General features: G+C 62.8%; 73 protein-coding genes and 3 pseudogenes (1 of these 76 cut by a window edge). 53 read left to right on the top strand and 23 right to left on the bottom strand.

All coding sequences use genetic code 11. From position 1 onward, the window contains the following. The 4 genes from cas7b to PJB24_RS10225 all read right to left on the bottom strand — a co-directional run. Window positions 1-721: the 5' portion of a type I-B CRISPR-associated protein Cas7/Csh2 gene (gene cas7b, locus PJB24_RS10240; protein ID WP_273845462.1), read on the bottom strand. The gene continues 224 nt to the left of window position 1, outside the view; only the first 721 of its 945 coding nucleotides appear in the window; its start codon is at window positions 719-721; its stop codon lies beyond the left edge, outside the window. 21 nt (window positions 722-742) lie between these two features. Beyond that, window positions 743-2764 (bottom strand): type I-B CRISPR-associated protein Cas8b/Csh1, encoded by a 2022-nt coding sequence (gene cas8b / locus PJB24_RS10235; RefSeq protein ID WP_273845460.1) that lies wholly within the window; start codon window positions 2762-2764, stop codon window positions 743-745. A 694-nt stretch (window positions 2765-3458) separates the two neighbouring features. Next, complete coding sequence (locus tag PJB24_RS10230) at window positions 3459-3866, bottom strand: hypothetical protein (protein WP_273845458.1); 408 nt, start codon at window positions 3864-3866, stop codon at window positions 3459-3461. Further along, window positions 3841-4251, bottom strand: coding sequence for a hypothetical protein (locus PJB24_RS10225; RefSeq protein WP_273845456.1), 411 nt, complete (start codon window positions 4249-4251; stop codon window positions 3841-3843). Before PJB24_RS10225 ends, PJB24_RS10230 begins: the two co-directional genes overlap by 26 nt. Window positions 4252-4444: 193 nt before the next feature. Between PJB24_RS10225 and PJB24_RS10220 the strand changes: the two genes are divergently transcribed. The 43 genes and pseudogenes from PJB24_RS10220 (at window position 4445) to PJB24_RS10015 (ending at window position 38474) form a co-directional block, all read left to right on the top strand. Then, window positions 4445-4882 (top strand): SWIM zinc finger family protein, encoded by a 438-nt coding sequence (locus tag PJB24_RS10220; protein WP_273845453.1) that lies wholly within the window; start codon window positions 4445-4447, stop codon window positions 4880-4882. Window positions 4883-5069: 187 nt separating this feature from the next. After that, the gene (locus PJB24_RS10215) at window positions 5070-5222 is read left to right on the top strand and encodes a hypothetical protein (protein WP_273845451.1); all 153 of its coding nucleotides are present in this window, start codon (window positions 5070-5072) and stop codon (window positions 5220-5222) included. 192 nt (window positions 5223-5414) lie between these two features. After that, window positions 5415-5606, top strand: coding sequence for a hypothetical protein (locus PJB24_RS10210; RefSeq protein WP_273845450.1), 192 nt, complete (start codon window positions 5415-5417; stop codon window positions 5604-5606). Further along, complete coding sequence (locus PJB24_RS10205; RefSeq protein WP_273845448.1) at window positions 5603-5758, top strand: hypothetical protein; 156 nt, start codon at window positions 5603-5605, stop codon at window positions 5756-5758. Before PJB24_RS10210 ends, PJB24_RS10205 begins: the two co-directional genes overlap by 4 nt. Next, window positions 5755-6342: a helix-turn-helix domain-containing protein gene (locus tag PJB24_RS10200; RefSeq protein WP_273845447.1), complete on the top strand. Its 588-nt coding sequence runs from the start codon at window positions 5755-5757 to the stop codon at window positions 6340-6342. Before PJB24_RS10205 ends, PJB24_RS10200 begins: the two co-directional genes overlap by 4 nt. Continuing rightward, window positions 6329-6484: a hypothetical protein gene (locus PJB24_RS10195; protein WP_273845445.1), complete on the top strand. Its 156-nt coding sequence runs from the start codon at window positions 6329-6331 to the stop codon at window positions 6482-6484. Before PJB24_RS10200 ends, PJB24_RS10195 begins: the two co-directional genes overlap by 14 nt. Beyond that, on the top strand, window positions 6481-6813 hold the full coding sequence (locus tag PJB24_RS10190; RefSeq protein ID WP_273845443.1) for a hypothetical protein: 333 nt from the start codon (window positions 6481-6483) through the stop codon (window positions 6811-6813). Before PJB24_RS10195 ends, PJB24_RS10190 begins: the two co-directional genes overlap by 4 nt. Then, window positions 6806-8089, top strand: a complete 1284-nt coding sequence (locus tag PJB24_RS10185) for an MT-A70 family methyltransferase (RefSeq protein WP_273845442.1) — start codon at window positions 6806-6808, stop codon at window positions 8087-8089. The genes PJB24_RS10190 and PJB24_RS10185 overlap by 8 nt, the downstream gene beginning before the upstream one ends. After that, entirely contained in the window at window positions 8089-8694 is a 606-nt protein-coding gene (locus PJB24_RS10180; RefSeq protein WP_273845440.1) for a hypothetical protein, read from the top strand. Before PJB24_RS10185 ends, PJB24_RS10180 begins: the two co-directional genes overlap by 1 nt. After that, window positions 8691-9779, top strand: a complete 1089-nt coding sequence (locus tag PJB24_RS10175) for a hypothetical protein (RefSeq protein ID WP_273845439.1) — start codon at window positions 8691-8693, stop codon at window positions 9777-9779. Before PJB24_RS10180 ends, PJB24_RS10175 begins: the two co-directional genes overlap by 4 nt. Further along, complete coding sequence (locus PJB24_RS10170) at window positions 9779-10093, top strand: hypothetical protein (protein WP_273845437.1); 315 nt, start codon at window positions 9779-9781, stop codon at window positions 10091-10093. Before PJB24_RS10175 ends, PJB24_RS10170 begins: the two co-directional genes overlap by 1 nt. Continuing rightward, window positions 10090-10914, top strand: a complete 825-nt coding sequence (locus PJB24_RS10165; protein WP_273845435.1) for a DNA adenine methylase — start codon at window positions 10090-10092, stop codon at window positions 10912-10914. The genes PJB24_RS10170 and PJB24_RS10165 overlap by 4 nt, the downstream gene beginning before the upstream one ends. Beyond that, window positions 10914-11144, top strand: a complete 231-nt coding sequence (locus tag PJB24_RS10160) for a hypothetical protein (RefSeq protein ID WP_273845433.1) — start codon at window positions 10914-10916, stop codon at window positions 11142-11144. The genes PJB24_RS10165 and PJB24_RS10160 overlap by 1 nt, the downstream gene beginning before the upstream one ends. A 615-nt stretch (window positions 11145-11759) precedes the next feature. Then, the gene (locus PJB24_RS10155; RefSeq protein WP_273845431.1) at window positions 11760-12410 is read left to right on the top strand and encodes a DNA cytosine methyltransferase; all 651 of its coding nucleotides are present in this window, start codon (window positions 11760-11762) and stop codon (window positions 12408-12410) included. Further along, window positions 12407-12583: pseudogene (locus tag PJB24_RS15925) on the top strand (helix-turn-helix domain-containing protein); the annotation flags it as partial. The gene PJB24_RS10155 and the pseudogene PJB24_RS15925, both read left to right, overlap by 4 nt. A gap of 141 nt (window positions 12584-12724) precedes the next feature. Then, a complete protein-coding gene (locus PJB24_RS10150) occupies window positions 12725-12898 on the top strand; it encodes a hypothetical protein (protein ID WP_273845430.1) in 174 nt (57 codons plus the stop codon). Continuing rightward, the gene (locus PJB24_RS10145) at window positions 12895-13179 is read left to right on the top strand and encodes a hypothetical protein (RefSeq protein WP_273845429.1); all 285 of its coding nucleotides are present in this window, start codon (window positions 12895-12897) and stop codon (window positions 13177-13179) included. The genes PJB24_RS10150 and PJB24_RS10145 overlap by 4 nt, the downstream gene beginning before the upstream one ends. Next, window positions 13179-13703 carry a GIY-YIG nuclease family protein gene (locus PJB24_RS10140; protein WP_273845427.1) on the top strand — a complete coding sequence of 175 codons (525 nt, stop codon included), beginning with the start codon at window positions 13179-13181 and terminating at the stop codon, window positions 13701-13703. Before PJB24_RS10145 ends, PJB24_RS10140 begins: the two co-directional genes overlap by 1 nt. Next, on the top strand, window positions 13700-14065 hold the full coding sequence (locus tag PJB24_RS10135) for a VRR-NUC domain-containing protein (protein WP_273845426.1): 366 nt from the start codon (window positions 13700-13702) through the stop codon (window positions 14063-14065). Before PJB24_RS10140 ends, PJB24_RS10135 begins: the two co-directional genes overlap by 4 nt. 21 nt (window positions 14066-14086) lie before the next feature. Then, complete coding sequence (locus PJB24_RS10130) at window positions 14087-14728, top strand: hypothetical protein (RefSeq protein WP_273845423.1); 642 nt, start codon at window positions 14087-14089, stop codon at window positions 14726-14728. 197 nt (window positions 14729-14925) lie between these two features. Next, the gene (locus tag PJB24_RS10125; RefSeq protein ID WP_273845420.1) at window positions 14926-15381 is read left to right on the top strand and encodes a helix-turn-helix domain-containing protein; all 456 of its coding nucleotides are present in this window, start codon (window positions 14926-14928) and stop codon (window positions 15379-15381) included. A 43-nt stretch (window positions 15382-15424) separates the two neighbouring features. Then, complete coding sequence (terL, locus tag PJB24_RS10120; protein WP_273845419.1) at window positions 15425-16639, top strand: phage terminase large subunit; 1215 nt, start codon at window positions 15425-15427, stop codon at window positions 16637-16639. 43 nt (window positions 16640-16682) lie between these two features. Next, the gene (locus tag PJB24_RS10115; protein WP_273845418.1) at window positions 16683-18194 is read left to right on the top strand and encodes a phage portal protein; all 1512 of its coding nucleotides are present in this window, start codon (window positions 16683-16685) and stop codon (window positions 18192-18194) included. 100 nt (window positions 18195-18294) lie between these two features. Next, window positions 18295-18774: a hypothetical protein gene (locus PJB24_RS10110; protein ID WP_273845417.1), complete on the top strand. Its 480-nt coding sequence runs from the start codon at window positions 18295-18297 to the stop codon at window positions 18772-18774. 16 nt (window positions 18775-18790) lie between these two features. Continuing rightward, on the top strand, window positions 18791-19114 hold the full coding sequence (locus PJB24_RS10105) for a hypothetical protein (protein ID WP_273845415.1): 324 nt from the start codon (window positions 18791-18793) through the stop codon (window positions 19112-19114). A gap of 237 nt (window positions 19115-19351) precedes the next feature. Beyond that, complete coding sequence (locus PJB24_RS10100) at window positions 19352-19837, top strand: phage scaffolding protein (RefSeq protein ID WP_273845414.1); 486 nt, start codon at window positions 19352-19354, stop codon at window positions 19835-19837. A 13-nt stretch (window positions 19838-19850) separates the two neighbouring features. Beyond that, the gene (locus PJB24_RS10095; RefSeq protein ID WP_273845411.1) at window positions 19851-20231 is read left to right on the top strand and encodes a capsid cement protein; all 381 of its coding nucleotides are present in this window, start codon (window positions 19851-19853) and stop codon (window positions 20229-20231) included. A 3-nt stretch (window positions 20232-20234) separates the two neighbouring features. Then, a complete protein-coding gene (locus PJB24_RS10090) occupies window positions 20235-21338 on the top strand; it encodes a hypothetical protein (RefSeq protein ID WP_273845408.1) in 1104 nt (367 codons plus the stop codon). A gap of 62 nt (window positions 21339-21400) precedes the next feature. Continuing rightward, window positions 21401-21658, top strand: a complete 258-nt coding sequence (locus PJB24_RS10085) for a hypothetical protein (RefSeq protein ID WP_273845406.1) — start codon at window positions 21401-21403, stop codon at window positions 21656-21658. 2 nt (window positions 21659-21660) lie between these two features. Next, complete coding sequence (locus PJB24_RS10080; protein WP_273845405.1) at window positions 21661-21921, top strand: hypothetical protein; 261 nt, start codon at window positions 21661-21663, stop codon at window positions 21919-21921. After that, complete coding sequence (locus PJB24_RS10075; protein ID WP_273845403.1) at window positions 21921-22274, top strand: hypothetical protein; 354 nt, start codon at window positions 21921-21923, stop codon at window positions 22272-22274. The genes PJB24_RS10080 and PJB24_RS10075 overlap by 1 nt, the downstream gene beginning before the upstream one ends. Next, window positions 22274-22729, top strand: coding sequence for a hypothetical protein (locus tag PJB24_RS10070; RefSeq protein ID WP_273845401.1), 456 nt, complete (start codon window positions 22274-22276; stop codon window positions 22727-22729). The genes PJB24_RS10075 and PJB24_RS10070 overlap by 1 nt, the downstream gene beginning before the upstream one ends. Then, the gene (locus PJB24_RS10065) at window positions 22726-23214 is read left to right on the top strand and encodes a hypothetical protein (RefSeq protein WP_273845399.1); all 489 of its coding nucleotides are present in this window, start codon (window positions 22726-22728) and stop codon (window positions 23212-23214) included. Before PJB24_RS10070 ends, PJB24_RS10065 begins: the two co-directional genes overlap by 4 nt. A gap of 22 nt (window positions 23215-23236) precedes the next feature. After that, window positions 23237-23440, top strand: a complete 204-nt coding sequence (locus PJB24_RS10060; RefSeq protein ID WP_273845397.1) for a hypothetical protein — start codon at window positions 23237-23239, stop codon at window positions 23438-23440. Between the two features lie 60 nt (window positions 23441-23500). Further along, window positions 23501-24172, top strand: coding sequence for a hypothetical protein (locus PJB24_RS10055; protein ID WP_273845394.1), 672 nt, complete (start codon window positions 23501-23503; stop codon window positions 24170-24172). 15 nt (window positions 24173-24187) lie between these two features. After that, on the top strand, window positions 24188-24685 hold the full coding sequence (locus PJB24_RS10050; protein ID WP_273845393.1) for a hypothetical protein: 498 nt from the start codon (window positions 24188-24190) through the stop codon (window positions 24683-24685). Window positions 24686-25117: 432 nt separating this feature from the next. Further along, window positions 25118-25486 carry a hypothetical protein gene (locus PJB24_RS10045; protein ID WP_273845391.1) on the top strand — a complete coding sequence of 123 codons (369 nt, stop codon included), beginning with the start codon at window positions 25118-25120 and terminating at the stop codon, window positions 25484-25486. 95 nt (window positions 25487-25581) lie between these two features. Then, the gene (locus PJB24_RS10040) at window positions 25582-29532 is read left to right on the top strand and encodes an aggregation-promoting factor C-terminal-like domain-containing protein (RefSeq protein WP_273845389.1); all 3951 of its coding nucleotides are present in this window, start codon (window positions 25582-25584) and stop codon (window positions 29530-29532) included. Then, window positions 29532-33521: a phage head spike fiber domain-containing protein gene (locus tag PJB24_RS10035; protein ID WP_273845387.1), complete on the top strand. Its 3990-nt coding sequence runs from the start codon at window positions 29532-29534 to the stop codon at window positions 33519-33521. Before PJB24_RS10040 ends, PJB24_RS10035 begins: the two co-directional genes overlap by 1 nt. A gap of 1 nt (window position 33522) precedes the next feature. After that, entirely contained in the window at window positions 33523-34545 is a 1023-nt protein-coding gene (locus tag PJB24_RS10030; protein WP_273845386.1) for a glycine-rich domain-containing protein, read from the top strand. 79 nt (window positions 34546-34624) lie between these two features. Continuing rightward, a complete protein-coding gene (locus tag PJB24_RS10025) occupies window positions 34625-35767 on the top strand; it encodes a hypothetical protein (RefSeq protein WP_273845381.1) in 1143 nt (380 codons plus the stop codon). A 14-nt stretch (window positions 35768-35781) separates the two neighbouring features. Further along, entirely contained in the window at window positions 35782-36852 is a 1071-nt protein-coding gene (locus PJB24_RS10020; RefSeq protein WP_273845380.1) for a hypothetical protein, read from the top strand. After that, the gene (locus tag PJB24_RS10015; RefSeq protein WP_273845378.1) at window positions 36852-38474 is read left to right on the top strand and encodes a phage tail protein; all 1623 of its coding nucleotides are present in this window, start codon (window positions 36852-36854) and stop codon (window positions 38472-38474) included. The genes PJB24_RS10020 and PJB24_RS10015 overlap by 1 nt, the downstream gene beginning before the upstream one ends. 266 nt (window positions 38475-38740) lie before the next feature. On the opposite strand, the gene PJB24_RS15920 is transcribed toward PJB24_RS10015, so the two are convergent. After that, window positions 38741-39232: an RNA-guided endonuclease InsQ/TnpB family protein gene (locus tag PJB24_RS15920; RefSeq protein ID WP_420541924.1), complete on the bottom strand. Its 492-nt coding sequence runs from the start codon at window positions 39230-39232 to the stop codon at window positions 38741-38743. Between PJB24_RS15920 and PJB24_RS10010 the strand changes: the two genes are divergently transcribed. The 5 genes from PJB24_RS10010 (at window position 39214) to PJB24_RS09990 (ending at window position 41329) form a co-directional block, all read left to right on the top strand. Further along, window positions 39214-39444 (top strand): hypothetical protein, encoded by a 231-nt coding sequence (locus tag PJB24_RS10010; protein ID WP_273845377.1) that lies wholly within the window; start codon window positions 39214-39216, stop codon window positions 39442-39444. The two genes, PJB24_RS15920 and PJB24_RS10010, sit on opposite strands and share 19 nt — an antisense overlap. Further along, entirely contained in the window at window positions 39441-39761 is a 321-nt protein-coding gene (locus tag PJB24_RS10005; RefSeq protein WP_273845375.1) for a hypothetical protein, read from the top strand. The genes PJB24_RS10010 and PJB24_RS10005 overlap by 4 nt, the downstream gene beginning before the upstream one ends. Then, window positions 39751-39927: a hypothetical protein gene (locus tag PJB24_RS10000; protein ID WP_273845374.1), complete on the top strand. Its 177-nt coding sequence runs from the start codon at window positions 39751-39753 to the stop codon at window positions 39925-39927. The genes PJB24_RS10005 and PJB24_RS10000 overlap by 11 nt, the downstream gene beginning before the upstream one ends. Beyond that, window positions 39924-40394, top strand: coding sequence for a hypothetical protein (locus PJB24_RS09995; protein WP_273845373.1), 471 nt, complete (start codon window positions 39924-39926; stop codon window positions 40392-40394). The genes PJB24_RS10000 and PJB24_RS09995 overlap by 4 nt, the downstream gene beginning before the upstream one ends. A 251-nt stretch (window positions 40395-40645) precedes the next feature. Then, entirely contained in the window at window positions 40646-41329 is a 684-nt protein-coding gene (locus PJB24_RS09990; protein WP_273845607.1) for a C1 family peptidase, read from the top strand. A gap of 104 nt (window positions 41330-41433) precedes the next feature. Here the strand turns inward: PJB24_RS09990 and PJB24_RS09985 are convergent, their stop codons facing one another. Then, window positions 41434-42042: an HNH endonuclease gene (locus tag PJB24_RS09985; protein WP_273845372.1), complete on the bottom strand. Its 609-nt coding sequence runs from the start codon at window positions 42040-42042 to the stop codon at window positions 41434-41436. A gap of 127 nt (window positions 42043-42169) precedes the next feature. Between PJB24_RS09985 and PJB24_RS09980 the strand changes: the two genes are divergently transcribed. From PJB24_RS09980 to PJB24_RS09970, 3 genes are read left to right on the top strand one after another with little or no spacing between them, the layout of a single operon-like run. After that, window positions 42170-43033 (top strand): N-acetylmuramoyl-L-alanine amidase, encoded by an 864-nt coding sequence (locus tag PJB24_RS09980; protein WP_273845371.1) that lies wholly within the window; start codon window positions 42170-42172, stop codon window positions 43031-43033. Then, on the top strand, window positions 43033-43206 hold the full coding sequence (locus PJB24_RS09975; RefSeq protein WP_273845369.1) for a hypothetical protein: 174 nt from the start codon (window positions 43033-43035) through the stop codon (window positions 43204-43206). Before PJB24_RS09980 ends, PJB24_RS09975 begins: the two co-directional genes overlap by 1 nt. Then, window positions 43206-43460, top strand: a complete 255-nt coding sequence (locus tag PJB24_RS09970; protein WP_273845366.1) for a hypothetical protein — start codon at window positions 43206-43208, stop codon at window positions 43458-43460. Before PJB24_RS09975 ends, PJB24_RS09970 begins: the two co-directional genes overlap by 1 nt. Before the next feature lie 59 nt (window positions 43461-43519). Here the strand turns inward: PJB24_RS09970 and PJB24_RS09965 are convergent, their stop codons facing one another. The 11 genes and pseudogenes from PJB24_RS09965 to PJB24_RS09920 all read right to left on the bottom strand — a co-directional run bounded on the left by PJB24_RS09965 (window position 43520) and on the right by PJB24_RS09920 (window position 47896). Further along, on the bottom strand, window positions 43520-43729 hold the full coding sequence (locus PJB24_RS09965; protein WP_273845364.1) for a helix-turn-helix domain-containing protein: 210 nt from the start codon (window positions 43727-43729) through the stop codon (window positions 43520-43522). 1 nt (window position 43730) lies between these two features. Further along, on the bottom strand, window positions 43731-43991 hold the full coding sequence (locus tag PJB24_RS09960) for a DUF2283 domain-containing protein (RefSeq protein WP_273845361.1): 261 nt from the start codon (window positions 43989-43991) through the stop codon (window positions 43731-43733). Then, on the bottom strand, window positions 43988-44281 hold the full coding sequence (locus PJB24_RS09955) for a hypothetical protein (RefSeq protein ID WP_273845358.1): 294 nt from the start codon (window positions 44279-44281) through the stop codon (window positions 43988-43990). The genes PJB24_RS09960 and PJB24_RS09955 overlap by 4 nt, the downstream gene beginning before the upstream one ends. Window positions 44282-44363: 82 nt before the next feature. Further along, window positions 44364-45323 (bottom strand): thermonuclease family protein, encoded by a 960-nt coding sequence (locus PJB24_RS09950; RefSeq protein WP_273845356.1) that lies wholly within the window; start codon window positions 45321-45323, stop codon window positions 44364-44366. Between the two features lie 8 nt (window positions 45324-45331). Beyond that, entirely contained in the window at window positions 45332-45451 is a 120-nt protein-coding gene (locus tag PJB24_RS09945) for an LPXTG cell wall anchor domain-containing protein (RefSeq protein WP_273845354.1), read from the bottom strand. A 150-nt stretch (window positions 45452-45601) separates the two neighbouring features. Next, window positions 45602-45748, bottom strand: a pseudogene (locus PJB24_RS15915) (hypothetical protein); the annotation flags it as partial. A 167-nt stretch (window positions 45749-45915) separates the two neighbouring features. Continuing rightward, a complete protein-coding gene (locus tag PJB24_RS09940; protein WP_273845352.1) occupies window positions 45916-46278 on the bottom strand; it encodes a hypothetical protein in 363 nt (120 codons plus the stop codon). A gap of 11 nt (window positions 46279-46289) precedes the next feature. Beyond that, window positions 46290-46880, bottom strand: a complete 591-nt coding sequence (locus PJB24_RS09935; protein ID WP_273845350.1) for a hypothetical protein — start codon at window positions 46878-46880, stop codon at window positions 46290-46292. A 17-nt stretch (window positions 46881-46897) separates the two neighbouring features. Next, complete coding sequence (locus tag PJB24_RS09930) at window positions 46898-47185, bottom strand: hypothetical protein (protein WP_273845348.1); 288 nt, start codon at window positions 47183-47185, stop codon at window positions 46898-46900. A 14-nt stretch (window positions 47186-47199) separates the two neighbouring features. Further along, window positions 47200-47544 carry a hypothetical protein gene (locus PJB24_RS09925; RefSeq protein ID WP_273845346.1) on the bottom strand — a complete coding sequence of 115 codons (345 nt, stop codon included), beginning with the start codon at window positions 47542-47544 and terminating at the stop codon, window positions 47200-47202. Window positions 47545-47548: 4 nt separating this feature from the next. Further along, a complete protein-coding gene (locus PJB24_RS09920; protein ID WP_273845344.1) occupies window positions 47549-47896 on the bottom strand; it encodes a hypothetical protein in 348 nt (115 codons plus the stop codon). A gap of 57 nt (window positions 47897-47953) precedes the next feature. Between PJB24_RS09920 and PJB24_RS09915 the strand changes: the two genes are divergently transcribed. Next, window positions 47954-48238, top strand: a complete 285-nt coding sequence (locus PJB24_RS09915; protein ID WP_337959018.1) for a helix-turn-helix domain-containing protein — start codon at window positions 47954-47956, stop codon at window positions 48236-48238. A 32-nt stretch (window positions 48239-48270) separates the two neighbouring features. Beyond that, the gene (locus PJB24_RS09910; RefSeq protein ID WP_273845340.1) at window positions 48271-49875 is read left to right on the top strand and encodes a recombinase family protein; all 1605 of its coding nucleotides are present in this window, start codon (window positions 48271-48273) and stop codon (window positions 49873-49875) included. On the opposite strand, the gene cas6 is transcribed toward PJB24_RS09910, so the two are convergent. The 6 genes and pseudogenes from cas6 to PJB24_RS09880 all read right to left on the bottom strand — a co-directional run. Continuing rightward, a complete protein-coding gene (cas6, locus tag PJB24_RS09905) occupies window positions 49800-50564 on the bottom strand; it encodes a CRISPR-associated endoribonuclease Cas6 (RefSeq protein ID WP_273845338.1) in 765 nt (254 codons plus the stop codon). The two genes, PJB24_RS09910 and cas6, sit on opposite strands and share 76 nt — an antisense overlap. Window positions 50565-50681: 117 nt before the next feature. Beyond that, window positions 50682-52370, bottom strand: coding sequence for an ABC-ATPase domain-containing protein (locus PJB24_RS09900; protein ID WP_273845336.1), 1689 nt, complete (start codon window positions 52368-52370; stop codon window positions 50682-50684). Continuing rightward, the gene (locus PJB24_RS09895; protein WP_273845334.1) at window positions 52357-52587 is read right to left on the bottom strand and encodes a hypothetical protein; all 231 of its coding nucleotides are present in this window, start codon (window positions 52585-52587) and stop codon (window positions 52357-52359) included. Before PJB24_RS09895 ends, PJB24_RS09900 begins: the two co-directional genes overlap by 14 nt. Next, window positions 52587-53582 (bottom strand): tryptophan--tRNA ligase, encoded by a 996-nt coding sequence (gene trpS, locus PJB24_RS09890; protein WP_273845332.1) that lies wholly within the window; start codon window positions 53580-53582, stop codon window positions 52587-52589. The genes PJB24_RS09895 and trpS overlap by 1 nt, the downstream gene beginning before the upstream one ends. Window positions 53583-53817: 235 nt before the next feature. Next, a complete protein-coding gene (locus tag PJB24_RS09885) occupies window positions 53818-54252 on the bottom strand; it encodes a PaaI family thioesterase (RefSeq protein WP_273845330.1) in 435 nt (144 codons plus the stop codon). Between the two features lie 87 nt (window positions 54253-54339). Continuing rightward, window positions 54340-54529, bottom strand: a pseudogene (locus tag PJB24_RS09880) (hypothetical protein); the annotation flags it as partial.

Here is a 54529-nt window from a genome sequence, read left to right as displayed (position 1 = left end):
CGAGCCGTAGAGCAGAGTCGTCCTCGTACTCGACGCGCAGGTAGAGCCGCGGGGTCTGCCCGATCTTGCTCCTCGTCGTCGCCTGCTGCGGGATGGCCCTCACCATCGCCTCGTCGAGCGCGGTGAGATCCTCGTCGGTGAGCCCGGTGTGTCGGGCGCGGCTCTTGCTCACGATGCCGTAGAAAGCGAGCAGCGAGTAGTGCACCCGCCAGTCCTTGCCGAAGGTGCCGTACTCGTTCTCTCTGCCCGCGAAGTGGCTCGAGATGGTGGCGGAGTTGTTAATCTCGACCCGGTGCAGCGAGTATCCCCAGCTGAACTGCACCGGGCCGGTGAAGGTGACCGAGGTGTTCTCCATCGGCATCGTCGCCCCGAAGAGCCGCACGTCTCGCAGCCTTCTGAGAAGCCAGTCCTTGAACTCCCGGCTCTGGCGCGCCTGTCTCTCGGTGAGGTTCGCTCCGTTCTCCTGGTTGTAGTCCGAAAGCAGCACGCTCATGCGCTGCTTGGAGCTGGTCGTCTCGTCCTGCTCGGTGCGCCTGACCCAGATGTCCTCCCCGGCGTCGAGCCAGTAGTCCCTGAGGTAGCGCTTGAGCCTGACGTCGGAGACGAGGTTGCGCCCGGTTGCTTCGTCCATGCGCGGGCGGTTCTCGTCGTCCGGGTCGCCGTTTGGGTTGGTGAGCTTAGCGTCGTAGAGGTAGAGGATGTCTCCGTCGTGGATGGCCAAGCCTTCTCTCCTTTCTCTCTTCTAGGCGGGCTGCTTCTCTCTCGCGGTCATCGCCCTGAAGGTACGGTGCGAGTAACCGCTCAGCAGGTAGTAGACGTTCTCTGAGGGGGTGAGACGCCACCCTCGCTGGTTTCTGGTCAGGAGCTCCTGCGCCTGGGCGAAGATGGCCTCGTTGCGGCCCTGCAGGAGCGGTCGGCGCTCGCCGGAGCGGTCGGTGTAGCGGTACTGGCGGAGCTTGTCGAAGAGCTCGGTGGCCAGGCGCTGGACGCGGGGGAGGGTCATGCCCTGGTAGTTGATCTTGTTCAGGATCGTCTTCTCCCCACCCCGGCCCTCGGGACCGAGCCGCCACTGGGCGTTCGCGATCTCGGCGACCAGAGCGCCGAGCAGGTACAGGGCCGCCTGCTGCTCGTCGTAGCCGAGCCTCTTCAGGTACTCCTTCTCCACTTCGTCGAGGGAGAGCCTCTCCAGGTACTCTTGCGACACTTCTTCCTCCTTCAGCTGGTCGAGATCCCGCAAGAACGCGAGCAACAGGTTGGTCTGCGCGAGATAGCGGACGAGGGTGAGGTCTTCCATGCCTTCCTTTGGGGCGCTCACCTGGTACGATCCCGTGTTGCCGAAGCGATAGGCCCGCGCCAGCTCCATGAAGCCGTCCGTGAGCTCCTTGCGGTCTATGAGGCCGCCGGAGATGAGGGTGTGGTAGAAGGCCAGGATCTTCTTGTTCAAGTATTCGACTTTCCCATCAGGCTTGCGGACTTTTCGTACTGGGATGAGGTAGTAGATCTGCTGTAGGGTGAGGTCTCTCGCCTCGTCTCCGTAGAGCTCCTCCCACAGCCGCCCCGTCTCGAACCCCTGCGCGCGCAGCTCCTCCAGGCGGTAGGACGGAATGTCCTGGATGAGCCTAAGGACCTCGAACTTGGCCTGCTTCTGTTTGTAGAAGAGCAGGTTGATCATGTACCCGCTCGCAAGGTGTTCTTCTCTGAACTCTTCGAGCTCCTCGTCCAGCTCCCCGGCCTGCACCCTCCCGATGTCGAAGAGCGTCCTGTTGCGGATGCTCCTGAGCGTGCGCACGAGTGCCTCCGGGAACCCGCGCGGGATCTCCACGGTGTAGAGGTCCGGGATCATGTACCCCCTCGCCCCGGCGAAGCTGAAGCCGAGCTCCCTTCCCACGAACCTCTCCCCGACGAGCAGCGCCCGGTACGCTTCTTTCGAGAGCGCGAAGTTGGAGGTGAAACCCTTCTTCGTGGCTCCGGAGGCGAAGCCCAACTTGTCCGTTATGTAGTACTTGAACCTGAAGCGCGTCATGTCTGTTGTGACCGGGCCGTACTCGCCGCTCAGGTGGCAGCGTCCCGTCTGATTCCCGGTGAAGGCGCTATCCACGAACCTGCGCTCCAGGTACGTGTGGTAGGCTGGATCGTCCACGAGAAGATCGCCGTCGAGCTCGAGCGTGAAGAGCACGCCCCTCTCAGGGATCTCCGGGAAGTGGTCTCGCAGCGCCTTCACCACCCTCTGGGGGATGTTCTTGGGGTTCGTGCCGCCCCTTATCTCATCTCTCAGGTCTTCACGGGAGGGACCCGGGATGCCGAGCCTGCCGAGATCCCAGAGCCGCCGGTTGCGCTGGTAGGTGCCGCCTCCTTTTATGCCGAGCTCTCCCGGCTCTCCGAGGTCGATGTAGAGCTTCTCCCGGAGGTTCTTCAGCTTTGAGTACAGATCGCTCTTTGGATCTATCCTCCCTTCGCCGAGCAGGTTAGGGATGGTCTGGGAGACGAGATAACCCAGGTTGTCCAAGGTGAGACGGTCCTGCGGGTCGTTGCCTGGGGCGTTGCCGAGCCACAGGTACCTCGCGGCGGTGTTCTTCTGGCTGTCCAGCTCTCGAAGCTCGACATCTAGCGAGAGCCTCCGGGAGTCCAGCTTCAGGATGGCGACGTATGATTCGTCTTTTCTGTCCCGTGGGGGTGCTGCGGCGAGCGATTCCAGGACCGCCCGCCGTCCTCCACCGCTCTCCTCGAGCAATGCGCGCCCGATCTGGTAGATGCTCTCTATCATCTCTTTCTCCCGTTGGATGCGATGGCGATCATGCCAAATCCCTGCCAGTTCGAGAAGGTATCCACAAATGTGAGCCTTAAGTTTTCTCTTGTCTACTGTTCTTTGCGCTGAAAAGTGAGGAGGACTTCTAGCGCCTCAAGGCAGTGCTCCTCGGAGTAGTCGTACTGCCGTATGACGCTCGGCCTACGTTTTCTCTCGGAGGGGGGAGCCGGGAGGCCACCGGCCCTCACGGAAGGTAGGGAAAGGGAAAGGAGGAGAGGGATGCTGTCGGTCTCCCGGCTCATGCGGCGCAGTATAACACAAACGTAAGTAAAAATCACGTGATGTGATAAAATAATCCACGCAAATCAGATAGCGGCGACAGAAAGGCTAGGTCGATGCTCACTGAGAGTAGGCAGGGAACCCAGCAAATGTCCGAGTTTGGCCGCACTCTTTATAGCCTTATGCTTACGAGAGGGATTGAGCGAAGGCAAGACCTGCTGCGCCTTCTAAACAAGGGTGGGTACAAGATTAGCCAGCCCCGGTTGAGCTACCTCCTCAATGGTGAACGCAATGTCGATCCGTTGTTCATGGCCTGCGTCTCGGAGCTTCTGCGGTTAACTAAGGAGGAGAGACGCCGCCTGGCGTGGGCCTATGCCTATGGACAGAGGAAGTTCTCAGAAAGGGAGGAGCGGATCATAGCCAATTTCCGGGGCTAGTCTTCAGGCAGTTCCCCTCTAGCTTTAAGGTTCTCGATTATCGCGACCACGACCGAGAGGGAGAGTTCGCACCAGCCTGCAATGACTCGCGGGTGATTGGCGAGCCTGCACGCCTCTTTGACCTCCTCCACCCAGCCGGGCTGGAGGTCTTCGATCACAGAGCGGATTGCTAGGATGGCGTTAGGGTCGAGGTCTTCTGGCTCCTCTACCTCGACGATGAATCGCCGTCCGCCTTTCGGGGGACGCTTCTTGAGGTGCCCGTGCGCTTGTATCTCGCACGAGCGCTTTACAAAAGATGGAAGCTCAGGATTTACCGCCAGAGCCGCAAGATCATCTGAGTGATCAACAAAAAAATAACCATCTGCGCTGGGACCTACATCAAACTCCTCGACCCTTAGCTCCACGCGAGCTCTCCCCTTTATCCTCCTGCTGCTCGCTTCTTATCTTACCCTCAAACCTGCGAGCTTTGTCAATGGTTTCCTGGGAGAGCCCGCCTCTGGACCGGCCGGACTTTGGGTAGGCGAAGGAATACGCAAGGCGCATCTCTTCCTCTTCAGTAAGCCCTAGGGCGGCAGAGATTGCGTCGAATAATTTCTGCGGATCCTGTGGGTTCCTATCTCCGTAGAGATACTGCGAGAGCCGGGATTGCCCTATATGGTAGCCCACGGCGTCCAGCCTTCGGCGCAGCTCCTGCCATCCACCGAACACCTCATGGTTGACCATGAGCTTGTTCAGCGTCTTGCCAAACTCGGTCATCTCCCGCCTGGACCTTCTCTCCGCCACAATCATGTTGATAACCTCTTATGTGAAGTTGGTCAATGGCTTTCATTATCTTATATCACGCTAAAGAAATAACACATAACGCACCGCGAACCCTCTTTACTTTAATCACGTTACGTGATAAAGTATAACGGAAGTAAAAAAGCTCCGGCGCTGCACCACCAGCCCGGAGCACGGACCCGGAAAGGAGGCTTCCGGATCAGTGAAGAGTATATCGGTTCAGGGGAACGTGGAGGAGCACGTCTCGCGGGAAACGCTTCGGGAGCGGCATCCCCGCCTTCTCGCCGGTGTGGATCTGGCGCGGGAGCGGATGGCGGATTTTCGGGCGCTCGGGGGCGGGATCTGGGAGGTGCCTAGCTCCTCGGGCGGCACCTACCGCGTCGACTACAGGTCGCAGGAGTGCACCTGCCCCGACTACCAGTACCGGCACCGGGACGACGCCGGGTACCGGTGCAAGCACATAATCGCCGTCGGTTTTGTGCTTGGCACCACGGCCGAGTGTGCCGGGTGCGGGAACCGCTTTCGGCACCGCGACCTGCACGAGGTCGTGGCGGGTGACCCGAGGTGGGCGGGAGATCTCCCTCTCTCCTATTTCGAAGGGGATCTCCTTTGCGATGAGTGCTTCGAGGGGGCGGCGTGATGGCCGCCCTTCCATCCCCGGAGGTCGTGGAAGCGGCCGTGGCGAAGGTGCCTGAGCTCTCGGGAGATACGTTCTGCCTCCTTATGTGGTGCCCAGAGGGGCACTTCTTTCAGATGCTCGCGCTTTCGGCTGGGTCGCCGTCGTACTCGGTGCGCACCACTGGCTCGGCGCGGATTGCACGGTTGTGGTGGGAGAGCGTCGCCAGGCTTTCGCTCACGGACTGGGGGAGAGTCAGGCTCGCCGAGATCGCAGAAGGTGGGGGATGAGCATGCTCGAGGAGCTCGCGGCTACGGAGCGGATGTTCAAGGCGGAGGTCGAGGAGCTGAGGGAGGAATTATGAGAAGGCGGCGTATGGTGGCTGCCGGTAGGGGGATGAAGTGTTTCGGCTGTCGTGGTTCTGGGGTCATATTGGCCCGGTTTCCCGTGTGCCCGGCGTGCGGCGGCACCGGCAGGGTACGCGTCCTCTGTGTTCCTGAAGGTGAAAGGCGGTGAGCACGGAGCTCGTGGCCGGGGTCTTCGGGAGGGGGGAGAGGTGAGCTTCAGGAAAGATCCCCACCTCCCACCCGGATACCGCATTTTGCTCGCAGACCCTGAGGTGATCCAGCTTCTAGCGCCGTGGGGAGACGTGGTCTTTACCTGGAGCCGTCATGGGGCCGCACCGGAGAAGGTCGAGGCTCTCGCCTGGGAGCACTACGAAAAGTCCCGAAAGGAGGAGAAGAGTTGATCTTCCCCCTCATTACACTCATCGCGCTCTTCTGCGTGCCGGCAACACTACTCGTGCTCGGCTGCCTGGAGGCCTCAGGCCGCGCGAGCGAGCTCGAGCGACAGAAGGAGGAAGAGTACCTCTCTCTGGAAGAGCTCTGGAGGCGCTCATGAGTGCCGGGGAGAGCCAAGAGAGGCGCACCATCCGGACGCCGGCTGGGGAGGTGGTACAGCAGAGGTGTACCTCTTGCGGGCTGTGGCTCGCGCTCTCTTCGTTCGAGAGGACAGGCGAAGGGCTCTACCTGAAGAGCCGCTGCCGCGAGTGTACGAACCGGCTCTACCGCGAGCGGGTGCGGAACTCCGACGACGACTCGAGGAGGGGCCGGAAGTTCAGAAGGCTCTACGAGGAGAAGAAGAAAAACGGGCCGAGGGTCTGCAAGAAGGAAGGCTGCGACACAAAGCTCTCCGCCTATAACCCCGAGCCTTTCTGCTCGGTCCACCAGCGGGAGGAAGAGGAGAGAAGGCTCCTTGCCGAGCTCGACTTTCTCTCTCGCACCCAGGGGCGGGCCTTAAGGGAGAGAAGGCGTGCGCTCTCTCTCACGCGCCGGGAGCTCGCCGCGCGTGCAGGCCTCACGCTCTCGACCGTGGCAAACGCAGAGAGGGAGGACGCGGCGCACGCCCCGACCAAAGAGACGCGAGAGAGGCTCGATAGCGCCCTCCGCGAGCTCGAGGAGGTGTCTTTGCATGCCGAGGCGTAGAGAGCCCGTGTGGGGACCAAAGAAGAGCGGGACGTGGACGCTCAGGCTGTGCCCGGTGTGCGGCGAGAGGAGGGTCATGCCGAAGTGGGCACGCCGCTGCGGCTACTGCCTCGCCAAAAAGGCGTACCGGAGGGCTTCATGAGAACCGGGCTCCCGCTCACCGAAAAGCACAGGAGGGCGTGGACGGCCTGGGTGCATATCACGAAGCTCGACCCAGCGCTCCGGCAGGACCTCTTGCGCAACCCTTCGGAGGACTTCATGGTCCCGGCCTCGGCCGCGCTCGCCTCCCACGTCCTCCTGCGGCGTCTCAGGTTCTCGGAAGAGGAGTCGGCGGAGAACTTCGAGAAGCTGGTGGGTAGGCCCGTGGCGCGTGTCGCCGCCTTCTACTACGCAGTTCGGGACCTGGAGAAGGAGGAGCAAATGAGGATGCTCGACGCATTCGCGAGGAAGTACGAGGTCTCTCGTGGGTGAGGTGGTGCAAGCCCCGGTAGCCAAGATAACCGTCCCCCAAGATAGGCTGCGGGCAGAGCGCGACTTTACCCCGCTCGCAGAGAGCATGGCCAAGATCGGACTTTTGCACCCGATCACGGTTACCGAGTCAGGTGTTTTGGTCAGCGGCAGGCACAGGCTCGAGGCCGCAAAGTCGCTCGGTTGGAAGACCATACCCGCTTTCGTCGTGGAGGACGACGAGCTAAAGAACCGTCTGCTTGAGATAGACGAGAACCTCAAGCGGCTCGATCTCACCACCTACGAGCAGGCAAAGCACGCCGAAGAGCGCGAGCGGGTCTTGGCGGCCCTGGGGCAGAGGGCTAAGCGCGGGGCACAGGCAGGCAACAAGAACGCGTCGAAAAACGAACCCGCAACCGTTGCGGGTTCGTTTCCTACCACCGCAGACATAGCAAAAGAAGCCGGCATGTCGGAGAGGACGTGGCAGGGGCGGGTGAAGATAGGCCGCTCCCTCGGGGAGAAGACGCGCTCCGTACTCGACATGGCAGACCCCACCGACGAGAAGCACCGGCAGTTTCTAAACAGCACCACCCAGCTAAACCACCTCGCCGATATCTCAAATAAGCGCGGCGACGAGGTGGCCGCGGAAGTCGCAGAGCGTGTGCTCTCTGGCGAGGAGAAGACCACATTCGACGCGTACGAGCGCATGAAGCGCGAGACAGCGGCACGGAGGCGCGAAGCCGAGCGTGAAGAGAAGCGGCGTGCCTTGCGGGATATGCCTCTGCCCGCGAGACGCTACGAGCTGATCTATGCGGACCCCCCATGGCGCTACGAGCATGCTCGTACGGACTCTCGGCGAATAGAGAACCATTACCCGACCATGAGCCTACAGGAGATAAAGGATCTTAAGGTCCCCGCCGCAGAGGACGCTACGCTCTTTCTTTGGGCCACTAGCCCTAAGCTCGACCAGTCTTTAGAAGTCATGCGTGCCTGGGGCTTCGAGTACCGGACCTCGCTTGTCTGGGTCAAAGATAAGATCGGCATGGGCTACTACGCACGCCAGCGGCACGAGCTGCTGCTCGTCGGCAAGCGGGGCAATCCGCCCGTGCCGGAGCCGCACAACAGGCCAGACTCGGTCATAGAGTCCCCACGGCTCGAACACTCCGCCAAGCCAGAGGTAGTTTACGAGCTTCTGGAGCGCATGTATCCGCACGCGACGAAGGTAGAGCTCTTCTGCCGCCGCCCGCGGGAGGGCTGGGACGCGTGGGGCAACGAGATAGAAGACGGGAGTGCGGCCTGATGGTCCATGACTTCGAGGAGAGTCTGAAGAGGTCGCATGCATACGAGGATGCACCGTGGTGGCGCGAGGTTTACGAGAGAGCGTTTCACAACCTCCAGGAGATGGTGAGTGTCAGGCAAGACGGCTGGGCACAGCGCGCGGGAATAGACCGCAGGCTAATCCTGGCAGACGGGACGGTGCTCTCGGTAGACGAAAAGGTCAGGGAGCGCGACTATCCGGATTTTTGCCTCGAGTACTGGAGCGACCGCAAAAGACAGATACCGGGTTGGGTAGCCAAAGACCTCACCTGCGACTACATAGCATACGCGTTCGTCCCAAGCAGGACATGCTACCTGTTGCCCTTCCAATTGCTCCGGCGCGCCTGGAGGGAGCACCACAGACGGTGGGTTGGCACCTACCGCAAGGTCGAAGCCTTAAACCGTGGATACGTCACCGTAAGCGTAGCAGTCCCGATAGAGGTTGTGCTCGAGGCGATATCGGACGCAATGGCGGTCCGCTGGTCTGCTACTGCGGACCATAAAGAGTCCCCTTGTGGCGAGATCCCAGACGAAGAGCTCTACCTGGGCTACTGGGAAAGGAGATTCGAGGAGGAGGACTTCTCATGAGCACGCCTAAGAAAACAAGCCAGCTCCTCATAGACGAGGTCCCGCTTCAGGTTTTGCCTTCTCTGGCGGCGAAGATAGGACTTAACCGCGCCGTGTTTCTGCAGCAGCTTCACTACTGGCTTAAGAGGCCCGGCGCCCACGAGCGCGACGGCCGCCGCTGGATATACAACACCGCACAGGAGTGGCACGAGCAGTTCCCCTTCTGGTCGCCTGAGGCCATTCGCAAGATAGTCGCCCAGCTGCGCAAGGCTGGCCTGATAGAGACCACGAGCAGCTACAACCAGCATCGCTCGGACAAGACGCTCTGGTACACGATCAACTACGAGGCACTGGAGGAGCTCGTTGGCGGCTCGGAAGACCCACCGGAAAAAAGTACGCAGACCCTAGACCCACCGGAAAAAAGTACTGAGCGACCGGAAAAAAGTACGGATCTGGGACCGGACAAAAGTTGGGAGCGTTACCAGAGACTACCAGAGACTAACAACAGAGATTCGGACTTACAGTCCGGCGAGGCGGCGATTTCACCGCCGCCTGCGCCGGAAAAGAAGGTCATGAGTCCAAAACAGTACGCCATAGGGCGCCTCATGGACTTCTACAACGAGGCCAGGGAGAAGGGCAAAAAACCAGCGGTGCCAGACGAGCCATTCAAGCGGCGAAACGGAGATATCTACGCAGCTCACTTCGCCGAAGGATACGAGGCTAAGGAGCTGGACGAGGCTCTACGCGTCCAGGTACGCCACGCCTGTGGGGAGGGAGAAGGCTACTACGAAGGCAAGAAACGCTGGATACCGTTCGTGGACGCACTCGAGATAGCACGCCGGGAAAAGAGAACTCCGGCTGCCGCGGAAAGGGCTGCTCCGTCACCGGAGTTTCCTCCCTCGCCGCCTGAGGCTATCGAGGCTATCCGCAACCACGCATACCTCTGCCGCTACGCTCCGGTGGCCGAGAGGTGGGACTTCACGTCCGCCGAGGAGCCGCCGTTCAAAATCCTGGCTCGTATCGGCGGGGACGAAGAGGAGCGCTGGCGCAACCTCGAACGATTGCGCTCGGTGGCACGCCGGGCGGTGAGGGAGAAGGTGGCCTGATGGAGCGGGCGGAAGGAGGCAGGATGCTCGCCCAGGCCGGCCGCCATATCCGCCTGGAGCTAAGACGCTCATACCACTCGCCGGAGGAGGCCGAGAGAGCGATAAGGGAGGCGGCGGAGGATATCGAAGGCCTGGAGAGCTGGGCGGCTCTCATGGCAGCAAGGGAGAGACAACTCCAGGGAGATATCCGAGTCGAGGAGTACGGCTCGCCTTTCCGATTCTCCGAGATGCCACCCCCGATACGCCAGGCCGCCATCCTCTCGGTGGCCGCGGCGATGCTGGCCTGGACGGCGCAGCAGGAGAGAGAGGCATGAGAGCCCCCACCTCCCGCCCGGCGCCGGTGCTCAAGTACCCAGGCGCGAAATGGACCCTCGCCTCCTGGATAGTCTCCCATATGCCTCCCCACACGGTGTATGTGGAGCCGTTCTTCGGCTCGGGAGCAGTCCTCTTCCGGAAGCCCCGCTCCCGCGTAGAGCTCGTAAACGACCTCGACGACCGCGTGGTGAACCTCTTCCGCGTCCTTCGGGAGCGCCCGGACGAGCTCGAGCGGGCGGTGAGGCTCACGCCCTACTCCCGCACCGAGTACCTCGCCAGCTACGAGCGCTCCGAAGACCCCCTCGAGGACGCGCGCCGGTTTTTAGTGCGCTCGTGGCAGGCTCACGCTCTGAAGGTCGGGGGGAGAAGCGGCTGGCGCTACGAAATATCCGACGTGAGAGGCCGTCCGGCATGCGGTGATTGGCTTACGGTGCCACAGAGAATCCAGGCTGCCGCAGAGCGTCTCTCTGGCGTCTACATCGAGTGCCGTCCGGCCGAAGAGGTCATCGCCGCCTACTCGAGGAGCGAGGCGGCCGAGAGGACGCTCTTTTTCATCGACCCCCCGTACCTACTCGACTCCCGGCCCGGCTACTACCGCCACGAGATGACAGCAGCCGACCACGCAAGGTTGCTCGGCCTCCTCGACGCCCACCCCGGGCCCGTCCTCCTCTCAGGCTACCCGCACCCGCTCTACGAAGAGCGGCTCTCGCACTGGCACAGCACCAGCCGCGAGGCCCTCGCCGAGAAGGGCAGAAGGCGCACCGAGGTCCTCTGGCTGAACCCGGCTGCGGCTGAGGCGCTAGAGGGGAGGCTCTTCTAGTGCGGCGCTCCTGGTGCATAGTAAGGACCTCCGGCCGCCGGAACCAGAACCTCCACTGCGAGCAGATATTCGCCTGTAACTCCGAGCTCGAGGCGAAAAGACGCCTCCGGGACTTCCGCCGCGCCAATCCGGCCATGAAGGTGTCGCTCAGGAGGTGGCCGGTGTCGTTCGCAGAATCCGAGAGAAAGGAAGGACTCGTGTACGAGGAGGAGAGGGGGCGGGATGGCTGACTCTCCGCGGGGCTTGGACCTCTTCTGCGGCGCCATTGTGGTAAAATCTAGCAGTGCTAATACGCTGTGCATATTGCGGCGTAGAGGTCGAAGCGCAGCGGCGTACGAAGAAATTCTGCTCGCCGCTCTGTGCTCAACGGCATGCTCGAGGTTGGCCCAAGAAACGGGCCTGCCGGGAGTGTGGAGCCGTATTCGAGGTTCGCACCAGAGCAGATGCAAATCGGCAGCATTGTTCGAAGCAATGCGCCAAACGCCACAATGCCAAGAGCATCAAGGGCTGGCAGACGGAAAATCCCGAGGCCATGAGGAAATACAACCAGGCGCGCAAAGCCAGGAATCCGGGCGTCTGGACAGAGAAGCATCGCTCGGAGCGACTACGAATCATCGAGTTGCTCGGCGGTGCTTGCACAGTGTGCGGCGTTCGAAATCCCAACTGGCTCCACGTCGATTTCATTCCCACGACCAGGGAGTTCCGCTATCGGCATCCGCGCCATTACGCCTACGTAAGCAGGCACAGGGATCAGTTTCGTATCCTCTGCGCCAATCATCACTACGAACTAACGCTTACCGGCCGAATCGAGGGTACAGACATCACGCAGTAAGAAAGGCGGCGAGATGAGCCGCCAACTGCGGGGGTTGGACTTGTTTTCGGGTGCAGGCGGTGCTACCCGCGGCTACCAGCTTGCGGGCTTCCGCATGACCGGTGTGGATATCCGTCCGCAACCGCGCTACGTGGGCGAGGAATTCATCATGGCGGACGCTCTCGAATACGTGCACGAGCACGGCCACGAGTACGACTTCATCCACGCCTCGCCGCCCTGCCAGGCGTTCACCCCTGCGCGCCATATTCACGGATCCCGGCATCCGGACCTCCTGAGCCCAACCCGCGAGCTTCTGCTTGAGACAGGCAGGCCGTGGGTTATCGAGAATGTCCCCGGCGCGCCCATGCGGCCTGATTTGGTCCTTTGCGGTTCGCACTTTGGGCTTCGCTGCAGGCACGGACGGCTGGTGCGCCACCGGTTGTTTGAGTTCGACACGCCACGGTTGCTGCTGGTGCCTCCATGCGACCATAGCGGACCGGTCGTCAGCGTCTTCGGTCACGGCGGGCACGTTTACCACGGGGTTGGCTGCTGGCGGGAGGTGATGCAGATACCGTGGATGACACGCGAGGAGCTCTCGCAGGCAATCCCACCGGCTTACACACATTTCATCGGTGTGCGATTAAGAGGAGAGATGGAAGGGCTCGTGTACGAGGAGGCAGAATGAGTAAGCTAGGACGCGAAATACGCCGCCGCCGGGAGGCGAAGGGCTTTAGTCAAACAAAGCTCGCCGCGGCAGCAGACATATCTGTCTCGGCAATCAGCCGAATCGAAGCAGGTAAGCGGAGTCCGAACTCTGCGACGTTGATAAAAATCGCGCGGGCTCTAGATGCGGAGGTCTACGACCTCCTCCCAAAACAGACTCTCTTAGAACCTCGAGTAGGGCGGCGCGGAAGAGAAGAGCTCTCGGCGTTTGCCGCCGCGATGGCCCGCAAGCTGGATGCGAACGCGCATAAAGGCGGCTGGAAGGGAGAGAGCCCCTTGTGGCTGTTCGCGCGGCTCTGTGAGGAGGTCCAGGAGCTGGAGGAGGCCATGTACGCGAAAGAAGGAGAGCCGGACCCCGATGCCGTGCGGGAGGAGTGCGCGGACGTCGCGAACTTTTGCATGATGCTCTCAGACGTCACCGGGGCGCTGGAGGGGAGGAGTGGGCGGTGAGCTGGTGGGTCAACCAGGAAGGACATGTCCGCGAAGGCGGCCCGGAGCTTTATGAGCAGGGCTACGTGAAGCTGCCCGACCCGGATTCTTCCGGGTATTCGGAAGGGGCGAAGGTCTATGGGGAGCTCTGGAAGCAGACCGGCCTCGACACTTTCGAGCGGGCGGTGGTCGTGGTTCGCCTCGTGCGTAACGGCGACGATCCGGCCTGGGAGTCTTGTGGCCGCGCTGTGACCTTCAACGAGCTTGCGGCGAAAATCAAGGAGATGACGGGGGAGGAGTAGTGGCTCGGGCGTTTTCTTATGAGGGGTATCGGGATCGGGCCAGGCACGAGTACGGATACGTCTACCTGCTCGAATGCGCCAACACCGGCTGGCATAAGGTAGGCTGGACGCTTCAGCACCCGGAAAAGCGTCTTCTGTCGATCAGGGAGGAGTTCCAGGAGGGCTTCGATTGGCGGCTAATCGGTTGGATTACCTGTTTCGATCCGCCGGGAGTAGAGGCAACGCTACATACCCTCCTGGCTCATCGCCGAGTTACCAAACGCCGCGAATGGTTCGTGCTTTCCGAGGCCGAAGCGAACCTCCTGCGTCTTCTTTTCGACGTAGGGGATGTCGAGGCGCGGGTATTCGAGGCTGCGTTTCGGGAGGGTATTTCTGTAGGGAGGTTTTTGCAAGAGAACGATACCTACGATGACTTGCTTTGGGAGAGGGAAAGGCTCGAGGCGCCCTCGCTCTTTGAGCCTACGTTCTTCCCCGAGAGCCTTCTGGAGCCGGTATCTCCGCGGCAGCGCAAGGCATTAATATGAGCCAGAACCTCACCCGCGAAGAGTACCTGCGCGAGCTCGACTTCTCTATCTCCGAGAAAGAGTTCACCACGCGCGTGAAAGGCATATTCCGCGCCGCAGGCTGGCTCACATACCACACCTGGTTCTCGAAGCGCTCTGACGCCGGCTTTCCCGATCTGGTGTGCGTGAAGGGAGAGAGGCTCGTAGCCATGGAGCTCAAGGTCGGCAGGAACCGTCCTACCGCCAACCAGCTCGCGTGGCTCGAGGCGCTCCGTGAGGCCGGCGTGGAGACCTACCTCATGTGGCCGCGCCACGAGCCGGAGATAACGGCCATTGCCGCAGGGGAGAGGCCGGAGCGCGAAGGCAGGCTGCGGAAGGGCTGAAGGCCAGAGAGGGGAGGACACTTGGGGGAGAGAAGGAAGACCATAGAGCACAACGCCCGCGCCACAAGGCGCTACCTGGATATCTGGCCACTTCTCGCAGAGCCAGGTCGCCGGGGAGAAGAAAAACCACTCTCCCGCAAAGAGCGCGGCTCCTCGAGGCCTCCCGTCTCCGCGCGCCTTCTCGCCTTCCTCTCAGACGAAGAGGGTCGCGACGCCTCGCGTATCCTCTCCCCGCTACTTGAGGAGCTCATGCACTCCGGCATCTCCTACGGCGGCATACCTTTTCGCGACATCCTCTTCGACTGCCTGCGCGAGCCTACCGGTGTTAAGGCCATAGAAGAGGACCCCCGCAAAAAGGCAGCACTGGATAAGCTCTGCCTGCTAGTCGCACACCAGATAGCCGCAGGGTATGGTCCCGAGCGCCGCATACACGTCCGCATCCCCCGAAAAGACGAGAGTTTTCCCAGCATGCACGCATACGCCATGCGAAAGAGGACCTGGAGAAAAGAAGACGCCTACCGCGCGCTCTCCGAGGCGTGGCTCGAGAAGGTCCTCTCCGGTATGGCAGAGAGAGAAGCCTACCGCGCCGTATCAGAAGAGCGTGGCGTAAGCTACTGGCAGGTCTGGCGGGCCGTCGCCTGGGCCAAAGAAGACGCGAGCTAAAAAACTCTTCTTGCACGTTTTGCACGAGCATGCTAGCCTATATGGCATACTGGATAGGGTGCGCCCGGGGGAGAAATATGGGCGGGCGCACCTCTAAAGACATCCGGACGGCGGCGGGGCTCCCCTCCCTTTCCCTCTCGTGCGAAAAGTCGTAAGGCTCTGCCGCCGTCCCTCCTCTTCTTAGGCATAACGAAGATTTGGGTAACTTCAGAAAAGTAACCGAAGAAGAGCGCCAAAGGATAATAAGCCTCCTTAAGAGCGGTCTGAGCCAGGGGAAGACCGCGCGCGAAGTTGGCCGCAGCAAGCAGACCGTAAGCCGGATCGCACGTGCTGCCGGGATTTCCAGTGACGTAACGGCGATCAAAAAAGCTGAGGCGGCGAGGTTGGACTTTGCGAAGGCCGAGCGCCTTGAGCTCTTAAACGAAGGTTTCCAGAAGGCCAGGGAGATACTCCCCACGGTCGATAGCGCCCACAAGCTGCAGGCGTGGATGACGGCGTTGGGCATAGCGGTGGACAAGAGAAGGCTCGAAGACGGAGAAGCTACCGAGCGTGGCGACTACACGCACAGAGAGGCCGCCGAAAAAGACCTCGAAGAGTACTTCGAGGCGCTGGACGCCCTACGAGAGGGCGACGGCGAAGCTGATACTCAATAGCCCCTATATCCCCCAGAGGCCAACCGAGAAACAGCTTCGGTTTTTGCTTCGCACCGAGCGCGAGGTCCTCTTCGGGGGCGCGGCCGGGCCGGGGAAGACCTCCGGGCTCTTGATGGCGGCGCTGATGTTCGCGAACGTGCCCGGCTACTCGGCTCTCATAGTCCGCAAGACCTACACCGACCTAGCTCTGCCGGGAGCGATCATGGACCGCTCCCACGAGTGGCTCGGGCCTACGGACGCGGTCTGGAACGACGTGAAAAAGCGCTGGACTTTCCCCTCGGGAGCGACGCTCTCGTTCGGTTACCTTGACTCGGCGCGCGACCACTTCCGCTACCAGGGCATGGAGATACAGGGGCTCTTCGTGGACGAGCTCACGCAGATACCGGAGAACCAGTACCTCTACCTCCTTTCCCGCTTGAGGAGGCTCGAGGGCACCTCCGTGCCCCTGCGCGTCCGGTGCGCCTCGAACCCCGGCGGCATAGGCCACGACTGGGTGTTCCGCCGCTTCGTCAAGAGCCCCACAAAGGAGAGGGCCTTCATCCCGGCCCGGCTTGACGACAACCCCTACCTTGACCGCGAGCAGTACAAAAAGACCTTAGAGAACCTCGACGACATCACCCGCCAGCAACTTTTGGAGGGCCTTTGGGTCAAGGACGAGGGCGAGGCGATATTCAAGCGCGAGTGGTTCGCCGAACGCTACGACGCATCCGATATGCGCCACAGAAACAGCGCCGTCGGGCACTACATCTTCTGGGATACGGCATACAAGGAGGGAGAGGAGAACGACTACTCGGCGGCAAGCGTCTTCCACCTCTCCCAGGACTACCGCATCAAGCTCTGCGAGTGTCTGCGCGAGAAGCTCCCCTTCCCCGAGCTCACCTGGCGCATGGAGGAGCTCGCCGAGCGCTACGCTCGTGACGGCAAGCTCCGCGCCGTGGTAGTCGAGGATACCGGAGCCGGCACCTCGGCGCTGCAGACGCTCGCCGACTCAAGCCGCCTCATCGCACCTTACCTCAAACCCTTTCGTCCGAAGGGGAAGAAGACCGAGCGTGCCAGAGAGGCGAGCGTGTGGGCCAGGCGCGGCATGGTCCTTCTCCCCCAGCCGAACGCCGCAGCGCCGTACCTCAACGAGCTCGAGGAGGAGCTCTTCGCCTTCCCGAACGTAGAGCACGATGACCTCACCGACACGATCGTCATGGGTATCTTGTACCTGAGGCACTTCCTCGCCGAAGGCGCCAGGTTCGCGGGGGCGGCTTAGTGTGTCTTTTCTGGATAGACTCCGGGATGCGGGAGCGGCGCTAATGGGACGCGCTCGCACCTTCCCCGCCGCCGAGCCTCCGGGGCTCCCCTCCTCCGGCTACGGTCCGAGGGACACCTCCCACTACCAGCGGCTCGCCTTCTACTACCGCCAGACAGACCTCTACGAGAACCTCGCGTACGCCATCCGCGAGCAGGGAGGAAGACGCTACTCGGCGATAAAGAGCTTAAGGAACCCCGCCGAGCGCGCCGTGGAGTTTCACGCCTCACTCCTGTGGGGTTCAGGTTCTCCAGAGGAGGCGCGCATCCAGGCGAAGAGCGCCGCCGTAGAGCAGGCCATACGCAAGGTGTGGCGGTTCTCGAACCTCGACGAGCGCGGAAGGCTCATGGCCCGCTGGCTCCCGCTCTACGGCGACCTCATCCTAAAGGTCTACAAGCCGGACTTCCGAGAGCAGGTGGTCATCCAGCCGGTAAAGCCCGAGTACCTGACCGACTTCACCAAGGACGACAGGGGATACTTCACCTTCCTCAGGCTGGATATCCCCTCCGAGCGGCGCAAGGACGACGGCACCTACGAGAGATACTGCCACACCGAGCTCTGGCAGAAAGGAGAAGGCGGCTCCGACGGCCACTTCCTCTACTACGAGCACGACGGCTCGGCCAGAACTCCCATCTCCCAGCTGCCGGACCCGTCGGGGGGCATGGTCCTCGCCGAAGGGGATGAGGAAGGCGTCTCGGGGTTCGACTTCATACCGTTTGTCCACGCCAAGTTCCGCGACGCCGGAGATGACCGTGGGATAGGCGTCTTCGCACCCTACCTGGAGCAGATAGACGAGGCGAACCGCATGGCAACGCGTCTGCACGAGCTCCTCTTCCGCTACGACCGCGCACATCGGGGCCTGAGGAGTGTCGGCACCGACCCCTCCGGGGCTCCGCTGCCGCCTCCCACGTTCGATAGGGCGAGCCGCAACGCCGCGGTAGACGCCTACGGCTCCTCGGGATATGTCGCCGACGCTCGCAGACGTCCCGACGAGATAGAGCTCGGGGGAGAGCGCTACATACTTCTTCCCTCGAACGCCGAGCCTGTTGACCTCGCACCGCAGATAGACTACTCATCCGGCCTTGCGATACTCTCCGCGCAGCTGGACGAGCTCGCGCAGGAGATGCCCGAGCTCATCTACTACAAACTCGGCCAGATGGTCGCAACCGCCTCCTCCACCGTCTTCTCCACCTCCGGCGTTGCGCTGCAGACCGTCATAGCCGGCGCAGTGGACCGCATGCGGGAGGCCCGCTCTAACCTCCTCGCCGCGCTCGAGAGGGCCGATGAGATGGCGCTCACTATCGGCTCTATCTACGGGCTCGAGGGTTTTTCGGGGATAGGCACCTACGAAAACGGCGACCTCGAGCACACCATAACCGTGCCAGAGCCGCAAGTTCCCGAGGCACCCGGCGTATCCCAGCAGAGCCCCGAGGTGCCACAGGAGGCGTTCCAGAGAGCCCAGCAGATACTCCAGGGACTAAATGGAACAACAGCAGCAGGCCCAGGCTCAGCGTAGCACTCCCGAGAAGGAGCAGGAGGCAGCAGCCGCAGCGGCAGTAGCGGCGGCTATTGCATCAGGCTCACTTTCGGCAGTAGCCGCGGCGATACTCTCCGCCATGCCGCTCTTCGGGCTCGCCGTGCTGGTGAGAGAGAGCCCCGAGAAGGCCGCAGCCGTGGCAGCGGCCGCCTCTGCCATCTCGCTCTCCGGGCCGAAGAGCACCGCTAAAGGCAGCCGTCCTGAGGCGCTCTTTCGCGCCTACTACGCCATGAACGCCGCAAGACGGCTCAGCCGAGCCAAAGACCCCGAGAAGGCCCTCGAGCGCGAGAAGCTCTACTTCGCGCTCCACCAGAAGGCCCAGAAGCTGAGGATGCACTCCGCGAAGGCGACAGAGAGCATGGTGGCGCTGCACGGTCCCATCCTCAGCTGGCACCACGGCCATCCCAAAGAGCCGCGTCCCAACCACCTGGCGGCAGACGGCCACAACTTCGACACCAGAAGGGGTGTGCCGCAGCTCACCGGTGCACTCCCCGGCGAGCTGCCGAACTGCACCTGCTACTGGGGCCCGCCCATCCCCGGAGCGCCAGAGCTCCGCTAGAGAAAGGAGGTGGTCCTTGGCAGACCCGGCCGTAATGGCCCTCCCCGACCCGCACGGGGGCTGCAAACACCCGCCGCTGCCGCACACCGGGGGTGGCAACTGGGTGACGAAGACCGGGCGGCATCTCCCGGCTGAAATAGAGTGTGTGGCGCGGGCGCTTTACTGGAACCGCGGAGGTACCCGCTCGGTCTCCAGGGCGGTGGCGATGGCCGTTGGCATCGTACGCAACTGGGCCGAGGGCAAGGGCAACGTGAGCGCCGCAACCCGCGCCCGCTGCCAGGCGGCGATAGCCCGCTGGGAAGCCCAGCGGGCAGCGGCAAAGGCAGATAACGCAACCTGATCCCACCTTCGACAACACCCCACACGTCCACCACGACGGCAAAAACCGGAAACGAAAGAGAGTCAGGAGAAGATGGCTATGACCGAGCAGGCAGGTATGCATGAGCATGAAGGCGCCCAGAACACGCAGCCGCCGGCGGAAACAGGCGAGAAGAGTGGCGCGCATAAGGAGGAGTACCTCCCCAAATCTTTCGTCGAGCAGCTCATAAAGGACCGTCTTGCCCGCCAGGAGGAATCCTTGCGTAAGTCTTTCCTCGAGAATCGCGGCGTTGAGAGCGAGGACGAGCTCGACGAGATACTCACCGCCTACCGCGAGGCCGAGGAGGAGGTAAAGGACGAGGTGGAGCGGTGGGAGAGCCGCTACAACGAGCTCTCCGAGAAGCATACCGAGCTCACCGGACGTCTTACCGACCTCTCCTCACGCTACGAGCGGGCGCTGAAGAGCCAGGCTCTCCAGCAGGCACTTCTTGCCGAAGGCGTAAGGCCCGACCGCGTAAAGCACGCCATACGCCACGCCGACCTCTCCTCCCTCGAAGTAGACGAAAACGAGGAGGTCTCCGGCATAGAGCAGGCCGTAAAGAGCCTCAAGGAGGAGGTACCCGAGTGGTTTACCTCCAAGGAGGAGCGGCGCGGCATCCCCCCAGCCCCGCAGGGCTCGGGCTCCTCGAAGCTCTCGCACGAGGAGAAGCTCAAGAGGTCAAACCTCGCGAACTTACGTTTTTAAGAAAGGAGAATGCATGGCAACACTGCAGGTAAACGCCGCCGACGTGGCGCTCGTGCGCTGCGACTCGGCCGGGGGAGCGAGGAGCTTCCCCGCCGCGGCGGCCATAGACGCAGGGAGGGTGGTGGCGCTCGACTCTAGAGGACGCGCTACCTCCTCCGGCACGAACATCGAGGGGATAGCTGTAACCTCGGCGAAGCAGGCCGGAGCCTCCCTCGACGTCATCCGGGAGGGGATAGTCGACCTCGGAGACGCACTCTCCGCGCTCGCCTTCGGGGCTGCGGTCTACGCCTCCCCCGACGGCACGCTAGATGACGCCACCGGGACCGAGATCGGCCGCGTGACCGCCTCAAACGGCGAGATCCCCTCGCGTAAGCTCCTTAGGGTGGAGGTGTAGGCCATGGCGGATATAGCTTACGGCTTCGTAGACCTCCAGGACCTCTTCTCCCAGCGCGTCGCTGAGGTCCCGAACGGCTACGCCTTGGTCTCGACCGCTATAGAGGAGTCCACGCGCGAGTACTCCCGCGTTGTCGACGGTATGCTCTCCACCTTCGCCACCGACGTAACGGTTGCGAAGGAGCACTACCTCGAGCCGGTCGGCGGCACACTGCAGCCGCTCGATGAGTTCGGCAACCCCCTCCCCGTCCAGGGACGGCGCGGCTACGACGTGGCCTACCCGATACAGGGCGCTGGAACGGCCTTTGGAACCAACCGGCTCTCGCGGGCGATGATGACCGTCGCGGAGGCCAACCAGAGGACCGTGGACGCCCAGAACCGCGACCGCGACTGGCTAAAGCGCCACATACTCGCCGCCATCCTCACGAGCAGCCCCTACAACTGGTTCGACCAGACCTTGGAGCAGATCGGCATCCGCGGCATGGGCAACCTCACGGTCATGCCGCTCGCTAACGGGGATAGCTCGGTCTACGTAGGCCGCGGCGGCCGGGTTCTCACGAACCACAGCCACTACATGGCCCAGAGCGACGACATCTCCGATGCGGCAAACCCGTTTGGCGCCATCTGGGAGAACCTCATGGAGCACCCCTCTAACCAGGGCAAGAGGCTCATCGTCTACGTGGCGGACAACCTCGCCTCGCAGATAGCCTCGCTCACGGGGTTCATCCCGCCGCGCGACTCCGACGTCTCGCTCGGCTCTATCTACTCCGAGGTCGCAAACGCCCCGGATGTGGGGTTCGGCGATGTCTACCTCGGGTATGTCATGGCGCCGGGCAGGGCTCACATAATTTCCTGGGGAGAGTTGCCCGACGGATATATGATAGCCACCGTAGAGGGCGTGCCGTTCCTCGGCCGCAGACAGTACCCGGTGGCGAGCCTGCAGGGATTTTTCACCGAGAACCACTCGCCTGACGGCAACGTCTTTGAGACGCGCATGATCCGCTACTGCGGTTTTGGCGTGAGAAACCGCGTAGGGGCCGTGGCCTTCCAGGTCGGCGCCGCAAACTACACCACCCCGGCGGAATACCAGGCCCCGCTCGCAGTCTAGAGTAACCGTGTACGGGGAGAGGGGATACATGTCCCCTCTCCCGCAGGAGGTGATCCAAAAACATGAGGCCGGACATACTCGCCCGGCGCCGCGCCCTCGCCCTAAAGGCCCTCACCGAGCGTTTCGGGGTTGAGGAGCAGACCGCGGTCAAAGACCCCGAGGTCAGGTTCCTCTTGGCGCTCGAGGAGCTCGAGAAGAAGACCAGGCGTCCCTCGCTCAAGGACGCCATAGAGATCATACGCAAGGCCTCCGATGAGGAGCTCCTCGCGGTAGAGGGTATCGGCAAGGCCTCCTTGAAGAAGCTCAGGGAGGCGCTCTAGAGATGGCCACCCTCTCCTACAGGCAGCGCAAGAAGCTCCCCCCTTCGGCGTTTGTCTTCCCCAAGGAGAAACGCTACCCCATTCACGACAAGGCACACGCCAGAAACGCTCTCGCGAGGGTAGCCCAGCATGGCACGCCGGCCGAGCAGGCGGCTGTAAAAAAGGCCGTCTACAGCCGCTACCCCGAGCTCGACCCGAAGAGGCGCAAGAAGGCCCAGGCCAAGAGGGCGGCGAGAAAGAGGCTCGCAAGGAACACGTCCTGATGGCATACCCCACCGCAGGAGACATAAGAGCACGGCTCCCGGATGGAGCGCCCGGGCTCTCCGATTCGGAGATAGAGGGCCTCATCTCCGACTGGAAGGCGCGCACGCTCTTCGCGGGAGATACGACCTCTCCCGATAGCCCCCTCGCCGAGCAGGCCGTGACAAGGGGTGCTGCCGCAGACGCCCTCGAGCTCCTTTACGTCCGGGAGGGATATTCGGAAGTGCCTGTGGCCTCCTCTCTTCGCAACCAGGCCAAGGAGCTCCTCGCGCTCTATGAGGAGCAGAGGGAGCGCTCCTCAGGCGAAGAGCCTCAGGACTCCCCGCTGATAACCTTCGAGTCAGGACCGTGGTAGTGCTCGAGATACGCGTAGAGCACAACTACAAAGAGTGCGCAGAGCGCATAGAGTCCCTCTCGCCCCGGCTCACACAGGCTATGCGAGAAGGTACCGCCCGGGGGCTCCGCGTCCTGGACCGGACTGCGCACGAGACGATAGGTCGCCGCACAGGGAAGACCGCCTCGACCATAAAGAGGGAGGTTCTCCTTACGCCAGACGGCGCGAGGGGGGTAGTCTTCAGTGAAGATAAGGTGGCGGCCATCCTGGAGTACGGCTCAAGGCCACACACCATACGGCCCCGTCCTCCCAAGAAGGCGCTGCGGTTTGAGGTGGACGGCAAGACCGTCTTCGCCAAAGTCGTCCGCCATCCCGGCACGAGGGCCTACCGCTGGCTCCAGCGCGCGGGCTACTCTTCCGAACGCGCCATAGAGTCCGCCTACGCGAGCTCGGTTGAGGAGGTCTTGCGCTCTTGAGCCTCGCGCTGGACTACTCTTACGAGGAGGCGCTCGACTACATCGAGTCTACGCTCGCTAACCTCCTCCCCGCAGGAGAGGATCCCGCCCCCATCCGCAAGGCGTTCGACTACCAGGTCGTCTCCTACGGCGGGGAGTTCCCGGTCATCTGCGTCCAGCAGCGCGACGCAAACCGCGAGCCGCGGCTCTCGGACCGCACCACAAACCCGGGCCAGGTCACAATAGACGTCTCCATACTCTACCCCTCGCTGAAAACCCCCTCCGACCAAAACGGCCGCAAGACGGCCAAAAGAGTAACCAGGCACGTCGCCTCTCTCTTCAGGGAGGCGCTATACGCCACAAACAACTTCGGAGGGCAGGTGCACGAGCTCTACATAAGCTCGGAGAGCATGGGGGATGTGGACGAGATGGGATCGAGCAGGATAGACGCAGCCTCAGGCTCCATCCTCTGGGAGCACCGCCTCGAGGTCGTGGTCGTCTTTTGAAGAAAAAGAAAGGAGGTGCACTATGGCCAAGGAGCAGGCAGCAAAAGAAGAGCAGGTGGTGGTGCAGATAAACCCCGCCTTCCGTGTGAAGCCCGAGCGTGTCTACGTGGCGGGCAAGTTCTACGAGGGAGGCGAGGTCGTCTCCGCATCAGAGTACGAGGAGCTGAAGAATGCCCAGGACCCTACGGGTAAGCAGCTGCTCGTGAAGACCCAGACGGCAAGCTAGAAAACCAAGGGGTCCCAGAGCGTCCTTGGGGCCCCTCTCGCAACCAAGGAAAGGAGTGACGTGGCAACCAACGTAGTGCCCGCGGGGTCGAACCTCGCGGTCTTCCGCCCGTATATCTTCTACGCGCCGGTGGGCTCTCCCGTGCCCCCCATAACCACGCCTTACGGCCTCGAGACGTGGCCCTCCCCGTGGAAACCCATCCGCGACACAGTGGGCGGCATCAGCCCCACGCCGCAGAACCCCCAGGACACCATCCAGGGAGACAGGCAGGGCGTGGTAGGACGCATGCCCACCGGTGAGGCCACCGTGGCCATCGCCATGCAGGCCCTCTATGCCGACATAGATCTCGTCATGGCGCTCTCCCCGTTCGTGAAGACCAGCGTCGCCGCCGTGACAGGTCCTCCGGCGTATCCAGCCTACGACGTCTACAACTTCAAGGCGGACGTGCCAAAACAGATAATGCTCGGCTGGGACGGCTTCTCCAAGGCCGGCACTTTCACCGACGTTGACTCCATCGTGCGCACGATAGCCTTCCACTGCCAGCTCACCGACGACCTCGCGTGGGTCTTCAGGCACTCAGGAGGCGGCGACGCCCCCTTTGAGCCCGAGTTCGCCCTCGAGGCCGTCCCAGGGCCCCTCTCGGCCTCACAGTTCACGGACACCGGCATAGACATGTCGATAGTTGACCCGGACGGCCGCTACACCCAGTTCATCATCCCGGTAGGCAGCTAAAGGTAAAGGAGGATAGTGGACTACACCGTGCACTTCGAGTTCGCGGGCCACGACATCCGGGCTGCCATCTCGGAGCTCCCCCAGACCGTCGAGCTCGACCTCGAGAACGTAATCGGAGCCGGGGGCATGCCCGGGAGCCGCGGTCCTGTGGGCACCGCCAAGCTCGTCGTCATACGCCAGGGCGTAAAGTCCCTCGTCGTAGACGGCAAGAACCGTCCCCTCGTGCACCACAACAAAGACGGCGAGGAAGAGGTAGTCATCCCGAACCTCCGGGAGAGAAATCCCCACAGGAGCCTCCTGGATAAGCTCGTCGAGGAGGTCGTAAAGAAGAACGACTGGCTCTGCTTCACCGAGCCCTTCGATCAAATCTTCGGGCGTTATGCCCCCGAGGAGACCGAAGAGCTCCCCGAGGAGAGGCGAAATCCTACTTCATCCCCCGGGAGCGGGGGGATAGAAGGCTCGGTTTCGTCTACGGATACATCTACCTCAGCCATAAGTACGCCCGCAAGGTAGGCGAGAGCCCGAGCAGCCGCAAGTTCAAAGAGCTCGCCCTAGAACAGGAGCGCGCCGAGCTAATAGAGCGCATACAGCCCACCGGCTCCTTCTGGGAGAAGCTCGAGAGGACTCTGCGCGCCACAGAAGAGTGGGAGCTCTTCGGTAAGAAGCTCCCCTCCTCCGGCGGCCTCCGGGAGCAGCCCTACGAGTGGCTGCTCTCGCTAAGGGTGGCTGAGGCGGCCAAGCGCCGCGCCGAAGAGGAGCGCGCCGAGAGGGAGGCGAAAAGGGCACGCCAGCAGGGAAGCGGGCAGTAGGATACACTCCCCGAAGAGAAGAGAGACAAAGGGGGAACCCGGTATGCGGGCGGCAGCGTCTTGTTTAGCTATCCTCTTTTCCCTGTTTGCACTTGCCTCATGCTCCGGCGGGCAGACTGGGCAAAAAGAGCAGAGTGTGCCCCCTTACCACGTGATATCCAAACCTCACCTCGCCCGCGTCCACGGTATCTCCGAGGAGCAGATATACGTCTCGACGAAGGCGAAGGGCGAAGACGGCCTCACCGCGATAACGAAGGACCTTGCCAGGAAGTATCCGGACGCAGACGTGGTGGCGATACAGTTTCAGGGCAAGACAAAAAACCAGATAAACCCCCAGCTCACGGGTGTTGGCTACCACTTCAAGAGCGCCCGCGACGTACGCCTCGCCTACAGCCCCGAGGCTGACGCAAAAGAGATAATGCGAAAGCGGGATGGCTACCTCATTCTCTCGGTCAGAGACATAACGAGAAGCGTCAAGAGTGCCATGAGCAGCGCCTCAAGTTAAAAAAGTCTAGAAAAGGACTCTAAGGCCCCCGCCCCGAGCGGGGGTTTTCTTTTGCCGCCGCGAGTGCGGCCTTTGTTTTTGCGAGGAACAAGCGGATGCCAACCTACAAGCTCTCAGCGGAACTTAGCGCCAAAAACAACGCCTCGCGCGCCATAGCCTCGCTCTCTGCCGAGCTCAAGGGACTTAGCAGGCAGCTCGACGCCCTCGACCGCAAGAGGGTCTCCGTGTCTGTCTCGGCCGAGACGGCGAGCGCAACAGCCTCCCTAAAGGAAGTAGAGAGGCAGGCACAGAGGGTCTCCTCGATTAGGCCCTCGGTGCGCGTGGAGGCGAACACCGCCCCGCTCGAGCGCTCCCTCGCCGCTGCGAACGCCAGGCTGGACCGGTTCGGGGCGAGGAGTGTCACCGCAGAGGCGAAGGTGGATGTGGACCGGGGGGGACTCTCCCGCCTCGCGCGCGCGATGGCACTGTTGACGAGCCTCTCGGGGCCGCGATTTAGGGCGCTCTCCCGCTACGGGGCGAGGGGCGGGATATTCACGCGCATCTTCGCCTTCCCGGTGAGGCTCATAGGCAACATCTCGCGCCTTTCGGGGGCGGCGTTCTCTCTTGCAGGGAGGATTGGTCCTTTAGCCGCGCTCTTTAGCAGGCTCGGCGTCTCGGCCGCGGACTTCGGGAGCGTCCTCGGAGGGCTCGTGGGAGGAGGCGGTGTCATTCTCGCCACAGCCGCCGCGCTCGGGGGGCTCACCAACGTCATAGGGGGGGCAGGAGCGGGGCTCGTCGGCGCACTTGGTGTTCTCGGGGGCGCGCTCACCTCCGTTACAGCAGGTTTCGGACTGCTCGCCCTCGCCGCCCTGCCGTTCATAAAGAACGTCCAGGAGGTCATAAAGGCACAGAAGAAGTACTCGCAGGCCGTAGAGACCTACGGCAAGAACTCCAAGCAGGCCAAGAGTGCCCAGCAGGAGCTCAACCAGACCATAAAGAGCCAGCCTCCCGCCGTGCGTCGCACCATAACAGCCTTCTCCTCGCTAGAGAGGGCCTACGACAGATACATCGGCTCCAACAAGGTCCTCCAGCGCAACATCGGTGCGGTCGCAGTCGAGGCCATCCGGCTCGCCAAGGGGGCCATGCCGGCCCTCGGCCGGGCCTCCGCCAGGGCCTCGGTGACAGCCAGGCGGGCCTTCTCGGCCATCGCGGCGGACTTTCGCCGCCCGGCCACCTCCGGGGCGCTCATGAAGGTGCTCAACGCCGCCCCCCGCCAGTTTGGAGTGCTGCTCAGGGCCGCAGGGCACTTCGGGAGCGGGCTCACGAAGGCGTTCGCCATAGCCATGCCCTACGTGGGAAGGATGTTCCGCTCGATAGACCGCCTCGCGCGCTCCTTCGACCGCTACGCTTCAAGTGCCAGAGGGCAGAGGACCTTAAACCGGATCTTCAAGACGGGCTGGCAGATAATGCGTCTTCTCGGGCGGGCCTCTGTGACCTTCTTTGACGGCATGATCACCTTCGGCGTAAAGCATCGCCGCGCCATTGTGGGGGCGCTGCGCGCCATCGGAGCGGCGTTTAGGGCCATCTGGTTTGTCCTTCGTGTCTCCTCTGCGGCCTTCGGTCTCTTCGTCCGGGGCCTTAATGCCGTCTTGCGCATCTCCAACCGGGCCGGACGGGCGGTCCACAACTGGCTCATCTCCTCCTTCCGCCAGGCACTTAAGGCCGCGGCAAACTTCGGGGTAGGTGTGGCAAAGAGGTGGCACCAGTTCTCCTCCACCACCGCCCGCACCTTCAAGGACGCCAGAAACTCCGTAGTCAAAAACTTCAACCAGGCTACGACCAGGGCTCTTATCGCGGCAGGTAACCTCCGCGGTGGCGCCGAAAGACGCTGGAGAGACCTTAAGGCGCATACGGCCAAGGACTTTGGCGCAATCTATAACTCCGTCTCCTCCCGCATGTCCCGCAGCCACATTACAGCGGTCAAGCAGGCCGGAGCGCTCATGAAGGAAGTCGCCAAGAGGTGGTCTTCGACCAGGGGGGACACAAAGGACAAGTTCTCAGCCATAGCATCGCTCATAGCAAGCCGCATGTCCCGCTCCCGAAACTCCGCCGTAAGGAGCGCGGGGCAGCTCTACAAAGACGTGGCCAAGAGGTGGTCTTCGACCAGGGGGGACACCAGGGACAAGTTCACGGCCATAGCATCCCTCATCGGCGACAGGATGTCAGATGCTCTGCACCGGGCCTCGAACAGGGCGCACGACCTCTACCGCGACCTGACGAAGACCTGGGGGAGGCTCTGGCACGCAACAGGGGAGCTCTTCAGGAAGATAAGCGGCTCCATGTGGAAGCCCATCCGCTCGGCCTACGACTTCATCGCCCGCTGGGTGAACCGCATCGTGGGCCTCATAAACTCGGTCCTGGACAAGGTCGGCCTCCCGACCATCAAGTGGCGCATGCCACAGTACGCCGAGGGCGGCATGAGGGAGTATGGCTCCTCGCGGCGTGGCTCTGAGCCTGCGCGGCCAGGCGTTGCCTTCGCCGAAGGGGGTAAGGTGGAGAAGCCGCTCTACGTGCGGCACGCAACCTACCTCGTCGGCGAAGACCTCGCCCCCGGAGAGCGCGAATACATCCTGACCGAGTCGCGAAAAGGCAACCGCAGAAAGAGAAACGCAAGGCTCTGGGCCGAGTACGGTAAGAGAAACGGTCTCCTAAGGCCGTTCGGCGAGCGGCCCGGCACCTACGTCACCGCTCCGGTCCCCGCCTACGCCGCAGGCGGCCTCTTCTCCGACGAGCAGCTGAAGTCACTCTGGAGGTGGGCCCGCTCCAAGAACGGAAGCCCCTACGTCTGGGGAGGCGGCTCCATACCCCCCGGCGTAGACTGCTCCGGCTGGGCCGCGCTAGTCATGAAGAGGGCACTTGGCGACCCCAACCCCTCAGGACGCCTCGGCTCGACGGCGAACATGCCCTGGCGCGGCTGGGAGCGTGGCCCTGGGCAGCTCTCCTTCGGCTTCATAAACGGTGGTCCCGGAGGCGGGCACGTCGCGATGACAATAGCCGGCAAAGGCTGGGCCGCCAACACCGAGACAGGAGGGCCTCACGGCAACACCTGGACCAACACCATGTCCAACCAAGGGCCGGCGTGGGGCGCCTCCAACCCCTACTTCCACGGCAACATCTGGCACCTTGGCTCTGACGTCTCCCTCGCGGATATAGGTGGGGGAGGAGGTTTCAACCCGCTCGCGGCGCTCTTCGAGCGGCTGTGGAGCAAGCTCGTTGCTCCTTTTGTAAACCGTACGCTCTCCCCGCTCTTGCACAGCCGCTACGTCATGGAAAGGGCCATCGGGGCGGCGGCCAAGAGGATCCCAGACGAGATCAAGAGGTGGATAGAGTCGAAGATAGGCTCCGGCGGCGGCGACTACGGCTCGGACGCCATAGGCGGTGACCCGGCCAAAAACCGCGCATTGGGGCGCCGCATGGTCTCCGCGGCGGGCTGGGCGTCCCAGTGGGGCGCCTTCGACCGGCTCGCCATGCGCGAGTCGGGCTGGAACCGATTCGCCAGGAACCCTTCCTCCGGCGCCTACGGCATCCCGCAGGCTCTCCCTGAGTCGAAGCTCCCCCCGGCGGGACGCTCGACGGGAGGCTCGCACGCCGGTCCTCAGATCGGCTGGATGATCGACTACATCCGCCAGAGGTACGGCAACCCCAACAGCGCCTGGGCACACGAACAGAGCGCCGGCTGGTACGCGCGGGGAGGCTACATCCGCCGCGACCACATAGCAGAGGTGCATAGAAACGAGCTATTTATGCCGCTCGACTCCCCGCACGTGGAGAGGACGGCGCAGACGGCACTCGGGACAAAGGAACTAAAGGAAGAGATAGTGAGGCTGCGGGAGGCTGTGGAGCGCAGCGCCAAAGACTCACAGAGGCTGGATGACGACACGATAAGGCGCCTTGCCGTCGCCGTGGGGCACCTCGTCAATAGCGACCTCTTCGACGAGAAGACGGGATACGTCATCGTCCAGACGCTCAAAGAGGCTAGAAGGCATACGAAGGGGAGGATCGGCTGATGCCTCTTCGGCACTGCCGGGGCGCACTCGACAAGGTCCAGGGGCTCATGGAGAACCTCATGCTCGACCCCGAGGGGGCGGCCGTGCTCTCGTCCCGCAACCTCTTCCCCAACCCAGACGGGATGGAAACCGACGAGGAGGGGGAGGTCAGGTTCTGGCGTTTTGGCTCGGCGCCACAGCCAGACGGCTGGTGGTGGTACATCTGGGAGACGGGCGACAGGCGTTTCCAGCGCCAGGGCACGCGGATGATAGACCTCTCAGATGACTACGAGGTCGTGGACGACCCTCCGGAAGACGGAGGGCCCCCTCCTGACCCGGCGGACTACGCAAAAGTGGCGAGGCCTGACGTATCGGGCTACCGCACGCGCAACTGGAAGCGTCTCTCTGACGGCACTCTCGTAAACGAGAACGACCCCCGCTACCCCTCCGCGGGGACTCCTGACGCCTACGACGTGCCGGGCCTGGTGGAGCTCCACAAGCTGGAGATGGTCGGCTATGGGGCGGGCCGCTACCCTGTCGCGCTTGCCTACATCGTGGGGGATCCGAGCGCTCCCCCCAAGGATTTGCTTCACACCCGCTCCTGCGAGCCTTACCCGGTAACCATAGAGCAGGACGGGCAGGGGTTCAAAGTCCCCCTGCCCGACGCCTCCGAGGTACCAGCGGGGGTTACCGCCATAGGCATCCTCATGGGGAGGCCCGGGGACTCCTGGACGGACATGAGGTTGCAGAAGGTCGTGCGTGTGGGCCGCTGGATACCTGACTCGGTGACCCTGCGGGGGCCCTGGAACAAGAGCGGACCGAAGTTGAACGTAGAGAACACCACCTACCGCGGGGGCCCCGGAGAGCTGCCCGAGCCGGACGTGAAGAGGGTCCACCACGCGGGCACGGTGGTCCGCCCGGGGGCCTACCAGTTCTGGATAGAGGAGAGAACTGAGTTCGGCTACACGGCGGGCGGGAAGATGACCGGTTGGCTCCAGATAGACGACCCCTTGGAGAACGCGGCGATAAGGATAAGGCCGGATGTCTTCAGTACGGGCACTCTGGGCTGGCGGTGTTGCATGCGCTACGACAAGGACGGCCCGAACGGTAACGCGCCCGTCGTCTACGTCACAAACGACAAGGGAAAGAGCGACCTGGAGCGCGGCGAGGCCGCATATGTCTTTACCACCGCGTATATGGAGAGCAAAAAAGAGGGGAGCCGCCTTGTAATCCGCGACTACCAGTATCCCCGCGGCGAGAGGCATACCGAGGATAAGTCCGGCATCCCCGACCCCACGATAGACCTCGAAGGCATGCTCTCCGATACGTCAGACGGCACGGCAAACTACGAGCTGGTAGGAGGCGCTCCGCTCTCTCCCGGAAAGAAACGCATCCGGTTCACCTGGGGGATAGAGGGAGAGAAGACGGGTGAGGACACCGAGAGCGCTCCCTCCGACCCGGTGACGGTGAAAGTCCCCGGTGTGGCGGGAGCTGCAACACACACCCTAAAGGTCTTCAGGCCTCCCGGCTCAAACGAGGTCCGAAACCCTGCCTGGAAGAAGCTCGACGTCTCAGGAGGGGAGGAGCACTGGAAGAAAGACCCTGCCGGTCCGACCGGTATCCAGCACGACATCCATGACGGTCAGGCCCACCACCAGGATCACACGAACAAGACCACAGACGAGGACGTGCACCAGTCCGACCCCATAGACGTCCGCGGCCCGCACAAAGTGGTCCGGCAGAGGCTCACGCTCGAAGAGCGCACCTCCGGCCTGGTCCAGGCGCAGCTGAAGTGGCTGGATAACCTCGGCAACGAGATACGGCGCGACGTCCTAGACGACATAGACTTCGTAGGGGACGAGGTCATAGAGCGCACCGTGGGGGACGGCTCCACGAATGTGGATATCGTCTGGCCGGCTAACGCCGCTTTCCTGCAGAAGGTCATCCGGCACATCGGCTCCGACTCTGTCTCTGGCGCGAGGAACCTCACCAGCCGCCACGACCACCACGGCATAAAGAGCGCGCTGGTCCACAACCTCAAAAGGTGGCCCAACTCACCGGTAAAAGACGAGGACCCCGAGGATGACTACCCCCCGTCTGGCTACTGCGTCGCGGTGGACGACTGGCACAACTCGCCACAGAAAAACCAGAGCTACATCCTGCTCGGTCCCGTAAACTTCGAGACCGACGGACTGGACAGGAGCTACTGGGACGTGGTGGGAGGAGTCTCGCTCTCCTCCGTGAAGCCGATATTCGGCTCACTCTCTTTAAGGTGTGCGAACCTGTCGAACCCAGGCTCTCCCGCCTACATCCACCGCTCGCTGGAGGCCTCTGGGCTGCGCTCCCGCCGCAGCGACGTCTTCGTGATGAAGATGGAGCAGCTGCCCTCCTCGGGAGAGGTGAGGGTCTACCAGGTGCGCAGCGCCCAAGATAGCGCGGGGATAGCCTGGATCTCCGTAAACTCCTTAGGGAACGTGCGCGCCAACTACAGGCACGGCAGCCTCACCATGTCTAACCGGATCCTCGGCGCCATAAGAAACCACGACGAGCTAGAGGTCGAGATACACCTCACGGGCGTTGGGACCGCAAACGGCCGCCTCAGGGTATACCTCGCCAAGCAGGACAACAAGAGGCGTCTCGTCTTCGACCAGAGCTCCCTTGACTGGTCTACCTTCCAGGCCACCGACGTTAGAGTCGGCCTCGATGCGTTCACCAGCCAGAATGCCACGGCCGTCTTCAAGTACGACCACATCACCATCGCTGACGACGGCTCGGAGGCGTGGACAGACCTACCCGGCCGCATGTTCGAGTACTACGGGCCTCCCGGCACACCGCTCTACAACGGATACGGTTTCTTCTGCGACCACGTGCCAGTCCAGGAGCTCACTACCTACTGCTTCAGCTTCTACCTCTGGTATCGCGGCGTCAACACTCCGGCCTCGCCGCTCGGTTTCACTGTCCACGACGCCGAGGGTAACGTAATAAAGCGCGTTAGCTCTCCCGCCGACGGCATAACCGGAAGGCGCGGCTGGCACCGGCGCTGGGTAAGTTTCACCACGCCGGAGGGGGCTGCGTACATAAACTTCGGCGGATATGGAGGCTGCGCCGACGGCCTGATACGAGTCATGGCTCCGCAGCTCGAGCTCGGAGACAGGCCGACGTCCTACACCAACGAGAACGCCACCTCCGGGTCTTTGACCATGGCCTACGACCTCAGGGTGCCCTCCATACCTTCAACCTCCTCGCTAGCTCGCTACAACCTCGTCTCGCGTTTCAGGCGGGCGGGCTACATCGGCGAGACGGAGGGCGGCATAACAGACATAACCGTGCAGTATGCCTCCTGCCCGAAGATGGAGCCCGATGACGGCTCTCCTCCGGCCTGGACACCGTGGTACGACTCGCTCGAGGACGTGCCCGTGGGAGAGGGGTTCATGATAAAGGCGACGCTCACGACGCTGGATGCCACGAAGAGCCCCGAGCTGCGCGACCTCTTCCTCGACTTCATCAGGCCATACGGCGTACTCTGCCGGGCCGACGGCTCGGAGTACCCGGGCGGGGCCTTGCCGGTGGACTTACCCCCCGCGAAGAACACCCCGATAATCACGCAGACGCTCTCTGCGACCAACAAACCCGGCGTTAACGCCTTCGGGGAGAAGGCGCGGCTCATCTCCGGCTGGGGCGTGCAGATGTTCACCGACGAGGGAGTCGAGCAGTTCTACGAGGACCTCGGAGAACAGGTCGCCGAGAACCCGGCCCACGCCTCAACCGTCATCGTCGAAGATCTCGGCATGCGCCAGCGCATCCTCATCTGGGACGCGGACTTCCCAGAGACGAACCGCCGCAGGTGGGTGAGGGACTCTGTGTATGAGCCGGGCTACTACCCGCTGGAGATATCCGGCCTCGAGGGCTACGTCCTGGAGAGGACGACGCTCGACGACGGCCCGCCCACCCTTCTGGCAGGCTCGGACGTGGTGACGGCAGGCTCGGACAGACTGGTAGGGGAGGAATAAGGTGCCACTTGAGCCCATCGACAATACTCGGGGAGCCGGCGAGAAGATCCGTCTCGCCTTCGACAAGGTCAACCGGATGTTCACGGAGCTCTACTCGCAGGACCGCGTGACGAGCGTCAACAACTACACCGGTGCGGTGACGCTGACCTACACGGACGTAAACGCGGCGAAGACCCTCCAGATAGACGTATACACCACACCGGGGAACTACACCTGGACCATGCCGCAGAACGCCAAGATAGTGGAGATCATCGGGGTCGCCGGGGGAGGCGGCGGCGGGTCCGGGAGGGTTAGCGCCTCCGGGACCGTGGCTTGCGGAGGAGGAGGTGGAGCATCCGGGGGAGTCTTCGACGTGAGGATACCCGCCTCCTCTTTAGGCGCAACAGAGCAGCTCTCGGTCGGGGCTGGCGGAGCCGGGGGTGCCGCCGTGACGACGAACGACACCAACGGAAGCAATGGAAGCGCGGGCGGGCACACCTGGTTCGGGGGCACCTCTATCGGCAACGCCTCAACCACGGGTATCTTCCGGGCGATAGGAGGTAACGGAGGCTCGGGCGGCACGACCTCCTCCGGAGCTGGAGGCTCCACCATAGCGGGTACCCAGATAGCAAACGGAGCGGGCGGGGCCGCCAACACCTCCGGCGGTGCGGGGGCGGCCGGATCTAACGCCGCAGGAGGCGGCGGAGGAGGAGCAGGTGGAGGGGTAAACACGACCCCCGCTGCCTCAGCCGGTGGTGCGGGAGGAGGGACGGCCGGTCTCTGGGCTTCCGGCAACCCTGCGGGTGGTGCGGCCGGGGGTAGCGCCGGTACTGCAGGATACCCCATAAGGACGCTCATGGGGCCTGCTGCGGCCTTTGGAGGCGGTGGCGGAGGCTCCTCGATCAACTCCAACGGGGGCAACGGAGGGGCAGGCGGCTACCCCGGAGGCGGGGGAGGCGGAGGTGGCGCGGCCCTCAACGGGTACTCCTCCGGCGCTGGCGGAAAGGGAGGGGATGGCATGCTGGTAGTCGTCACCTACTTCTAGCATGCAGACGCTTGCTTCAAGACAGGGCAACCTGGCCAAAAGACGCTCCCACGTAGGCGACGCGAAGCCGGGTTTCAGGATGGAGATAGGGGGAAAGGACGTCACCCCCCTCGTAAATAGTTTCTCCGGCACCTACGCCGCCTCCGGGGGCTCATCGACGATGGAGATAGAGGTGCAAAGGGGCTCCCTCTCCAGGGTCCAGGGCCAGATGTGCCGTCTCTTCGTGGGCTACGGAGACCCTGACAGCTACGTCGAGTACTTCACCGGCAAGATAGAGGAGCCTAAGAGCAACCCGTTCTCCCGCACTGACACGGCCACCGTCTACGGACCCTACGCCGAGATGGGGGAGCCAGCCTCGATGATGGAAGACGTGGACTACTCGGGCTGGACGGTAGAGCAAGTGATGCTCGACCTCGGCGAAAGGAGCAACCAAAACCCCCGGTTTCTCGAGGTCCGTGGCGGCCGCGTGGAGGTCATAGACCAGGACATAGTAGCGGCCGAGACGGCGCCGTATGAGGTAGCAAGCTCCATAACCGACGCGATGAACTTCGTGCTCTCAGACCGTCCGAAGTACCGCAGGCTCGTCATGCCCCGCCCAAGGCCCGGCTCTACGGGGCGCGCGAAGGCCACCTACACCCCGGACGACGTGCAATCGGAGGAGGACTTCACGATAGAGCCGCTAAACGCCGTCCTCTACGCGAAGGTCATCGTCATGCGCCGCGCCGACGACGGCTCCTACCCGGTGTGGCGGGAGGCGGCCGTGGCCAACCGGGGTGTCTTGCTGAAACCGCCCCCGAACCACGTCTTCTGGGTGACCGACTACCCTGGGACAAATGCCCAGGCCGGCGACAAGGCGGCGCAGGAGGCGATGTGGCTCTCCCGTGTAGCCTGGAGCTGGCACCTACAGGACATTGCGCTCAACCCCGACCTGCTCCTCTACGACTCGGTCTACCTGGAGCGGGAGGCGGAAGGCGTCCACGAGACCTATGTCGCGCTTTTGGAAGACGACATAACTTTTGGCGGGGACAACTCCGGGTCTCTCACCATGAGCGTAGGCGGCACCGCCATCCTGATAGACAGCAGGCCGGTGGAGAAGACGTACAAACCTAAGGCCACCACCGGCATCTTCAGGCTCAGCCCCCCGCCCGAGCCCGAGCCCATCCTGTGGTCCTCGAGCCTTAAGTGGGATGAGCTTGGCGACCTCACCTGGGATGAGGCATAGCCAAAGGAGTCCTCTTGCGTGCGATAACCGGCAGCGACGAACTAAGGAACAGCTACCCCAAGATAAACGACAACTTCACCGAGGCTGACGCCCGTCTTTCTAGCCTGGAGCAGGCCACACAGCCTGCCGCCATCCTCGCGGCGCTAAAGACCGTGGACGGCTCCGGCTCGGGGCTCGACGCCGACCTCCTCGACGGGATCCCTGCCTCCTCGTTCGTGCAGACCACAGACAGCAGGCTCTCCGACCAGAGGACACCGCTTGATGGCAGCGTCACCGACGCGAAGGTCGCGGCGAACGCAGGTATACAGAAGTCGAAGCTCGCACCGCTAAACATCACAAACGCAGACGTCGCCTCAGGGGCCGCCATCGCCAAGAGCAAACTGGCACCGCTTGCCATCACCGACGCAGACGTCGCCTCGGGTGCTGCGATAGCGGAGTCCAAGCTTGCCCTCGCCTCAGACGCCGCGCCAAACGTGCCCTCGAGGCGTACGCTCGGCACCGGAGCGCAGCAGGCGGCTGCCGGTAACGACCCCCGCATTACCGGAGCGGTGCCCTCGTCGACCAAGGGGCAGCCCGGCGGCGTGTGCGAGCTGGACGGCAGTGGCCTGATCCCCACCGCCCGCTACGGGGCGATCCCGGCCGTTGGCACCTTCATGCTCTCCAGCAACCTGGGCCAGTCCATCCCCAACGCCACCTGGACGAAGCTCTCGTTCAATACGCTGGAGTACTCCACGAACGGCTGGGCGGTAGCCGGCACGGGAGCATCCCAGAGTGGCTTTACCCCGCAGCGGGCTGGCTACTACAACTTCAGCGCGATGTGTGAGTTCGCCGGGACGGCCGTCGGGGCCGGAAGCCGCGTCTTGATATCGCTCTACAAGAACGGCCAGGAGTATAAAAGGATGGGGCAGTCGAACGCCGGCGGGGGGAGCAACGCGGCGGGCTGGGGCAGCGTGACTGCCTACGCCAACGGCACGACCGACTACTTCGAGGTCTTTGTATACCAGAATTCTGGCGCGGCGGCGGCGCTCACCGCCAGCACGGCGGCCAACTACTTCTGCGGCAACTACGTGGGGTCTTCGAGCTGATGGTAAGAGTAAACCGCCAGGCCGTAAAAGAGCTCCGCTCTCTCGTAGAGGACATAGCAACCCAAAAGCCTGTCTTTGAGCGTGGCTACTCCAAGTCGCGCGCGCGAGTAAGGACAGAGCAGATAACCCAGAGCGTCCAGCAGGTCACAGAGACCATAGAGAACGCAGACCTCTTCGTCGACGACGGGATACCCCCCGCCCCGCCACAGAACGTCACGGCCATAGGGGGCATGCGCTCGCTCTTCGTGCAGTGGGACGACCCTCCCGCCTCAGACTACGTGGAGTCTGCGGTAATAAGGCTCACGGACCCAAACGGCGCGGCGAGCACGCAAAAGAGCGGCGTCTATGGCACCTCGTTTACCGACCTTGCGCCCGGGCAGTGGCAGGTGGCGGTGGCCTTCGTGGACCACTGGAGACGCAGGAGCGCCTTCTCGGCTCCGGTCTCGGTCACGGTAAACCAGAGCGTGGCCGACCAGATATCGGCCGAGGCCCAGGTTGCCGCATCCCAGATAAACGGCGTCCTCGCCGCCTCGAACCTGCCGCAGATACCGCAGGACAAGCTCTCCTCGATAACTGACCCCGCAAAGCTCGTGAACGCGGTTATGGCCGTGCTCCAGAACGCTACGGCCGCCTCCCCGGGCTACGAGGGATTTCAGAACATCGTTGGGGCCAACCTTCTCGCCGCGTGGACCGTGGCAGCAGGCCGCGCCATCATCGCAAACGGCACCATCAACCGGGCGCTCATAGCCGACGCCGCCATCGGGAGCGCCCAGATAGACACGGCGGTCATAAACACGGCTCACATAGCAGACGCCGCCATCACAAACGCCAAGGTCAGCGACCTCTCGGCCTCGAAGATAACGGCAGGGAACATCTCGGCTAACCTCAACATCACCGCCGGCGGCAACATATCCACCCAGGGCGGCACGATAAGCGCAGGCGGGGCCGCGCTAACAAATAGCGGTGTCGAGATGGCCAATATCTCCTCCTACAACGACCCGCCGACGAGCAACCGCTCTTCAAAGATAACCCCAGACTCAAACTTGCCTGCGCCAAACCCCTGGAGCGCCATCCACTTCTACAGCTCAAATGACGCACAGGTGAGGGGGCTTTCGCTGTGGTCTTCAGGCGTATCGGGCGGGGCCAAAGAGGGCAGGATATCCCTCATCGCCGACACCGGGGGCCAAAACCCGAATGCAAACTCGACGGCATCGCTGCTTTTGACGTCCAACAACGGCGGCTACGGCAAGGTGGCGATAAGCGCTGGGGTGAACGTAAACGGAGACACGCTCGGGGTCGTCACCAACAGCATCAACTTCGACACGGACTCTTTCGTAATCAGCCGCCGGACGAAGCTCTCGGTGTGGGGAACCACGGTGACCGGTCTTGGAGCCAACATGGGGAGTTTTGTGAGGGTGCCGCACGGGATGCCCTCCGCGCCCCTCATAACGATAGTGCAGATGAGGCCGAATAACTCATCGAGCTGGTACGGTTGCGCCATCGGGACTTCCACGGTGAAGGGTGTCATCTGGCGCGTCGACGACTCGAACCTCTACCTAAAAAACCAGGACGATACCGGCTGCGACGTAAGGGCGTTCTTCATGCTCGCAGATATAAGTTAAGGGAGGGGCGTTGTACTACGCGCTAAGGGACGACTCTACAGGTCAGCTTCTCATGTTCTTTGGGGACGAAGACACTGCCCCAGTGCCGATGGAGGGGCAGAGCATAGTCGAGTTCGACTACGACCCCAAAGAGAGGGCAAAGGAGATTGCAGGTGGGGAACCCGGGCCCGTGTACTACGACGAATCTACAGGGGAGCTTCGCGTCGAGCCCCCGGGCCCGCCTCCACCCCCGGCTGACGTGCAGGGTGCCGTGACTACTCCCCCCGCTAAAGCAGGGGGCTTCTTGCCGGATACTCCGGCTGAGACTGTAGCCCCAGTCTCAAGATGTTCTTTGCGGCGTTCACGTCCCGGTCAAGAGAGAGGCCGCAGTTCGGACAGTCATACACCCTACAAGAGAGAGGCATGACTTGCCGATGACCACAAGCACTACAGTCTTGCGAAGTGTAGGCGGGATTGACCTTCACGAACTCCCGACCGGCCCATGCTGCCTTGTACGAGAGTTTTTGAGTGAGGTCACACCACGCTGCGTCCGCAATGCTCTTGGCGAGACAATGGTTCCTGGTCAACCGGTTCACCGAGAGGTCTTCAACAGCGATGAAACCATAGCGGTTCACAAGCCTACGACTCTGCTGGTGTGCGAAATTCGTCCGCTTGTTCTTGATGCGCTCCCCCTCTTCTATAACGAAGACCGTAATAGACCAGGCGATACAGAAGTACCTAGAGCAGAAAGGAACGAGTGGTGCCTGACGAGAAGACAAAGACCTCGGGGGAGAAGGAAGAGAGGCTCTCTGCCCTTGAGGAGCAGGTGGAGTTTTTGCGCGAGGAGCTCGCGAAGACCCAGGAGGCGTACCGCGCCTCCCAGCAGAGCGAGCTCGAGATGGCCCGGGAGCTCAGGGACATGAGCCGCGAGAGAAGGCAGCTCCTTCTCCACATACAGCAGCTCCAGGAGAACGGCCGGCCCTCCCCGTGAGCCCCAACGACGCAGCCTCCCTCCTCGTCGGCCCGGCCGGAGCCCTTGTCGTGCTCGCCGCCGTCCTCCTCGGCATGACGCGGTTTCACTTCCTCGTCCCATATTTCGTCTACGAGTCAGAGAGGAAGAGAAACGACGCGCTGGAGGAGGAGAACGAAAAACTAAACCAAACCGTCCTGGAACTAACCGAGAACGTGGCGAAATACCGCGAGGAGATAGCGCGCCAAGGCGCACGGATAGAGGCGCTGACCTCGCAGGTAGAAGAGCTAAAGGAAGAGCTCCAGGAGCTCAGAGGGGCGGCCGGGCATGAAAGCTAGGAAGGTGCTCGAAGACCTCATGGCCAAGGTGTACGGCACAGACCGCGAAGAGCAGGAGAGGAAGGTGTGGGCCCAGAGAAGAAGGATAGAAGAGCGCGAGAGAAGGCGTGCTCTTGCGGCTAGGGACTTCGATGAGGCGATGAACATCCGGGGGAGGAGGAGATGAGGCGAATCATTGCATCGAGGATAGCGCGCCGGCTCCCGCTTCTTCTCTTCGTCCTCACTCCCCTCGCCTTCGTGCTCTTCTTCCTCCTCTCCTACATCGACTACGACTTAGCAGAGGCACTTTTCATCTACACGCTCTTCGCCATCTCAGAGAGCGTGCTCGGAATTGGCCACCTCCTCCTCATCCGCCGCGGGGAGGAAGGGAAGGCGTCGGTGTGGCTCGTGGCCTTCACCTACTCCAAGCTCGGCCTTGCCGTCACCTTCTGGGCAATCGTGGCGCTCGTGACACTGAGGAGCATATACGGTTTCCACCTCGTCCCGGACCTCTACCAGGCGCTTGCCTATGCGTTCGTAGGCTCCGCCATGTTCGTAAACCTCGTCTCTGCCGTAGTCTTCGCCGTCGGCTACTACCTGGGGTGCCTCTCATACCAGATATGGCCTTATCCGTGGAGGAGAAGACATGACTGAGGTTGCAGGACCGGCGCCCCCGAAGCCCAACAACATCTTCTACGCCGAGCCGTCAAAGAGCCCGTCCGGGAAGAGAGGACCGGTCGTAGACGGCGACACCCTCTACGTCCGGGCGACTCTCGCGGACAACGTCATGGTGCTGTGGCGCGCGAGGCTCGCGGGGCTCGACTGCCCGGAGCGCACTGGGCCTCCCGAGAGTCCCCGCCCGGGAGGCGTCCTAGAAACCAAGAGAGGAGATATCCGTGGAGAATATGCCGAAACTCGACGCGAGGCCAACGCTCGCAGACCATCGCGACTTCCTGCTAAAGGACTACCTCGCGGCTCCTCAGGAGCTGGAGAGGACTTCCGGCGAGAGGCACTGGCGGTGCGAGGTGAGGCTCGACCAGCGGGCCGAAGGCTCTTGCGTGGGGAACGGTTTTTGCCACTGGTATGACGCAGAGCCCTTCCCGCACACGGCCGGTGAGTCCTACGCGAGGAAGATATACGAGAAGGCAACCGAGATAGACCAGTTCCCCGGCGACTGGAGGAGCGGGCAGGAAGGGACCGACGTACGCTCGGGGGCGAAGGTGATGAAGATGTGGGGGCATATCTCCTCCTACGCCTTCGCGAAGGATGCGGAGGAGAGCGCGCTCTGGCTCTTAAACCACGGTCCCGTGGTGATAGGAGTGCCGTGGTTTCACTCGATGGATACCCCAGAGGGAGAGTACGGCTACACGCCTGTAGATACGCGCTCCGGTGTACGTGGCTGGCACTGCGTGGCAGTACTGGCCGTCTATTGGCACGGCGGGAAGGAGGACGACTGGTTCTACTTCCGCAACTCGTGGGGGAGAGATTGGGGAAATGACGGTGGAGGGAGGTTTACGGCAAAAGACTTCGAGACGCTCCTAAACGTCCCTGGAGCTGTTGTCTGTACGGCAGTCGAGAAAAGGAGGTAGGCAATGCCTGAACATAAAGGATGCATGCACGAAGACCAATCTGGTGGCGCCGAAAGGCTCGCCGCCCCGGCGCATGAGATCTGGGCCGCCGTGCAAACCGACCTCTAGTTCAAAAACTGCCCTTTGTTATTTCGCTTGTGGCGATGCAGCCCGCTATGCTCGCTGGGGGATACAAGGCGTAGGTTCTCGATCCTATTGTCGAGCTTGTTGCCGTTGATATGATGTACGTGCTCGTTGGGATGTAAGGGGCGTCCGAGATGCTGCTCCATAACAACCCGGTGCTCCCTAACCCGTTTGCCATCAACGCACAGCAATCGGTAGCCGCTGCCGTCTATGGAGCCGCCCTTGTATCGGGCGCTATTCTGCCCCCGGTTGAACCGATTGGAGCATTCTTGAGAGCAAAACCGCCTATGTTTCGCAAGGTGTGGTAGCACCTCGAACGCTACGCCGCAATGCTCGCAGAGAAGCACCACCCGGGGTTTGCGGCGGCGCTGGCTGCCGGTTCTCAAGTCTAGCTTTAGTTGTTTGGCGGGTTTGGGTGGTTTAGGAGGACGCCTGGCTCTTCGCTTGGCCAGGGCTTCGTCGTAATCGAGCTTGTGGCAAGCCTTGCACCGGTGGTGATATCCGTCCTTACGGCTACGGTTTTTGCAGAACTCGGAAAGAGGCTTGATTTGGCGGCAGCGCGAGCAACGCTTAAACTTCTGGCTGTCCACGGGACCAACCTCCTGTGGGCCACGCCCCGGGCTGTTCCCGCAGCGCCGGGGCCTCTTTGCATAACTCCTTAAATTATACCAAGCCCGCATAGTAATACCTAAAACCCTAAAAGAGAAAGGAGATGCCATGACCGAACAGCACCCTGGCGGTTGTCTGGCCCATGATCAAAGCGGAGGCGTGCAGAGGCTGGTTACGCCAGAGCGGGAGATCAGAGAGGCCGTGGAGGCGATCAAGGCTGAGATTGCTGCCCTCGAGCCCCCCGATTATTACGCGAGTGAGTATCTGGCCAGCCCAAACTACTCCTCTCGCTCCGCCTATGGAGATTCGAGGATTCGAGTAATAGTCGTTCACGACATGGAGTCGAGTTACCAGGCCGGAGTTTCCTGGCTGCGTAACCCATCCTCTCAAGTTTCTTCTCACTATGCTGTCGGTTCACACGGGGAGAACTGCCAGATGGTCGGAGAGCAGTATGCTTGCTGGGCGGTCGCTTACGATAATGGTTTTACGGTGTCCATCGAGCACGAGGGATACGCCTCCACTGGCCGCTACTACACCGAGGAGATGTACGAGACTTCGGCGAAGATAGCGGCCGGTATCTGCCACCGGCACGGCATACCGCCGGTACGCTCGACCTCTCACGGTATCTGCGCACACTCTGACCTCGGTGCGGCCGGAGGAGGCCACCACGACCCGGGGCCGTACTGGGACTGGGAGCGCTACCTCTCTCTGGTGAAGAAGTACCTCTCCGGTGGTGGAGTGAGGCCCGCCCCGCAAAAAGGACTCTGGCGCGTGCAGGTCGGAGCGTTCAACCAGAAGAGCAATGCGGATACTCTCGCCTCGCGTCTGAAGAAGGCCGGATTCGACACCTACGTCGTAAAGAGCGGCTTCTGGCGCGTGCAGTGCGGTGCGTTCTCCGAGCGCAAGAACGCAGAAGAGCTCGCCGCGCACCTCAAGAAGGCCGGTTTTGAGGCGTTTGTGAGGAGGAGCTAGTGCGCGCCGTGCTCCTCGCCGAGGTCCGTTCGCTCTCGGGGGAGAGGTTCGGAGCAGGGGAGGTCGTCGAGGTGGTCTTGGCCAGAGACGGCGTGCCGGAGGTCTGCTGCGGCTCGTACCTGCCGCTCAATGCCTGCGAGTACCAGCTCCTGGACGAGAGGGAGGAGAACTGATGCCGCACCAGGAAGGAGAAGTACGCAGTCCTTCCGGGAGAATACTGGAGAGGATTAAGAACGAGCCGGTTGTGTTGACTTCGCTCGTGGCGGCGATAATCAACCTGGTGGTGACGCTCGGTTACCTGAGCTCTAATCAGGGAGACCAGGTGAAGAGCGTCCTGGACTCCCTGATAATCCTGATTTTAGGTTTCGCCTCCCGGCAGTTTGTCACGCCGACTAGAAAAGGCCGGCAATCCGGGCAAAAAGATTAGGCCCCCAGTTTGGCACTGGGGGCCACCTCCCCGGAGGGCCTTGCTTTCTTCAGGAGGCTTTAAGAACTCGCCGAAACTTTTTTGGTCCATTCGGGGGGGCGGCCGAAGCCGGTTTGCTCCGGCCAGGCATCCCTGGGAATGAGCCAGCGGTTGGCGACCTTGACTGCACCGGGGATGCGCCCGGCCTCGCAGTAGCGGCGCACCTGGCTCTGGTCGATGCCGTACCTCTCGGCTGCCTGGGCGGATGTCTCGTAACCTTCGAGCGACAAATCAGGCTCCTGCCTTCGCGAGCCCGGCCGTGAATCTGCCGAGGGATACGCCGTCGAGCTCGAGCCGGGAGAGGTCTACGATCCTGGAGGCGAAACTGTGGATGTCTATGCCCACAGGCTTTCCGTCGGCGTCGAGGTCCACGACCATCTCGTCGGAGACGACCACCTGCGAGCCGTGCTCTCCTTGCCGGTAAGACTGCTCCTCTCTTGGCCTCAGGTCCACGTAGAGCGAATCTGTCTCAGGGTAGTATCTGAGCCTCACTGCTTTCGCCTCCTCTGTTTGCGGGTGTAGTTACTGTCCTCGTGGGCGTTGAAGAGCCTTCCCTCTCCGGTGGTGATTACCCGGATGTGGTACCCAAGCTCCTCCACATACCAGAAGTGGCGGACCTTGCTATCTTCCTGAACCTCCCTCGCCTCCGCCTCGTCTATCGCGGCTTCGACGTAGGGAAGCAGGTGCTCGCGGGCGGGGTTGTTTACCACGTTGTCCTCGAAATAGGGGGTAAGCCCGAACCTCTCTTTAAGCCTCTGGACTATGCCGGCCTTCTCCGCCATGACCGTAATATACACCATATCGTGAGTAAATGCAAGGGACGGTATGGTGGATTTCCTTGAGGTCCCCAGAGGAAACCTTCTGCTAAGGCAGCGAGTCGCACGCTATGCCGTCCCCGTCGGCATCGAGGTGGTAAGGATCTCCGGGCAAGAGATAGCGTTGAGCTTCGGCCTGCGTCTGAAAGTCTGAGCAGTCGTAGTCGCTCTTACCGGTCGGAGGCGCAGCACCGCTTGACGGCGGACTGGGAGCTGGAGCAGGGCTTACGGGTGCGCTGGATACTGGTGAGCTAGACGCCGGCGTGGTAGAACAGCCGCCGCCTATCCCGTTTCCTCTGTCGGTTTCCTGACAGAGCTGGCTAGGTGGAAGTCCCCAGAGCCCGCGCCCTGCCGCCCGCGCTTCGGCCTGATCTTCCCTGAACCGCTCCACGTACTTCACGTTGGGCGGGAAGGTGGCGAGTTGCGCGTATCCCTCTTTTAGCAGAACCTCGTTGAACATCGTGTTCGGCGAGGTCCATACGTAGGCGAGGAGCCTGTCGTACGGATCGACCTTCTCGACGTCGGTCTCAAGTGCGACCTTTCTACCAGCGAGGTGAGAAGTAGTAAACTGCGCGGCCTGTGGCCCATACGGTTGTACCGGCGTTCCGGGTTTATGAGTCTCTGGAGTGTCCACTCCGATCAACCTTACGTCGGTCAGACCGTCCACTGCAGGAGAGACGTAGATCGTATCCCCGTCCACCACGCGGGTGACGGTGACCACGGTGCCACGAGAAGCGAGGCCAGCGGAGACGGGCGTGCTTGCCGATCTCGCCGGCTTGCTGCTCGCTTTTGGCTTGCTGGCTGGGGCAGGTTTTTTCTTCAGGTGTGTTGCCGGTGGCGTGTGGTGCGCTACATGGTTGTTCCTGGCTGGCTTCGCGCCCGTCCTGCCGCCGATCTTGGCCTGCTGCGCCTCTGGGCTTGAGGACGTGCTGCTGGAGGCGGAGCCCTGCCCCCCGCACCCGGAGAGCACGAGGAGCAGGACAACCAGTGCAGGTAGGAGCTTCTTCACTGTGAACTCTACCGGCGCCTGGTGATGATCATGAGCAGAGCACCGGCGGCAAGGACGCCCGTCCCGAGCGGCAGAAGCAGGCTCGGCCCGCCGGTGTTCGGCAGCGGCAGGTTCCCGCCGGCGCCCATCTCGGTCCCTGTCGACGGAGTGGAATACTGCTGTGCAGCGGGAGCACTGGAAGCAGGAGTGCTCGTGGCTGGCGCGCTCGACGCAGGCGTGCTGCTGGCAGGCGCGGAGCTTGCCGGCGCGCTGCCTCCCGGCAGGCTCTCACATGCTATCCCGTCATGGTCGGCGTCGAGATTGTCAAAGTTGTTCGAGGCGCTGCCGCCGTGCGAGGTGAAGTAGGCTTGCGCCTGTGGCTGTGTGGCAAAGTCCGAACAATCTTTGTCTGCCTGGGCTAACGCTGCTGGCGCAAACGCTAGCATAAGCAGCGCACATAGTGCGCAAAGATAGACCACTCTCCTCATACGCATCCCTCCCTTTGGTTTCTCCTACCTGCAAGATCATTCTAGGCGTCTTAAATCTTTTCGGTCAAGACCAAGACAAAGCCCCCGGCCGGATGGCCGGGGGCTCGGAGGCAGGAGAGCCTCCTCTAGCCGCGGGACTGCAACTCCCTCTCGTAGGAGAGGGAGTAGTAGACCCTCCTATCCCCGGAGAGGAGGTCAGAGCGGATCTCCTCCGGGGGTTTCCGGCCTCCGACCTCGGAGGATATCTCCTCCACGGCGCGCTCGATGGATATGAGCGCGCCGTCTTCCTCTTCTTCGGGGTGGTATGTGGAGCAGCCGCCCCACACCCCCCCAAAGACTCCGCAGGTCGGGCAGTAGAAGAAGCCGCCCGACGTGGTGCGGAACCTCCTCCGGACGAGTCCGTTCTCCGGGGAGTATTCGGTCCAAAAACCGTACTCCCCCCCGTCGTAGGACTTCTCGCCGGCGGGATATGTCTCAAGGACTATCATTCCAACCTCCTCTACTCGTAGAAAGGCGTACCAGGTACGCTGGACTCCTCGTAGCCGGCATACGCAGAGGCCCAGGAGTTCCAAAGCCTCTTCACCGCCAGCCGTCCGGCCTCGGTCTGCCGTACGGCCTCCTGGTCCGGCCAAGGGATATCCAGCCGTTCCCGCGCTACGCCCCCCTCGTCAATATGCCACGCGGAGCGGAGGAGCATTCTCTCTTTCTCCCGGCCGTGACCAGCGGCCACGCACTCTGGAGTGAGAGAGTCCCAATCCGGGGACTCACCACGCTCCCACTGGCGAAGCACCACACGAGCCTCCCAGGGGAGGAGTATGGAGATAACCCGGTAACCCCCGACATCGAAAGTCTCCGGCTCCCCGGAGTAGGGGCCGGAGAACGGATGGTCGTCATTTCCCTTCGTGGTCTCGTCCACAAACGCGAGGCTGCGACTCTTCGCGAGGCGACGGTACGCGTCGATATCGTAGACGATACCGTTCCATGTGCGCGGCATCTCAACGGCGTAGTGCCGGTTTCTCTCCTCCTCGTCGCAAAACCTTCTCTCGACCAGAAGGAACCGATAGTCTTTCGTAAGAACGATAGCGGTCACTCTTCCTCCCTTCTCCTTCAGCGCACGTACACTGCGTACGTGCACATGCCGACCCACCGTGGCTCAACGCCGTAGTGGGCCTCGACGCGCCGGGCCTGCTTGGCCCCGACCAGCTCAAGCCGGGTGCCGCTAGGCCCGGCATCCTGGACGAACCATTTCCCGTGGCCGGTGGTATGAGTCCGGGTCCAGCCCGGGAGCTGGTCCACCTTCTCCGCGTTCCGGACATACTCGTCCGGTGGACGCAAGACGAGGGAGTATTTCCCTCCCGGGCAGGTGGTCACCCCGCCGCAGATTTCGCAGCTCACGACTCTCCTTTCTTCTAACTACGGCCCAGTCCGTCTGGGCCGTAGAAGCGGAACGGACTGCGGTAATGTTCCTTCTCGTCCTCGCTGAGGTCGGAGAAGTCCGCATCGACTTCGGTAAAGCCGCGACGGCGGTAGTAACTCGCCAGGTGCGCGGGGAGTATCCCACGCACGAACCGGCCTGCCTGGTAATCCTCCCAGCCACGGTTATAAGACCGCTGGAGGATCCCATCCTGCTCGGCCGCCAGCACCGCGATTATCTCGCGGGTGGCCTCCGCTTGGGGGTCACCCGCGTCCTCCTGCCTCTCAAGGAGGTCCACCATCTTCATCCGGTAGGCCTCCAGTTCCTTGTAAAGAGCCACTTCCTTACCTCCCCTCTTCTCCGGTGCGGAGGACAAACTCCGCACCACGCTGCTTCCTCATGTACTCCTCAATTTTGGTTGAGGAGTACTCGTACTCCCCGGACGGGGTAGATAGGGTATATGCCCCGGGGCTGACCCACCGGATGGTACGCTCGGCACCGTCCCGGCCGACAAACGAGGCAGTCCGGACAATCCCGTTTGCCTCATCGCGGTCCGTCCGGATGAGGTAGCGTTTGATGGCCTCGGAGAGCTCGTACCGGTCGAGCTCTCCACCGTCCTCCATAACGACCCGAATCTCTCCGCCCTGCTTCTTCCACTCCCGACCTATTCTCTTCGCCTTCCGGAGGTCCATTTCCTCTCCTTTCTAGTCTTCTCTTTACGTTTCCAAGTATAGTAGGAGGCAGGAGGTGTGTCAAGTGTATTTGGAAAAAATTTCCAAAAATATTTCGCAAGGTATGGTAGACTGCTCCACGTGAAGACCGAGGGCCTGGAGGAACTTCAGCGGCGAGTGGGGACCCGGATACGGTCCCTCAGGAAAGAGCGTAAGATGACGCTCGAAGAGCTCGCCGCAGAGTGCGAAATGACGCGCAATGGCCTCTCGCTCGTCGAACGCGGCGAGTCGAACCCAAGGCTCTCCACCCTCTACCGTATCGCCTGTGCTCTGGGCGTCTCTCTGGTCGACCTACTCTCCTAGCGTCCGGCTAATCTCTCGGCTAAACTGCCGCTATGCCAGAGAGGGAAGGGGAAGGCCGCGTCGCGCTGTACATGCGCGTCTCCTCCGAGGAACAGGTCGAGCGGATGTCGATGGCAACGCAGGAGGAGTTTCTCACCCAGTACGCCTCGCTCTACGGCCTTACGGTCGTGGAAACCTACCGTGATGAGGGAGTCTCCGGGACGGTCCCGGTACACGAGAGGTCGGCTGGGAGGCAGATGCTGGAGGCAGCCAGCGAAGGGGCCTTCGGTGTGGTGCTGGTGTACAAGCTCGACCGGCTAGGCCGGACGCTCCTTGTCACCGTTGACGCACACGACCGGCTCGAGGCGGCGAAGGTAGCGCTAAAGAGCGCGACCGAGCCGGTAGACACCTCCACACCTGCGGGCCGGCTCATTTTCCAGATGCTCGCCTCCTTCGCCGAGTTCGAGCGCGGGACGATACGCGAGAGGACCACGCACGGCCTGCACCGGGCCTACCGGGCCGGAAAACAGTCGGGACGAATCCCCTACGGCTACGACATAGGCGAAGACGGCACCTTCGTGGTGGTCGAGGAGGAGGCTCGTGTGGTCCGGCAGATTATCTCCAACATAGCCTCTGGAGGGACGCTCTACTCAGAGGCGGAGCGTCTGAACTCGCTCGGCGTGCCGGCTCCGGGGATGAAGTACCGCGGGAGGGAGCGCCAGCACGGCCCCGCCTGGTCGACCAGGACGATACACAATATCTGCCGTCAGGGTGCCTACAGCGGGGAGCACCTCATCCGGGCAAACGGGGGGAAAGACCCGATAGTCAGAAAGACCCCGGCCATAGTAGAGCCCTCTCTGCAGCGGCGCGCCATAGAGAGTCTCTCCGAGAACAAGCGCCGCTACAACCGCCCCACGGACCGCAAGTACCTCCTTAGCGGCCTCATGCGCTGCGAGGTCTGCGGAGGAGCCTATGTCGGCCACCCGACGAGGAGCAAGAACAAGAAGCTCTACTACTACAGGTGTGCGAACGACCACCGCACCCGCAGGGAGAAAAACCCCAAGGCCACCCGCGGGCATGCGCCATACATACGCGCCGAGTGGATAGAGTCCCTGGTGTGGTCTGATGTGCGTCGGTTTCTCCAGGACCCAGGCTCTCTTCTGGAGAGGCTAAAGGAGCAGCTCGATACGGAAGGCGAGAAAAGAGAGCTCGAGGACCGCCTCGCCGACCTCGAGAGACGCCTCGCTGCGAAGCATGCCGAGAAGGACCGCTACGTCAGGATGTACGCCATGGGACACCTGGACGACGAGGAGCTTGGCTCCTACCTCGAGGACCTCCGCCTGAGGACCGAGAACCTGCAGCTCCTCATAGAGGCAACGAAGAGCGACCTCGCTAAAAAGGACCAGAAGAGGGAGCTCGCGGAGTCAGCCGGCGCGTACCTCGCAGAGCTCAGGCGGCGTATCGGGGAGGTGGAGGCCGACACCCCCGAAGCCTTCGACGTCCGCCAAAAGCTGGTACGGCTGCTCGTCGAGGAGATATCCGCAGGACGCGACGAGAAGGGGAAGACCCGAGTCAGGATAACCTACCGTTTTGACCCCCGTGTTGTGGAAGGTATGCCAGATTCTTGTGAGTTCTTGCTTCCCAAGCCGGTGTCGTAGGCGAGCTGCAGGTACGGACGGGGCATCCTCAGCTCGTAGAGGCCCATCCAACCCTTGACGACGGTGCCCTTGAAGCGCAGGACCTTCTGGTCCGCGCTCCGCACCCGGTACGGCCTGATGCTCGCCTCTTCCAGATCCTCCTCGGGGTCTGTATCCCAGCCCAGCGCCAAAACCTTGCGTTTGATGTTGTCCACCAGGGACTTGCTCCACTCCTCTTCGTAAGGTGAGTAGTAATAGGTCTTCTTTTTGCCATCGGGTGCGGCGAGCGTCGTGTAGGCGGTGATGGGGGAGAGGGCCCTGACGATCACGGGCTTCCCCCCGTTCATCTCCGGCTCGGGCTCCACGGCGACCTCTTCCACGAGACAACTCCTCCTGCCGAGCTCCACGGATGGTTTCCTCAGCAGGTGCTCCCCCAGCGAGCAGAGCACGTCCGGGTCGGCCGAGGAGAGGTAGAAATGGGCTCCCCGCAAGAAGCGTACCCTGCCCTTCGAGATCTCACGCTTCCCAAAGAGCCGGGAGAAGACGAAGAGCTTGAAGCGTCGCTTCTCGTAGGCGTGTCCCTCCTCGTGCAACCAGCCCGAAAGGGCCCGGTCGAGGTTAGCGTAGATGAACCCCTGCAGGGTGCTGTTGTACTGCAGGGGAAGGCACAGGATGCCATCTTCGGGCGAAAGAGCAATCTTGAGTCTCAAAAGCCCCCTCCTCTTTGGGAGTCAAACTATTTATTTACCGGTAATTATGCGTAACGGAGCACCCCGCACAAGAGGTTTTGCGGGGTGCGGCGGGAAAAATGGCCAGGTGGCCAGGGTTCAGTGTCGTTCAGTCGTGGCCTCGAGCGAGCGGATACGGTTTATCGCTGCGGCTATCTCCTGCGGACGGGGGAGGCTCATCTGGCCGGGGTGGCCGCGGAAGCCGCCCAGGGAATCGAGTCCTCCGCTCTCGAGGCCCGTGATCGCCGCCTCGACGACCTCCCTTACCGCCCGGCTCTTGCCGGAGGAGGCGAACTCTCCGATGATGCGTGCTATGGCCTCGGTCTGGCCGGGCTCGGCGAGCTGCTCGACGTAGGAGAGGTCGACCCGCTCGCGGCCGAGCTCGATGGTGGAGAGTCCTTTGCCGCGCGCCGTCTCGCGCCGGCCGCGCCTGAGGTCTATGGAGGTGGCCCGGACGCGCCTACCTTTCGGGAGCGAGACGTGTCCGTCGCCCTCGATCTTGACCGGGAAGCGTTCGGTCACCTCGCGCGCCCGGTCGGTCGCGTCGTGGGGGTGGTAATCCTCCATCAGGATCACGCGGTCGGCCACGTCGAGGTACGCCCCGACGCCGCCTATGACCACGACCGTCGAGACGCCCAGGGTGTTGTACAGCGGGCGCGCCAGGTCGACGAAGGGGGTTATTGGCTCCTTGCGCACCAGCTCGCGCATCCTCTCGTCCCGGATCATGAAGTTCGTCGCGCTGGTGTCCTCGTCGACCAGAAGCAGCGAGGTTCCCACCTCAAGCGCCTCGGCGATGTTCGCCGCCTGGGAGGTCGAGCCGGAGGCGTTCGGCGTGGAGAAGTTCTCGGTGGTGCGCCCGCCGGGCAGCTCGCCGATGGTCCCGGAGATGTCCACCCCGGCGACGCTGCGGCCGTCTTCGGCCCGGATCTTCACCGCGTCCTCGCGGGTGACCACGAGCTCTCTCCCGTCACCGGGGACGTGGTCGTAGACGCCCCAGGAGAGCGCCTCGAGCAGCGTGCTCTTGCCGTGGAAACCCCCGCCCGCGATGAGCGTGACCCCCTCCGGGATGCCCATCCCGGTGATCTCGCCGCGGTTGGGGAGCTCGACGGTCACCCTGAGCTCCTCCGGGCTCTCGAAGGGGACGGCGCCGCCGGTGAGTGGCCTGTCGCTCGCCCCACTCTCCCGCGGCAGTACGGCCCCGTCGGCAACGAAAGCCACGAGCCCGAGGGAGGGGAGCATGCCGCGCAGGTGCTCGGCGTCCTCTATCGTCTCGACGTGGAAGCGGGCCGCCTCCTCGTCCACCCCGGCCGGGACGAGCGAGGCTCCCACCACCTTGGGGAGCTCGTCGAGCAGGACCGCCCGGGCGGCGCGGGCGTCGACGGTGCGGCCGCGCGCGGGGAGGCCCACCGCCATGCGCGCCTCCACGTAGTCTCTGTGAACGACCATCGAGGTGCGCGGCAGCACCACCTGCGAGGGGCGCTGTATCTCGACCCGGCCGCTCCCGCCCGAGCCGCGGTTCCCGCGCACGATCCTGCGGATGGCCGCGTCCACCCTGCGCGTCAGGAAGTCCTCCAGGGCGAATTTGCGCACCGGGTTGGAGAACAGCGCCGGGTCGAAGCGGTTGTCCCGGGTGCGGACGCGGATGAGCGAGGGCGGGGCGAAGGGGTCGCGCTGTACCCTGTCTATCGTCAGGGTGAACCGCTCGAAGTCGTAGGAGCCCTGCAGGTCCTTGTAGGCCCCGTACCCTCTGCGGTCTATCCGGTCGAGTATGCTCCTAAGCCGGTTCATCTCCTCCTGAGCCTCCCTTGAGCCGGTAGAGCGGCTTGTCCGGACGTCCGCTCTCGAGCCGCTCTATCACGCCTTCTCGCTCCAGGTCGTCCAGCGTGCGTCGGATCTCACGCTTGTCCTCACCCGTGATCCTGTGCCAGTCGGTCGTCGAGTAGAGCACGCCTTTGGGGATGGCCCGCAGCACCTGCAGGATCTTGCCCCTGACGTCCCCCGCCATCAGAGGCCCATCTTCGCCTGCGCGCTCGCGAGGATCGGACGGGAGACCTCCCGGGCCTTCTCCGCCCCGCGCTCGAGCAACTCGTCAAGCCCGCGCGGATCGTCGAGCAGCGCGAGCGCCCTCTCGCGCACCGGGGAGAGGACCTCGACGATGGCCTCGGCGAGATCCTGCTTGAACTGGCCGTAGCCCCTGCCCCGGTATTCATCCTCGATCTCCTCGACCGGGCGGCCGGTCGTGGCCGAGTAGATGTCGAGGAGGTTGGTTATTGCTGGCTTCTCGGGGGACGCTTTGATCTCGGTGCCCGAGTCGGTGACGGCGCGGCGGACCTTGCGCCGGATCGCATCCGGCTCGTCCAGGATGGAGATGTAGCTCCCCGGCCGCGGGGAGCTCTTGCTCATCTTCTCGGTCGGATCATCGAGCGCCATCACCCGCGCCCCGCTCTTCATGATCATCGGCTCCGGCACGACGAAGGTCTCGCCGTAGAGGTGGTTGAACCTGCGGGCGAGCGTGCGGGTGAGCTCGAGGTGCTGCCTCTGGTCGTCGCCGACCGGCACCAGCTGGGCGTTGTAGAGCAGGATGTCCGCGGCCATGAGCACCGGGTAATCGAAGAGGCCCGCGCTCGCGCTCTCTGTCCCTTCCTTCCTGGTCTTGTCCTTGAACTGGGTCATCCGCGAGAGCTCCCCGAAGCGCGCGATGCCGTTCAGCAGCCAGCACAGCTCGGCGTGCGCCGGGACCCGGCTCTGCCGGAAGATGACGCACCGCCCGGGGTCGAGCCCGGCCGCCAGGTATATCGCGGCGACCTCCCGGATCTTCCTCCTGAGCTCCTTAGGGTCCTGCGGCACGGTGAGCGCGTGCAGATCGACGATGCAGAAGTAGTTCTCGTAGTCGTCCTGGATGGCGACCCAGTTCTTGAGCGCCCCCAGGTAGTTGCCGATGTGGAGGTTCCCGCTCGGTTGTATCCCGCTGAAGACCCGCGCTCTCCGTTCCCGCTCCATCTTCTCTCCAGAGTGCTCCAAGTGTTCTGTTCTACGGATTTACCGGGAGCGCCGTGAACGTTCGCGCTCCCTCTTCGATGAGGCTTCTTCCTTCGGAGGTGTGGGATGACCGGCCGCTAGCGCGGCCACCGGCGCGGGTGCCTCTCGTCTTTCGACGGGGTCGGATCCAAAACGTCCTCCTCGGAACTCTCGCGGAGCGTGCAGCACACGAGTATAACTTCGGCCGGCCTCAGCGTCATCCCTGCCCGGGCGTGTCTCCGCCCCTCAGGCTCATGAAGACCCCGCGCGCCTCGGCGATCAGAGCCCCGTCCTCCGCCCGCCGGATCTCGCCGCGCGAGACGATCCTGCGCCCCCGGATGCTCTCGACCCACCCCCTGACCTCCACCGTCTCGCCGGGCTCGAGCGGCCGGCGGAAGGTGGTCTCCATCTTCGCCGTCACCGCACCCTCCCGCTCGTTGTAGACGGCCTGCGCCAGCACCTCGTCCAGAAGCGTCGCCACGATCCCGCCGTGCACCATGTTCGGATAGCCCGAGTGCGGCCTCTGCGGGGTGAAGAGTGCCCGCGCCACCCCTCCTTCCTCGAACTCTATATCCAGGTGCAGCCCGATGGGGTTCTCGGCCCCGCACCCGAAGCAGTACGCTGGAGAATAGGTCCTGTACTCTTGCGCCACCGATACACCTTCTCTTCGAAAAAGCTTCTTCTCCTCGAAAACCAGCCCGTCCGGATATACCAGAAACCACCCCGGCCTGCAGGAGGCCTACCCCCCGAGCGACGCCGCGATCTCCCGCGCCGCCGCAACCACCGACCCCGCGAGCCGCTCCCCGGGCCGCTCCCCGAGCCGCGAGAGCGGGCCGCTCGCGCACACCGCCGCGAGCAGCCCGCTCTCGCGGCTCGGGGAGCGGCCCGGGGAGCGGCTCGCGGGGTCGGTGGTTGCGGCGGCGCGGGAG

This window comes from Rubrobacter calidifluminis, assembly GCF_028617075.1.
Lineage (GTDB): Bacteria > Actinomycetota > Rubrobacteria > Rubrobacterales > Rubrobacteraceae > Rubrobacter_E > Rubrobacter_E calidifluminis.
Note: the sequence above shows the minus strand (reverse complement) of the source record. Positions and strands in the feature narration are given on the sequence as shown.

Coding starts and splice junctions, on each gene's coding strand:
- cas8b (WP_273845460.1), bottom strand. CDS start 2,764: ATGATAGAGAGCATCTACCAGATCGGGCGCGCATTGCTCGAGGAGAGC.
- PJB24_RS10225 (WP_273845456.1), bottom strand. CDS start 4,251: ATGATTGTGGCGGAGAGAAGGTCCAGGCGGGAGATGACCGAGTTTGGC.
- PJB24_RS10200 (WP_273845447.1), top strand. CDS start 5,755: ATGAGTGCCGGGGAGAGCCAAGAGAGGCGCACCATCCGGACGCCGGCT.
- PJB24_RS10195 (WP_273845445.1), top strand. CDS start 6,329: ATGCCGAGGCGTAGAGAGCCCGTGTGGGGACCAAAGAAGAGCGGGACG.
- PJB24_RS10190 (WP_273845443.1), top strand. CDS start 6,481: ATGAGAACCGGGCTCCCGCTCACCGAAAAGCACAGGAGGGCGTGGACG.
- PJB24_RS10180 (WP_273845440.1), top strand. CDS start 8,089: ATGGTCCATGACTTCGAGGAGAGTCTGAAGAGGTCGCATGCATACGAG.
- PJB24_RS10175 (WP_273845439.1), top strand. CDS start 8,691: ATGAGCACGCCTAAGAAAACAAGCCAGCTCCTCATAGACGAGGTCCCG.
- PJB24_RS10170 (WP_273845437.1), top strand. CDS start 9,779: ATGGAGCGGGCGGAAGGAGGCAGGATGCTCGCCCAGGCCGGCCGCCAT.
- PJB24_RS10165 (WP_273845435.1), top strand. CDS start 10,090: ATGAGAGCCCCCACCTCCCGCCCGGCGCCGGTGCTCAAGTACCCAGGC.
- PJB24_RS10155 (WP_273845431.1), top strand. CDS start 11,760: ATGAGCCGCCAACTGCGGGGGTTGGACTTGTTTTCGGGTGCAGGCGGT.
- PJB24_RS10135 (WP_273845426.1), top strand. CDS start 13,700: ATGAGCCAGAACCTCACCCGCGAAGAGTACCTGCGCGAGCTCGACTTC.
- PJB24_RS10115 (WP_273845418.1), top strand. CDS start 16,683: ATGGGACGCGCTCGCACCTTCCCCGCCGCCGAGCCTCCGGGGCTCCCC.
- PJB24_RS10110 (WP_273845417.1), top strand. CDS start 18,295: ATGCCGCTCTTCGGGCTCGCCGTGCTGGTGAGAGAGAGCCCCGAGAAG.
- PJB24_RS10095 (WP_273845411.1), top strand. CDS start 19,851: ATGGCAACACTGCAGGTAAACGCCGCCGACGTGGCGCTCGTGCGCTGC.
- PJB24_RS10090 (WP_273845408.1), top strand. CDS start 20,235: ATGGCGGATATAGCTTACGGCTTCGTAGACCTCCAGGACCTCTTCTCC.
- PJB24_RS10085 (WP_273845406.1), top strand. CDS start 21,401: ATGAGGCCGGACATACTCGCCCGGCGCCGCGCCCTCGCCCTAAAGGCC.
- PJB24_RS10080 (WP_273845405.1), top strand. CDS start 21,661: ATGGCCACCCTCTCCTACAGGCAGCGCAAGAAGCTCCCCCCTTCGGCG.
- PJB24_RS10075 (WP_273845403.1), top strand. CDS start 21,921: ATGGCATACCCCACCGCAGGAGACATAAGAGCACGGCTCCCGGATGGA.
- PJB24_RS10060 (WP_273845397.1), top strand. CDS start 23,237: ATGGCCAAGGAGCAGGCAGCAAAAGAAGAGCAGGTGGTGGTGCAGATA.
- PJB24_RS10040 (WP_273845389.1), top strand. CDS start 25,582: ATGCCAACCTACAAGCTCTCAGCGGAACTTAGCGCCAAAAACAACGCC.
- PJB24_RS10035 (WP_273845387.1), top strand. CDS start 29,532: ATGCCTCTTCGGCACTGCCGGGGCGCACTCGACAAGGTCCAGGGGCTC.
- PJB24_RS10025 (WP_273845381.1), top strand. CDS start 34,625: ATGGAGATAGGGGGAAAGGACGTCACCCCCCTCGTAAATAGTTTCTCC.
- PJB24_RS10015 (WP_273845378.1), top strand. CDS start 36,852: ATGGTAAGAGTAAACCGCCAGGCCGTAAAAGAGCTCCGCTCTCTCGTA.
- PJB24_RS10000 (WP_273845374.1), top strand. CDS start 39,751: ATGAAAGCTAGGAAGGTGCTCGAAGACCTCATGGCCAAGGTGTACGGC.
- PJB24_RS09995 (WP_273845373.1), top strand. CDS start 39,924: ATGAGGCGAATCATTGCATCGAGGATAGCGCGCCGGCTCCCGCTTCTT.
- PJB24_RS09990 (WP_273845607.1), top strand. CDS start 40,646: ATGCCGAAACTCGACGCGAGGCCAACGCTCGCAGACCATCGCGACTTC.
- PJB24_RS09980 (WP_273845371.1), top strand. CDS start 42,170: ATGACCGAACAGCACCCTGGCGGTTGTCTGGCCCATGATCAAAGCGGA.
- PJB24_RS09970 (WP_273845366.1), top strand. CDS start 43,206: ATGCCGCACCAGGAAGGAGAAGTACGCAGTCCTTCCGGGAGAATACTG.
- PJB24_RS09955 (WP_273845358.1), bottom strand. CDS start 44,281: ATGGCGGAGAAGGCCGGCATAGTCCAGAGGCTTAAAGAGAGGTTCGGG.
- PJB24_RS09945 (WP_273845354.1), bottom strand. CDS start 45,451: ATGGGCGCCGGCGGGAACCTGCCGCTGCCGAACACCGGCGGGCCGAGC.
- PJB24_RS09940 (WP_273845352.1), bottom strand. CDS start 46,278: ATGATAGTCCTTGAGACATATCCCGCCGGCGAGAAGTCCTACGACGGG.
- PJB24_RS09920 (WP_273845344.1), bottom strand. CDS start 47,896: ATGGACCTCCGGAAGGCGAAGAGAATAGGTCGGGAGTGGAAGAAGCAG.
- PJB24_RS09910 (WP_273845340.1), top strand. CDS start 48,271: ATGCCAGAGAGGGAAGGGGAAGGCCGCGTCGCGCTGTACATGCGCGTC.
- PJB24_RS09900 (WP_273845336.1), bottom strand. CDS start 52,370: ATGAACCGGCTTAGGAGCATACTCGACCGGATAGACCGCAGAGGGTAC.
- PJB24_RS09895 (WP_273845334.1), bottom strand. CDS start 52,587: ATGGCGGGGGACGTCAGGGGCAAGATCCTGCAGGTGCTGCGGGCCATC.
- trpS (WP_273845332.1), bottom strand. CDS start 53,582: ATGGAGCGGGAACGGAGAGCGCGGGTCTTCAGCGGGATACAACCGAGC.